This window comes from Nesterenkonia lutea (genome assembly GCF_014873955.1).
Taxonomy (GTDB): Bacteria; Actinomycetota; Actinomycetes; order Actinomycetales; family Micrococcaceae; genus Nesterenkonia; species Nesterenkonia lutea.
In genome coordinates, this window is record NZ_JADBED010000001.1 from 1261936 (window position 1) to 1318886 (window position 56951).

General features: G+C 67.3%; 53 protein-coding genes and 2 pseudogenes (2 of these 55 only partly in view). 13 read left to right on the forward strand and 42 right to left on the reverse strand.

Going from position 1 to position 56951, the window contains the following annotated elements; translation table 11 throughout:
• On the reverse strand, positions 1 to 838 hold the 5' portion of the coding sequence (locus H4W27_RS05770; RefSeq protein WP_192595084.1) for an MFS transporter. Its footprint begins 365 nt before the window's first position; the window shows 838 of its 1203 coding nt (coding positions 1-838); it begins with the start codon at positions 836 to 838; the stop codon falls past the left edge of the window.
• A gap of 7 nt (positions 839 to 845) precedes the next feature.
• Positions 846 to 1319 (reverse strand): Lrp/AsnC family transcriptional regulator, encoded by a 474-nt coding sequence (locus H4W27_RS05775; RefSeq protein ID WP_192595085.1) that lies wholly within the window; start codon positions 1317 to 1319, stop codon positions 846 to 848.
• 452 nt (positions 1320 to 1771) lie between these two features.
• Here H4W27_RS05775 and H4W27_RS05780 point away from each other — a divergent pair, with 452 nt between their 5' ends.
• Positions 1772 to 2479, forward strand: a complete 708-nt coding sequence (locus H4W27_RS05780; protein WP_192595086.1) for a LysM peptidoglycan-binding domain-containing protein — start codon at positions 1772 to 1774, stop codon at positions 2477 to 2479.
• A 331-nt stretch (positions 2480 to 2810) separates the two neighbouring features.
• Here the strand turns inward: H4W27_RS05780 and H4W27_RS05785 are convergent, their stop codons facing one another.
• The 5 genes and pseudogenes from H4W27_RS05785 to H4W27_RS05805 form a co-directional block, all read right to left on the reverse strand.
• Positions 2811 to 3251 carry an SDR family oxidoreductase gene (locus tag H4W27_RS05785; RefSeq protein WP_225939018.1) on the reverse strand — a complete coding sequence of 147 codons (441 nt, stop codon included), beginning with the start codon at positions 3249 to 3251 and terminating at the stop codon, positions 2811 to 2813.
• 88 nt (positions 3252 to 3339) lie between these two features.
• Positions 3340 to 4074 (reverse strand): MerR family transcriptional regulator, encoded by a 735-nt coding sequence (locus H4W27_RS05790; protein ID WP_192595087.1) that lies wholly within the window; start codon positions 4072 to 4074, stop codon positions 3340 to 3342.
• 394 nt (positions 4075 to 4468) lie between these two features.
• A pseudogene (locus tag H4W27_RS05795) lies at positions 4469 to 4855 on the reverse strand (ATP-binding cassette domain-containing protein); the annotation flags it as partial.
• 186 nt (positions 4856 to 5041) lie between these two features.
• Entirely contained in the window at positions 5042 to 5764 is a 723-nt protein-coding gene (locus H4W27_RS05800; RefSeq protein ID WP_192595088.1) for an ABC transporter permease, read from the reverse strand.
• 44 nt (positions 5765 to 5808) lie between these two features.
• Positions 5809 to 6693: an ABC transporter ATP-binding protein gene (locus H4W27_RS05805; protein WP_192595089.1), complete on the reverse strand. Its 885-nt coding sequence runs from the start codon at positions 6691 to 6693 to the stop codon at positions 5809 to 5811.
• 148 nt (positions 6694 to 6841) lie between these two features.
• Between H4W27_RS05805 and H4W27_RS05810 the strand changes: the two genes are divergently transcribed.
• Both H4W27_RS05810 and H4W27_RS05815 read left to right on the forward strand, forming a co-directional pair.
• Positions 6842 to 8005, forward strand: coding sequence for a sensor histidine kinase (locus H4W27_RS05810; protein WP_192595090.1), 1164 nt, complete (start codon positions 6842 to 6844; stop codon positions 8003 to 8005).
• Complete coding sequence (locus tag H4W27_RS05815) at positions 8002 to 8604, forward strand: response regulator (RefSeq protein WP_192595091.1); 603 nt, start codon at positions 8002 to 8004, stop codon at positions 8602 to 8604. The genes H4W27_RS05810 and H4W27_RS05815 overlap by 4 nt, the downstream gene beginning before the upstream one ends.
• A gap of 113 nt (positions 8605 to 8717) precedes the next feature.
• On the opposite strand, the gene H4W27_RS05820 is transcribed toward H4W27_RS05815, so the two are convergent.
• The 4 genes from H4W27_RS05820 to leuS form a co-directional block, all read right to left on the reverse strand.
• Positions 8718 to 11120 carry a DNA internalization-related competence protein ComEC/Rec2 gene (locus H4W27_RS05820; RefSeq protein ID WP_192595092.1) on the reverse strand — a complete coding sequence of 801 codons (2403 nt, stop codon included), beginning with the start codon at positions 11118 to 11120 and terminating at the stop codon, positions 8718 to 8720.
• Entirely contained in the window at positions 11120 to 11977 is an 858-nt protein-coding gene (locus H4W27_RS05825; RefSeq protein WP_192595093.1) for a helix-hairpin-helix domain-containing protein, read from the reverse strand. Before H4W27_RS05825 ends, H4W27_RS05820 begins: the two co-directional genes overlap by 1 nt.
• 167 nt (positions 11978 to 12144) lie before the next feature.
• Positions 12145 to 13140 (reverse strand): DegV family protein, encoded by a 996-nt coding sequence (locus tag H4W27_RS05830; protein WP_192595094.1) that lies wholly within the window; start codon positions 13138 to 13140, stop codon positions 12145 to 12147.
• Between the two features lie 7 nt (positions 13141 to 13147).
• Positions 13148 to 15703, reverse strand: a complete 2556-nt coding sequence (leuS, locus tag H4W27_RS05835) for a leucine--tRNA ligase (RefSeq protein ID WP_318782189.1) — start codon at positions 15701 to 15703, stop codon at positions 13148 to 13150.
• A gap of 77 nt (positions 15704 to 15780) precedes the next feature.
• Between leuS and H4W27_RS05840 the strand changes: the two genes are divergently transcribed.
• A complete protein-coding gene (locus H4W27_RS05840) occupies positions 15781 to 16803 on the forward strand; it encodes an alpha/beta fold hydrolase (RefSeq protein ID WP_192595095.1) in 1023 nt (340 codons plus the stop codon).
• On the opposite strand, the gene H4W27_RS05845 is transcribed toward H4W27_RS05840, so the two are convergent.
• Positions 16800 to 18818, reverse strand: a complete 2019-nt coding sequence (locus tag H4W27_RS05845; RefSeq protein ID WP_192595096.1) for a primosomal protein N' family DNA-binding protein — start codon at positions 18816 to 18818, stop codon at positions 16800 to 16802. The genes H4W27_RS05840 and H4W27_RS05845 overlap by 4 nt on opposite strands.
• A gap of 119 nt (positions 18819 to 18937) precedes the next feature.
• On the opposite strand from H4W27_RS05845, the gene H4W27_RS05850 reads away from it, so the two are divergent.
• Positions 18938 to 19618: a TVP38/TMEM64 family protein gene (locus H4W27_RS05850; RefSeq protein WP_225939019.1), complete on the forward strand. Its 681-nt coding sequence runs from the start codon at positions 18938 to 18940 to the stop codon at positions 19616 to 19618.
• A 1-nt stretch (position 19619) separates the two neighbouring features.
• On the opposite strand, the gene H4W27_RS05855 is transcribed toward H4W27_RS05850, so the two are convergent.
• Positions 19620 to 19781, reverse strand: coding sequence for a hypothetical protein (locus H4W27_RS05855; RefSeq protein ID WP_192595097.1), 162 nt, complete (start codon positions 19779 to 19781; stop codon positions 19620 to 19622).
• Positions 19782 to 20037: 256 nt separating this feature from the next.
• On the opposite strand from H4W27_RS05855, the gene H4W27_RS13920 reads away from it, so the two are divergent.
• Together H4W27_RS13920 and H4W27_RS13995 are read left to right on the forward strand one after the other, a co-directional pair.
• Positions 20038 to 20295, forward strand: a complete 258-nt coding sequence (locus H4W27_RS13920; RefSeq protein ID WP_225939306.1) for a helix-turn-helix domain-containing protein — start codon at positions 20038 to 20040, stop codon at positions 20293 to 20295.
• Positions 20231 to 20489 (forward strand): annotated as a pseudogene (locus H4W27_RS13995) (IS30 family transposase); the annotation flags it as partial. The gene H4W27_RS13920 and the pseudogene H4W27_RS13995, both read left to right, overlap by 65 nt.
• 18 nt (positions 20490 to 20507) lie before the next feature.
• Here the strand turns inward: H4W27_RS13995 and H4W27_RS05865 are convergent.
• On the reverse strand, positions 20508 to 21107 hold the full coding sequence (locus H4W27_RS05865) for a TetR/AcrR family transcriptional regulator (RefSeq protein WP_192595099.1): 600 nt from the start codon (positions 21105 to 21107) through the stop codon (positions 20508 to 20510).
• Between the two features lie 117 nt (positions 21108 to 21224).
• Here H4W27_RS05865 and H4W27_RS05870 point away from each other — a divergent pair, with 117 nt between their 5' ends.
• Positions 21225 to 22169, forward strand: coding sequence for an alpha/beta hydrolase family protein (locus tag H4W27_RS05870; RefSeq protein ID WP_192595100.1), 945 nt, complete (start codon positions 21225 to 21227; stop codon positions 22167 to 22169).
• A gap of 162 nt (positions 22170 to 22331) precedes the next feature.
• Here the strand turns inward: H4W27_RS05870 and H4W27_RS13565 are convergent, their stop codons facing one another.
• Positions 22332 to 22970 carry an EamA family transporter gene (locus tag H4W27_RS13565; RefSeq protein ID WP_318782190.1) on the reverse strand — a complete coding sequence of 213 codons (639 nt, stop codon included), beginning with the start codon at positions 22968 to 22970 and terminating at the stop codon, positions 22332 to 22334.
• On the opposite strand from H4W27_RS13565, the gene H4W27_RS05880 reads away from it, so the two are divergent.
• Positions 22921 to 23166: a hypothetical protein gene (locus tag H4W27_RS05880; RefSeq protein ID WP_192595102.1), complete on the forward strand. Its 246-nt coding sequence runs from the start codon at positions 22921 to 22923 to the stop codon at positions 23164 to 23166. The genes H4W27_RS13565 and H4W27_RS05880 overlap by 50 nt on opposite strands.
• A 41-nt stretch (positions 23167 to 23207) precedes the next feature.
• Here the strand turns inward: H4W27_RS05880 and metK are convergent, their stop codons facing one another.
• From metK to H4W27_RS05980, 20 genes are all read right to left on the reverse strand, one after another.
• Entirely contained in the window at positions 23208 to 24425 is a 1218-nt protein-coding gene (metK, locus tag H4W27_RS05885) for a methionine adenosyltransferase (protein WP_192595103.1), read from the reverse strand.
• A 43-nt stretch (positions 24426 to 24468) separates the two neighbouring features.
• Positions 24469 to 25776, reverse strand: coding sequence for a bifunctional phosphopantothenoylcysteine decarboxylase/phosphopantothenate synthase (locus H4W27_RS05890; protein WP_192595104.1), 1308 nt, complete (start codon positions 25774 to 25776; stop codon positions 24469 to 24471).
• Positions 25777 to 25852: 76 nt separating this feature from the next.
• Positions 25853 to 26116, reverse strand: a complete 264-nt coding sequence (gene rpoZ / locus H4W27_RS05895) for a DNA-directed RNA polymerase subunit omega (protein ID WP_192595105.1) — start codon at positions 26114 to 26116, stop codon at positions 25853 to 25855.
• Positions 26113 to 26718, reverse strand: coding sequence for a guanylate kinase (gmk, locus tag H4W27_RS05900; protein ID WP_192595106.1), 606 nt, complete (start codon positions 26716 to 26718; stop codon positions 26113 to 26115). Before gmk ends, rpoZ begins: the two co-directional genes overlap by 4 nt.
• Positions 26719 to 26744: 26 nt before the next feature.
• Positions 26745 to 27065 carry an integration host factor, actinobacterial type gene (gene mihF, locus H4W27_RS05905; RefSeq protein ID WP_192595107.1) on the reverse strand — a complete coding sequence of 107 codons (321 nt, stop codon included), beginning with the start codon at positions 27063 to 27065 and terminating at the stop codon, positions 26745 to 26747.
• 127 nt (positions 27066 to 27192) lie between these two features.
• Positions 27193 to 28068 (reverse strand): orotidine-5'-phosphate decarboxylase, encoded by an 876-nt coding sequence (pyrF, locus tag H4W27_RS05910; RefSeq protein WP_192595108.1) that lies wholly within the window; start codon positions 28066 to 28068, stop codon positions 27193 to 27195.
• Positions 28065 to 31370 carry a carbamoyl-phosphate synthase large subunit gene (carB, locus tag H4W27_RS05915; protein WP_192595109.1) on the reverse strand — a complete coding sequence of 1102 codons (3306 nt, stop codon included), beginning with the start codon at positions 31368 to 31370 and terminating at the stop codon, positions 28065 to 28067. Before carB ends, pyrF begins: the two co-directional genes overlap by 4 nt.
• Entirely contained in the window at positions 31363 to 32616 is a 1254-nt protein-coding gene (gene carA / locus H4W27_RS05920; RefSeq protein ID WP_192595110.1) for a glutamine-hydrolyzing carbamoyl-phosphate synthase small subunit, read from the reverse strand. Before carA ends, carB begins: the two co-directional genes overlap by 8 nt.
• On the reverse strand, positions 32613 to 33200 hold the full coding sequence (locus tag H4W27_RS05925) for a PH-like domain-containing protein (protein ID WP_192595111.1): 588 nt from the start codon (positions 33198 to 33200) through the stop codon (positions 32613 to 32615). Before H4W27_RS05925 ends, carA begins: the two co-directional genes overlap by 4 nt.
• Positions 33197 to 34588, reverse strand: coding sequence for a dihydroorotase (locus H4W27_RS05930; protein ID WP_192595112.1), 1392 nt, complete (start codon positions 34586 to 34588; stop codon positions 33197 to 33199). Before H4W27_RS05930 ends, H4W27_RS05925 begins: the two co-directional genes overlap by 4 nt.
• On the reverse strand, positions 34585 to 35580 hold the full coding sequence (locus H4W27_RS05935) for an aspartate carbamoyltransferase catalytic subunit (RefSeq protein ID WP_192595113.1): 996 nt from the start codon (positions 35578 to 35580) through the stop codon (positions 34585 to 34587). Before H4W27_RS05935 ends, H4W27_RS05930 begins: the two co-directional genes overlap by 4 nt.
• Positions 35580 to 36173 (reverse strand): bifunctional pyr operon transcriptional regulator/uracil phosphoribosyltransferase PyrR, encoded by a 594-nt coding sequence (gene pyrR / locus H4W27_RS05940; RefSeq protein WP_192595114.1) that lies wholly within the window; start codon positions 36171 to 36173, stop codon positions 35580 to 35582. The genes H4W27_RS05935 and pyrR overlap by 1 nt, the downstream gene beginning before the upstream one ends.
• 176 nt (positions 36174 to 36349) lie before the next feature.
• Positions 36350 to 36769: a transcription antitermination factor NusB gene (gene nusB, locus H4W27_RS05945; RefSeq protein WP_192595115.1), complete on the reverse strand. Its 420-nt coding sequence runs from the start codon at positions 36767 to 36769 to the stop codon at positions 36350 to 36352.
• A gap of 5 nt (positions 36770 to 36774) precedes the next feature.
• Positions 36775 to 37338: an elongation factor P gene (gene efp / locus H4W27_RS05950; protein ID WP_192595116.1), complete on the reverse strand. Its 564-nt coding sequence runs from the start codon at positions 37336 to 37338 to the stop codon at positions 36775 to 36777.
• Positions 37339 to 37428: 90 nt separating this feature from the next.
• Positions 37429 to 38592 carry a 3-dehydroquinate synthase gene (aroB, locus tag H4W27_RS05955; RefSeq protein WP_192595117.1) on the reverse strand — a complete coding sequence of 388 codons (1164 nt, stop codon included), beginning with the start codon at positions 38590 to 38592 and terminating at the stop codon, positions 37429 to 37431.
• A complete protein-coding gene (locus H4W27_RS05960; protein ID WP_192595118.1) occupies positions 38589 to 39149 on the reverse strand; it encodes a shikimate kinase in 561 nt (186 codons plus the stop codon). The genes aroB and H4W27_RS05960 overlap by 4 nt, the downstream gene beginning before the upstream one ends.
• Positions 39149 to 40396, reverse strand: coding sequence for a chorismate synthase (aroC, locus tag H4W27_RS05965; protein WP_192595119.1), 1248 nt, complete (start codon positions 40394 to 40396; stop codon positions 39149 to 39151). Before aroC ends, H4W27_RS05960 begins: the two co-directional genes overlap by 1 nt.
• Positions 40397 to 40404: 8 nt before the next feature.
• Entirely contained in the window at positions 40405 to 41295 is an 891-nt protein-coding gene (locus H4W27_RS05970) for a shikimate dehydrogenase family protein (RefSeq protein ID WP_192595120.1), read from the reverse strand.
• Entirely contained in the window at positions 41295 to 43106 is a 1812-nt protein-coding gene (locus H4W27_RS13815) for an endolytic transglycosylase MltG (protein WP_192595121.1), read from the reverse strand. Before H4W27_RS13815 ends, H4W27_RS05970 begins: the two co-directional genes overlap by 1 nt.
• An 89-nt stretch (positions 43107 to 43195) precedes the next feature.
• Positions 43196 to 44596: a DUF349 domain-containing protein gene (locus H4W27_RS05980; protein ID WP_192595122.1), complete on the reverse strand. Its 1401-nt coding sequence runs from the start codon at positions 44594 to 44596 to the stop codon at positions 43196 to 43198.
• Between the two features lie 81 nt (positions 44597 to 44677).
• On the opposite strand from H4W27_RS05980, the gene hisS reads away from it, so the two are divergent.
• From hisS to H4W27_RS05995, 3 genes are all read left to right on the forward strand, one after another.
• A complete protein-coding gene (gene hisS, locus H4W27_RS05985; RefSeq protein WP_192595123.1) occupies positions 44678 to 46018 on the forward strand; it encodes a histidine--tRNA ligase in 1341 nt (446 codons plus the stop codon).
• A 52-nt stretch (positions 46019 to 46070) separates the two neighbouring features.
• Complete coding sequence (gene aspS / locus H4W27_RS05990) at positions 46071 to 47897, forward strand: aspartate--tRNA ligase (protein ID WP_192595124.1); 1827 nt, start codon at positions 46071 to 46073, stop codon at positions 47895 to 47897.
• Between the two features lie 156 nt (positions 47898 to 48053).
• Positions 48054 to 49556 (forward strand): replication-associated recombination protein A, encoded by a 1503-nt coding sequence (locus H4W27_RS05995; RefSeq protein WP_318782192.1) that lies wholly within the window; start codon positions 48054 to 48056, stop codon positions 49554 to 49556.
• 132 nt (positions 49557 to 49688) lie between these two features.
• Here the strand turns inward: H4W27_RS05995 and qcrB are convergent, their stop codons facing one another.
• From qcrB to ctaE, 4 genes are read right to left on the reverse strand one after another with little or no spacing between them, the layout of a single operon-like run.
• The gene (qcrB, locus tag H4W27_RS06000; RefSeq protein ID WP_192595125.1) at positions 49689 to 51416 is read right to left on the reverse strand and encodes a cytochrome bc1 complex cytochrome b subunit; all 1728 of its coding nucleotides are present in this window, start codon (positions 51414 to 51416) and stop codon (positions 49689 to 49691) included.
• Between the two features lie 5 nt (positions 51417 to 51421).
• Positions 51422 to 52474, reverse strand: a complete 1053-nt coding sequence (qcrA, locus tag H4W27_RS06005) for a cytochrome bc1 complex Rieske iron-sulfur subunit (RefSeq protein WP_192595126.1) — start codon at positions 52472 to 52474, stop codon at positions 51422 to 51424.
• Between the two features lie 57 nt (positions 52475 to 52531).
• Positions 52532 to 53329 (reverse strand): cytochrome bc1 complex diheme cytochrome c subunit, encoded by a 798-nt coding sequence (gene qcrC / locus H4W27_RS06010; RefSeq protein ID WP_192595127.1) that lies wholly within the window; start codon positions 53327 to 53329, stop codon positions 52532 to 52534.
• Positions 53330 to 53387: 58 nt separating this feature from the next.
• On the reverse strand, positions 53388 to 54035 hold the full coding sequence (ctaE, locus tag H4W27_RS06015) for an aa3-type cytochrome oxidase subunit III (protein WP_404821845.1): 648 nt from the start codon (positions 54033 to 54035) through the stop codon (positions 53388 to 53390).
• A 199-nt stretch (positions 54036 to 54234) separates the two neighbouring features.
• On the opposite strand from ctaE, the gene trpD reads away from it, so the two are divergent.
• On the forward strand, positions 54235 to 55317 hold the full coding sequence (trpD, locus tag H4W27_RS06020; protein WP_192595128.1) for an anthranilate phosphoribosyltransferase: 1083 nt from the start codon (positions 54235 to 54237) through the stop codon (positions 55315 to 55317).
• Here the strand turns inward: trpD and def are convergent.
• The 3 genes from def to ctaD form a co-directional block, all read right to left on the reverse strand.
• The gene (def, locus tag H4W27_RS06025) at positions 55298 to 55969 is read right to left on the reverse strand and encodes a peptide deformylase (RefSeq protein ID WP_192595129.1); all 672 of its coding nucleotides are present in this window, start codon (positions 55967 to 55969) and stop codon (positions 55298 to 55300) included. The two genes, trpD and def, sit on opposite strands and share 20 nt — an antisense overlap.
• A 140-nt stretch (positions 55970 to 56109) precedes the next feature.
• Positions 56110 to 56511, reverse strand: coding sequence for a cytochrome c oxidase subunit 4 (locus H4W27_RS06030; RefSeq protein ID WP_192595130.1), 402 nt, complete (start codon positions 56509 to 56511; stop codon positions 56110 to 56112).
• Positions 56511 to 56951, reverse strand: partial view of an aa3-type cytochrome oxidase subunit I gene (ctaD, locus tag H4W27_RS06035; RefSeq protein ID WP_192595131.1) — the end only. 1284 nt of this gene lie beyond the right edge of the window; only the last 441 of its 1725 coding nucleotides appear in the window; its start codon lies beyond the right edge, outside the window; the stop codon is at positions 56511 to 56513. The genes H4W27_RS06030 and ctaD overlap by 1 nt, the downstream gene beginning before the upstream one ends.

Consider the following 56951-nt stretch of genomic DNA (forward strand, 5'->3'; position numbering starts at 1 on the left):
CGCGCTGCATGACACCGCCGACGACCAGGCTCGCGAGGATCCCGATGGCCTGGTAGGCGCCCAGCCAGAAGCCCGCGCTCGCCTCAGAGACCCCGTGCCAGGTCTGGATGGCCGGGAACCACGTCAGCATCAGGTAGAAGACGCCCGATTGCAGCGCGAAGTACGCCGTGACCTGCCATGCCACCGCGGAGCGCCACATGGACCCTCCGGGAGGCTCGGGAGCCGCGAGCACCGGGTCTCCAGCGGAGGTGACCCCCCGGGGGCGATTCAACCTGGTGCTCCAGACCCCGGCGGAGACCAGGGCGAGCAGAGCCGAAGCGGCGAGGGTCAGCTCCCATCCGAGGGCTTCGGCCATCGGAACAGCGGTGCCCGAGGCGACGGCCGCGCAGCCGACCAGCACTGCGGTGTAGAGCCCGGTCATCGCCGGCACCCGGCCGGGGAAATCTCGCTTCACCACAGCCGGGACCAGCACGTTGCCCACGCCGACCGCCGCGCTGAGGATGACAGTCCCGGCGAAGAGGGAGAACGCGCCAAGCGGCAGAGACCGCAGAACGGTCCCCAGGGTCAGCAGCAGAAGGGAGACGAAGATGGTCCGCTCGAGTCCCCAGCGTCGGCCGGCGGCCGCGACGAACAGGGCGACGCCACCGAAGCCCAGGGCCGGGATCGCCCCCAGCAGGCCCAGAGCCGCAGGGCCGATCCCGGTGTCCTCCCCGATGCGCTCGATCAGCGGCCCCACCGCGGTGATGGCAGGCCGGAGGTTCGCCGCCACGATGAGCACCGTGACCAGCAGCAGCAGCTGAGACTGACCTCCCGCGGATCGCTGCGGGGCGCTGCTCATGCCCGACTCACTCGTCGAAGGACTTGCCGGTGTTCAGATGCGGGCGCTGACTCTTGATGATCTTCATCGGGAAGGCCGAGTCGGTGCCCTGCACTCCTGGGATCGTCAGCACCTTCTTGGTCAGGAAGCGCTCATAGGCATGCAGATCGGCCACGGCCACCCGCGCGAAGTAATCCGGGGACCCGAAGAGGCGCAGCAGCTCGAGAACCTCCCCGTAGCCGGCCATCGTGTCTTCGAACTGCTCGACGGTCTCCCGGTCTCCCCATTTGAGCTCGATGTCCAGGCCGACTTCAAAGGACTGACCCAGCGCCTCGGGATTGATGTCTGCGGTGTATCCGAGGATGATCCCGTCAGCCTCGAGTCGCTGAACCCGGCGCAGGCAGGGGCCAGCGGTGAGTCCCACCTTCTGCGCCAGCGCCGAGTTGGAGATTCTTCCGTCTCCCCGCAGCGCGGCAATGATTGCCCGATCCACCCTGTCCATACAGTGATTCTTGCACCAGAACAGGATCATCGGGGCTCTCTGCCCCAAACTTCCCACATCGTGGAAGTCCCGAACGGACACGAGGATCTGCCGCCGGGTGCATGATTCAGCACTCACATGTTTTTCACAGGAACATTGATAACGGCTAGATAACGGCCTCCCTTCCCTGTGTTGACGGGGTTTATGGTCCCTACAGCGTCCTGCACCCCTGGTTGACGCAATCAAATCGAGACCTTTTACTGGTACATGGACATCTTCCGTGATGCCGCCGTGATGACTGGGTCTCCGTTCCCAGACCCCACACGCGGCGCAGCGGGAGCACCGGAGTCGGCGTCCCACCACCGTCCATGCCGACTCGGGTGAAACTTGACCGCCACACGTGATGAAGGCGGACGGTGACACGAGGACGGCCCGGGAGGGTCACGAGTGCAGGGACTTCGGGATTGAACCTCATGCAGACCAAGCAGACTTTCAAGAAGACTCTCGGCGGCGGACTCGCGGTGGCCACTCTGGCAGGCGCAGCCGTCGTCGCTCAGGCTCCTGCAGCCAGCGCCTCCGGCCAGTGGGACCAGCTCGCGCAGTGCGAGTCCGGCGGCAACTGGTCGATCAACACCGGCAACGGCTACTACGGCGGCCTGCAGTTCTCCCAGCAGTCCTGGCAGGCAGTGGGCGGCTCCGGTCTCCCCAGCGATGCCAGCAAGTCTGAGCAGATCAGCCGCGCTCACCAGCTCTGGGAGATGCAGGGCTGGGGCGCATGGCCCTCCTGCTCCTCACAGCTCGGCCTCTCGGGCAACCCGGGCGGCGGCGGATCCCCCGCTCCTGAGCCCGAGCCGCAGCCGGAGCCCGCTCCGGTCCAGGAAGCGCCCCAGCAGCAGGCCCCTGAGCCAGCACCGGCACCTGAGCCAGCTCCGGCACCGGCCCCCGCCGAGCAGGCCCCGCAGACTCAGGTCCAGTCGGCCCCGCAGAACGCCGAGCAGCCCAGCACTGACGTGCAGGTCTCGGGCGAGACCTACACCGTCCAGTCCGGCGACTCCCTCACCAGCATCGCCGCCGCAGTGGGCGTTGACTGGAACGAGCTGTGGAGCGCCAACGCTGATCTGGTCGAAGATCCCAACCTGATCTTCGTCGGCGACCAGCTCAAGCTGCCCGTGGCCGGCTGATCCAGCACCAGCTTCACATAGCACGAGCCCTCAGGGGGCGTCAGCGGATGCTGACGCCCCCTGAGGCGTCTTGTGGACGTATGGCGAGCCAAGGCCAGGCTGCTGACCAACGGCACAGGACCTCAACGTCGGGCCAGCCCGCGCCTCGACGGAGCCCATCACCCCTGCCCGGATCACGCTCGGCTCAGGGTGCACCAGCAGCACGAAGAGCACCAGTCCGATCAGCGCCACCGGCACCGCCGACCGCCGAGACAGGCGAAGCAGCCGCACCAGGCCCATCAGGGGCGCAGAACATCCGACAGCGTGCAGGGACGTGGTTTCGTCTGGGGTTTCATTGACCGCGCTCTTCGCTGATGGAGTTCGCTCCGTCGATGGTGATGAGCTGACCGGTGATATGGGACGCACCTTCCCCGGCGAGGAAGCCAATCACGTAGGCCACCTCATCCGCGTTGCCGGAACGGCCGACGGGTGTGGCGGCTCCCATCCGGCGTTCGTGAGCAGACGCAGAGGCCGTGTCAATCCAACCCGGAGCGACAGCGTTCACCGAGATGCCGGCATCTGCTGTATCGATGGCCGTCGCTCGCGTTAGTCCGACCATGCCAGCTTTCGCTGCGTGGTAGGCGACGTCCCCGCCGTAGGCGACGACGGGCCCTGACACCGATGACACATTGACTATGCGACCGTAGCCGGCGGCTCGCATCAGGGGCGTGACGGAGTTGCTCAGAAGGGAGGTGACGAAGGACGTGAAATAGAAGAAGGAGGTTCTTTTCATGCCCACAGTGAAGGCTATGACGTCGCGTCAGGGTCAGGGTCAAATGCCTCTGCTGCAGCCCTGCCCCGGTCCCTGTCTCAGCCCTGCCTCAGCTCTCCTCGAGCGGTTCCATCTGCTCCTGAACCTCGCGCAGGACGCGACGCTGAACGGGGTGGAGTCTTTGTTCGTTCAACTCATCCATCAGCGCCGTGACCTGGTCATCGAGTGGGGGAAGGCCGGCGAGACTCTCCTGCACAGGGCGTAGAACGGTGACCATCTCGGTGATCAGAGAGTCGACCTCGGCATCGGCGGTTTGTGCGCCGAGTGCGGCGAAGCGCGCCGTCAGCGGTGCGATCATTGGAATGTTCAGCGCCGCGAACCCCACGGTGAACACCTCGTGGTCTCCATCGCCCAGGAGGTGTCCCAGCAGGATGAGCTGTTCGTGTTCGTATCGCGACATCTCGTCGGAGCCAAGCGCCTCGGGAGCCGAGCGCCAGGCCGCGAGCTCGGGTGCGAGATCCAGTGGGGAGCCGCTGGATCGCAGTTCGGCGATGCGGGCCCGGCGGGCGTTGAGCCGGTCGATCTCGGCGGTGGCCTGCAGGTCAAGCTCCTGGAGCAGGTCCTCTGTGGCGGAGGTGGTGTCCAGGATGGTGGGGAGATCTGAGAGCGGGACTCCCAGGGCGGTCAGTCGCTTGATGCGCAGGAGCTGGACCAGATGGCTGATGTCATAGCGGCGGTAGCCGGCGCTGCTGCGTGGGGGCTCGGGCAGCACTCCGACCTGGTGATAGTGGCGCACCGTGCGCACGGTGACTCCAGCGAGCGCGGCGATCTCACTGCTGAACATGATGCGGCTCCTTCAACGTGCCCGGCCAGAATCCACCCTAGTGGTCTTCAACGACCTACCGCAGATCTTAACTTCGTAGGGGATCGCCCCTCTGGCCACAGCGCCGGGGGCGTTCTTGGGGAGGACGGTGTCACCATCTTTCAGGGTGGTCGTCCTCATGGTGTGCAGCGTACGGCTGCGCTTGCGCGGTCGTTGCGTATGTCGTCAAAAGACTGCCTCTTCGATGAGCTCGTAGATGCTCGCGCGGTTGAGGTCGGCAGCGTGGAAAACTAGCCCGTCACCCCTCTCTGGGGGCTCTACTGCGGCATTCCGCACGCACGTTGCGGCGAGATCTCGCTCCGGCGCAGACATGATGACGAGACCGATCACGGTTGTGTCGGAACCGACCGCGTTGGGAGAAACCGCCGACGCGCTTCTTTGCCACTGGTCCGAGGCCGGTCAGTTCAATGACCTCGTCCACGCGGCTGTTCGGGATGCCATGGGTGGCTGCCATCGCCCGGAGGTGGTTGTAGGCAGAGCGCCTGGTGTGCACTGCCTTCGCGTCCAGGAGTGCGCCCACCTCACGCAGAGGGGCTTTGTGCTGCGCGTAGTGGCGGCCATTGACCGACACGCGACCCCCGCTTGGGCTGTCCAGGCCCATCATCATGCGCATGGTGGTCGATTTACCTGCACCGTTCGGGCCGAGAAAACCTGTCACCTTGCCGGGTTGAACTGTGAACGAGACGTCATCTACTGCCGTCTTGGTGCCGTACTTCTTTGAGAGTGATTGAGCTTCAATCATGGTGTTTTCCTTCGTTGCTTGAGTTTTGGTCGTCCAAGAGAATTCAGCCACGGAGGTAGGAGTGCACTGGTGTTCGCCCACCGGACCATCCTGGCGGGGACACCTGCCTCATGCATCCCCCTCGGGGCTGACTCGAGCGGATCAAGCCGTCACAGTGACGTCCTCGTCCGTGGACCCAAGTGAGTCCTAGTGGCGTGGTTCCCAGCGGAAGAAGCGCTTGGCCAACAGGACTCCGATCAGCACCCAGGCCAGGGTCGGAGGCAGCAGCAACAGGTTCTCCACCAGGTCGGTGCCGCCGTTCCAGGCATTGATGGTCAGCTCCGTCGCGGCACCGCCGGGCAGTGCTCGCTTGAGCATGCCCAGCTCTTCAGTGCCGGTGAACCCGATCCAGAACGCCACCGCTGATGTGCCCAGCGTGACCGGAAGCGTGGTCACTTGGGCGTGTTCCGGTGAGGTGGTGATCCCGGTGGTGGCCAGCGCCAGTCCAAGCATCATCAGCACCAGGGAGAGCCCGGAGACGATCAGCAGCGGGATCTCTGCGGGGAGTTCGGTGAGCACTGCCAGCACGGTGAGCACTGCGGTGACCTGGATGATCCCGATCAATGCCGGAGGCCCGAGGATCCCGGCCAGGGCGGCGGTGTCGCTGACCGCTGTGGAGCGCAGCCGCTTCAAGAACAGCGTCTGCCGGCGGGCAGCCAGGGTGGTCACGGCCGTGGTGTAGAGGCCCATGCTGATCAGGATCATCATGAAGACCCCGGCGAGGAATCCCATGCCCGTCGGGAGTTGACTGAAGGTCTCGCGCTGGGCGATGAACAGCAGGCTCAGGCCTACTGGGATGATGGTGGCGCTGAAGAAGACCATCCGGTTGCGAATGATCTGTTGAAGCTCGCTGCGAGCAATGGTGAGCATGGTGTGGTCCTTATGCTGTGAAGAGATCAGGTGTGGTGTGCGGGTCAGTTGCGGGTGATGGAGCGAAAGACGTCATCGAGTCGAGTGGGTCCGGCGTCGAGGTCGTGCAGCTCGGTGCTGGTCGACTCGGCCCAGGAGAGCAGCGTGTAGAGGTCTTCCTGGAGGCCGTGGGTCTCGATCAGCCGTCTGCCGCTGCCCGACAGCGCGCTCTCCAGGGGCAGGGCCGGGGCGTCATCGTTGAGGGTGAAGCTGATGTGCCCGGGCAGGGTCTGGGTCAGCTCGGTGACGGTTCCCTGCATTCTGAAGGCGCCCTCATGCATCAGACCGATGCGGTCAGCGCGCTGCTGAGCCTCCTCCAGGTAGTGGGTGGTCAGCACGATGGTCGCTCCGTCCTCGCGCAGCCGGTCCACCACGTCCCAGAGGTCATCGCGGGACGCGACGTCGAGTCCGGTGGTGGGTTCGTCGAGGAAGATCAGCTCCGGTGACCCATAGATGGCGGTGGCGAAGTCCAGTCGGCGCTTCTCACCCCCGGAGAGCGCGGAGACTCGAGTCTCGGCCTTGTTGGTGAGCCCGACGACGTCGAGCACCCGGTCAGGGTGATCCTTCCTTCCGGTCAGACCGCCGATGAGAGTCAGGGTCTCCATGGCGCTCAAGTCGGCGGAGAATCCGCTGTCCTGGAGCATGATGCCCATGCGCGGGCGGACAGCCTTGCGATCGCGTGGGTCCTCCCCCAAGATGGTCACCTTGCCGGAGGTGGAGGCGCGGTGGCCCTCGATCACCTCCAGCGTGGAGGTCTTTCCCGCGCCATTGGTGCCGAGCAGGGCGTAGAGCTCTCCTCTTTGGACATCGAAGGTGAGATCTTTGACTGCGTGGAAGTCGTCGTAGTTGACGTTGAGACGTTCGACGTTGATGACTGTGTCTGAGTTCATGCCTCTATTTCACGCCTGAACGGGCTTGCGCGGCAGTCATAGATTGTCACCAGCGGGCATGACGTTTTGTCACTTCTGCGGCGTTGAAGGATCCGGGAGGATGAAGGGACATGAAACCACGTGAGACCGTCCTGCGGGGCAAGAGCTGATGTCCTCGACCTCCACCTCTACCTCGACCTTGAACTCGAACTCGACCTCTATCGCGGCACAGCGGCGCATGCACCGGGCCACGGTGCTCACCACGGTGGTGGCCATCGCACCGGTGGCGCTGGCCATTGTGGCCATGACCTCCGAGAGCTGGCGGGAGGGCCTCGGTTTCAGTGTGGGCATATTACTGACCTTCTTGGTGCTGCTTGAATTTGAGCCTGCACGGCATCCGAGGTCCACCGGGCTCGCCGTGGTCTTCTCCTTCCTCGTCTGGATCATCTGTGCCGCACTCGCACTGAACCCGGTGGCGTTCTTCGGCGCGGCGATGCTCAGCGGAGTGCTGATCCCCCAGCTGCGACGACGGCCTCTGCTCTGGATCATGTGCCTGGGTCTGGTGATTGCGCTCATCGGCGGGCTGTACTTCCTGACCGAGCCCCTGACCTGGACCAACCTGGTGCGATACGTGCTGATCCCAGGTGGGCTCAGCGTCTTCGCGGCCGCGGTGATCCTGATGATGCACAGCTACTGGAAGATTCTGCGGGACCTCGAGGTTGCCCAGGAGGCCGAGGCCGAACTGGGCATCATGCGCGAGCGGATGCGCTTCGCCAGCGACCTCCACGACATCCAGGGGCACACCCTGCACGTGGTCAACCTCAAGATCGCACTCGCGGAAGAACTGGTCACGCGGGACCCCGAGCGGGCCATGACCGAACTGCGCGAGGTATACACCCAGGTGGAGGAGACGATCCGAGAGACGAAGAACCTCGCCTACGCCCGGCGCAGGCTCAACCTCCGCGCGGAGCTGGAGAATGCGCGGAACCTCTTGGAGGCCGCCGGAGTGGCAGTGCGCATCGCCCGACACGGCGAGGTCGCGGACGGCCTCAACGAGCTGCTCGGACAGGTCCTGCGCGAGACGACGACGAACATCCTGCGCCACGCCGACTCAAGCCATGTCACGATCACGATCTCCGAGACCGGGATCGAGATCATCAACGATGGCGCGGGGCCCGGTCCGCTGCCCTCCCTGAACGGTCTGGAGACCCTGCGTGCACGGGTGGCAAACGAGGGTGGGGCGCTCACCGTGGCGCGGTCCCAGGGAGAATTCCGTACCGCGGTCCAGTTTCCGCGAGTGAGGGCAGCACCAGAAGAGTCGAGCCGGTCATGATCAGTGTCGTACTCGTCGATGACGAAGCCCTGCTGCGCTCCGCCCTGGCGTCACTTCTGCCGCTGAAGGCCGACATCAGGGTCGTGGCCGAAGCCGCGGACGGGGCGTCCGCGGTCGACGTCGTCATGGCACAGCACCCCGACGTGCTGGTCATCGACCTCGAGATGCCCGGCACTGACGGGCTCACGGCCGTGGAGATGATCCTTCGACGGCGGCCCGAGCAGGTGGTGCTCATGCTCACCCGGCATGCCCGGCCAGGAGTGCTGCGCCGCGCGCTCAAACTCGGCGTCCGCGGATTCCTCAGCAAATCCGCCCATCCGAGCCTGATCGCTGAGGTGATCGAGACCCTGCACGCCGGCAGACGCTGGATCGATCCGGACATCTCCGCGCTGGCTGTGGTCGATGATTCCCCGCTGACCGACCGGGAGCTCGATGTACTGCGCGAGACGCTGGAAGGTTACTCCGTCGGTGAGATCGCCGGTCGCCTCTACCTGGCCGAAGGAACCGTGCGCAACTACCTCTCCAATGCCATGCACAAGACCCAGACCCGCAATCGCCGCGAGGCAGCCCGATACGCACGATCCAGAGAATGGCTCTGATGGTGGATGCTGACATCGGGCGCTGGCTGGGTCGATTGGTGGAACATCCATCGCCTTCACGGGCCCGGAGACTGCATCAGGTGACTCCATCGCGACGACTGAGGCGGGCTTCGTCACGGCACAGCCGAGGCATCCAGCCCTTCTGCGTCTGCGGTGATGACCACGGTGCCGTGGACGTCCGTGCGGTACACGGCGGCGCCAAGGTCCGCCAACGCGTCCAGGATGCTCGTGGAGGGGTGGCCATACCTGTTGTCCTCCCCCACCCCGATCAGCGCCACCCCGGGACGAGTCGCCTGGAGCAGCTCGGTACCGCCGTTTGCGGCACCGTGGTGGGCCACCTTCAGCAGATGCACCTCCTCGGGCAGACCTTCACTTCGCATCATCGCCGCCGCGGCCTCTTCCTCGAGATCCCCGGTGGTGAGCAACGTCAACGGGTCCTCGAGTGACCCCACCGCCGCAGCAGGCAGTTCGGGGTCACCGATCTCGAAGACGGCCACCAGGGAGTTGTCATTGGCCTCGGGGTGCTGAGTGTCGGCTGACCAGACTCTGAGTCGGATATCAAGACGCTGCGCAAAATGCAGGGTGTCGCCCGGCCTGGCGCGGTGCACCGTCACGCTCTCCGGAAGAGCCGCGACAGCTTCGACCTCGACGTCGAGGACCCATTCTTCGCTGGATGAATACAGCACCATTGCCGGCTCGTCCGTTGCGATCACGCCCTCCGCGCCGCCGTAGTGGTCGCGATGTTCATGCGTGAACAGCAGCGCCTCGACCGTGTTGATCTGCAGGCGCTCCAGGCAGTCTCTCGCAAGATCCGGCTCCTCCCCGGCGTCCACCACGATCCCAGCGGACTCCTGCGTGCGCACGACGAGCATGTCACCCTGGCCGACATCACAGAGCGCCACTCGCCAGCTCGCCGGCAGCCCCGTGGGGGCGAGAACGGCGGCGGGCAGCACCACTGCCAGCACCGCACCGGCAGCCGCCGCCAGCACCCCGGCCTGCCAGCGCCGAAGCCGGCCCACCAGGCCGACGACGAGCACAACGGCGGCCCCGATGTAGAAGAACGTGAGCGCGACCCCGACCCACCCTTCTGGCCACGGCGCCAAGGCCTGGGGAAGCGAGGAGGCGGCTCGGCCGATCAGGCCCAGACACGCTGCGGCGAGCCCACAGCACCAGAGGATGGCCGTCGTGGCCGAGGGCAGCAGGGTGGAGATCACCGCCGCGAAGGTGCCCGGAACGGTCACGAAGGGCACGAATGGTGCGGCCAGGACATTGGCCGGCACCGCGTAGGTGTTCACCCCCGCAGCCAGCGGCAGCAGCACCGGCGTGACAAACAGCTGCGCCGAGAACGCCAGGGCCAGCGGCGCGGCGAGCAGCGCCGGCAGCACCCGTTGAAGCCGCTGACGAAGCGGCGTCCCGATCACCACGATCCCGGCGGTGGCCGCCGCAGAAAGCTGAAAGGCCGGTTCCGTGGCGTAGTACGGGTCAAAGATCAACAGACCCACCACGCACAGGCACAACAGTGAGAACGCTGACCTGCCCCGTCCGGCGAAGAGCGAGAGCGCCGCGACGGAGCCCATCACCCCTGCCCGGATCACGCTCGGCTCAGGGTGTACCAGCAGCACGAAGAGCACCAGTCCGATCAGCGCCACCGGCACCGCCGACCACCGGGGCAGGCGAAGCAGCCGCACCAGACCCATCAGACTCCCCATCACCAGTGCGCAGTTGGCTCCGCTGACTGCAGTCAGGTGGCTGAGCCCGGCCTCGCGCATCGCCTCGCTGAGTTCCGCGTCCTGCAGGGAACGATCGCCGAGAATCAGTCCAGGCAGCAGCCCCGGGGCGTCACCGAGGGCATGGCTCGAGGCCTCGGCAGTGGCCGTGCGCAGCCCGTTGAAGACCTCCGCGACGTCGGTCCAGCGGTCGGCGGGCAGCTCCTCCAGCTGCTCGCCGTAGGGGAAGACGACCGCGGTCGCGCGCTGACCGTTCTCGGCGGGGGTGAGCTGGGCAAGCCCCTGGTATCGACGTCCTGCGGTGAAGGGGAGATCGGGCCCGGTGAGCTCTTCGATGATGACCACCGATGCGTCCAGCGCCGACGGGACCTCCCGATCAGTCCAGATCGCCTGTTCCACGACTGCCTCGCCCAGCACCTGTTCGGCTCCCCCGAACCCCCGCTCTGACAAGAGCTGTGGCTGGCCGGTGACCCGCAGGGTCACTGTCACAGGCGCCTCTGACTCCACGGCCTGGTGCCAGCCCCGGGCGCTGAGTTCACGCGCGTCTGCTCCGACCGTGAGCGCCACCAGGCCCGCGACCACACAGCAGAGCAGCACATGCAGCGGCGTCGGGTCCGTGAACAGCCTGTTCAACAGCCAAGCGGTCAGCGTCAGCAGAACTCCTGCCACGACCAGGGTCCACCCCAGCTGAAGGGCCTGCGCCCAGGGGAGGTGGACAGCCGCCAGGGCCGACGCCCAGGCTGCCAGCGCCGCGGGGAGCAGGCGAAGATCCAGCGGTCTGGAAGTCATCACCAGGTCACCAGGTCCTCCACGTCGGTGAGGATGACCGGTCCGATCCCGCTGACGGCGGCCAGCTCCTCCAGGGATCCGAACGGGCCGCTGGTCTCCCGATGGGTGATGATCCGCTCGGAGAGGGCGGGGCCGATGCCCGGGAGCTGCTGCAGAGTCTGCGCGTCCGCGGTGTTGAGGTTGATGAGCTCCGCTGGTCCCTGATCCTCGGGATGCTCGGAGCCGGACGTCTGTCCGCCTCCGGACAGGTGATCCCCCGGCTGGCCGGGCGGTCCTGTCCCCTCGCTGATCTCCTCCGGCGTGGGCACCCAGATCAGCGTTCCGTCCTGGACCAATGCGGCCAGGTTCAACCCCGCAGGGTCAGCCGCCCTGGTCATGCCTCCGGCGGCCTCGATGGCTTCATGCACGCGGGAACCGGCAGGCAGCTCCACCACCCCGGGCTTCGCCACGGCACCGCCGACATGGACCACCGCCGAGCTGGCGACCTCCTCGCCCGGGCCGGCAGACCCGGCCTCCGTGCTTCTGCGCCCCGGCCCAGGCGTCTCCTCACCTCCGGCAGAGGCGGGCCGGTCCCCTGCCGAGTCGTCCCCCGACTGCCCCCGCGCCTGGGCCGGGAGGTCAGCCGAGGAGTCTGCGTCCGGCTCCCCGTTCACCAGCTCAGGCGGGTCCGGCACCGGTGCGGCGGCGGGCACGGTGCTGCTGAGCCAGGAGACCGCGAGCCAGGCCAGGAGCGCGACCACGATCACACTGACCCCGGCGAGCTTGAGCCGGATTCGGGCAGGTGCGCTGTGCGCGGCCTCTCGCTGCGCGCGAAGCCGCTCCCGCCGCGTCTGCTCCTCCTCGGGCCAGGCTTCCATACAGCCAGGCTAGGAGCACTCAGGACAGTCCGGGGCAGGCCGGCATGGAGCTGTGCGCGGCCGGGCCCGGCGTCGTCGTCATAGGCGCGCTGGGGAAAACTCTCCGGACGCCGAGGCCGAGGTTCGGCGGCGGTTCAGTGCAGCATGCGTTCGCGCCACCAACAGGCTCAGGACGCGCGGGCGGGGCTGAGCGACACAGCCACGGCCCCGAGGCCGAGGTGGGCGCCCAGGGCGGGGGGAAGGTCGACCACGGGAACCGGCGCGGCGGAGAGCGGCTCCAGCGCCACGGCCAGCTCCAGCGCCTGGAGGTCGTTGCCGAAGCCGTGCACTGCCAGGCGGGGGGATTCCATGGCGTGGGCCTGCTCCGCGACGCGAGCCTGGAGCCGTTCCAGTGCTCTGGCCATGGTGCGGGGGCGTTCCACCGGGTGGATCTCGCCGTCCACGAGCTGAAGCAGCGGCTTGACCCAGAGCAGACCGCCGATCAGGCTCGCCATCGCATTGATCCGCCCGCCGCGGCGAAGCTGGTCCAGCTGGGGCAGGACGAAGAGCGATTCGGAGGCTCGAGCGGTGTCAGCGGCGACCTCGGCCACGGCCTGCAGCGTCCCGCCGAGCTGGGCGGCCATCGCGGCGTCGATGACGCTGTGACCCAGTGCCAGGCCGGCCTGAGCGGAGTCCACCACGGTCACCGGGAAGTCCAGCTGTCCAGCCGCCAGCCGGGCAGCCTCAACTGTTCCGGACAGCTTGGCGGAGAGATGGATCGACACCACTCCCGCGTAGCCCTGGTCCTGGAGCTGCTGATAGGACTCGAGCAGCCGTCCCGGAGAGGGACGCGAGGTCCGCACGGCGGTGCCCTGCGCCAGCGCCAGCGGCAGGTCCCGGTCCAGCTCGGCGCTGGTCTCCGGGTAGATCTGCTCGCCGATCATCACCGGGATCGGGATCGAGACGATGTTGGCTCCGACCTGTCCCAGCAGGACCTCCTGCGTGCGCCTGTCCACAGGCAGCGAGCAGGAGGAGTCCGTGACGATCGCGATCCGCCCCTTCTTCCGGCGCAGATTGGGCTTGCGCCCGGGGACTGCGGCACGCCGTCGCAGCAGCTCGGCCTCGACGGCGCTGCGCCATCGGACCAGGCTCTGCTGGCAGCGTTCCCCGGGCCGATCGACCATCAGGACATCAGCCCGTCACGACGTTGACCAGCTTCGGCGCGCGCACGATGACCTTGCGCACTCCCCCACCCTCGGTGATGTACCTCTGGATCTTCGGCAGGGCCAGCGCCCTGGTGTGCAGCTCAGCCTCCGTGATGTCCGCCGGGACCTCGATCTTCTCGCGCAGCTTGCCCTTGACCTGGATCACCGCGGTGACGGTGTCCTGGACCAGCAGGGCCTCCTCCACGGCGGGCCAGGAGGAGTTCGCCACAGAGGGCTCGTGGCCGAGCATCGACCACATGTCCTCCGCGGTGTAGGGGGCCACCAGGGAGAGGATCTGCGCGGTGGTCTCGGCCGCCTCACGGACGGCTGGATCGGCGGCGCCGGCCCCGGAGTCGATCTCCTTGCGCGCAACGTTGACCAGCTCCATCACGCGAGCGATCACCACGTTGAACTTCTTGTCCTCCACCAGGTGTGCCGCGTCCTGGATGGTGCGGTGGGTGACCGCGCGCAGTCCGGTCGCCCCGGCCGCCGGGGCGGCGCCCCGTGCCGAGGTCACGTCCTGCGCCAGCCGCCAGGCGCGCGCCAGGAATTTGGCCGAACCTGCCGGCGAGACGTCGGCCCAGTCCACATCGTCCTCGGGAGGGCCGGCGAAGACCATCGTGAGGCGCACGGCGTCCACCCCGTAGGAGTCGAGCTGCTCGCCGAGGTTCACCCCGTTGCCCAGGGACTTGGACATGGCCTTGCCTCCATTGAGCACCTGACCCTGGTTGAGCAGGGCCTTGAACGGCTCGGTGAAGTTCACCAGTCCCAGGTCGAAGAGCACCTTGGTGAAGAACCGCGAGTAGAGCAGGTGCAGGATGGCGTGCTCCACGCCGCCCACATACTGGTCGACCGGCAGCCACTTGTTGATCTCTTCGCTGGGGAAGATCTGCTCGGCGTTGTTCGGGTCGATATAGCGCAGGTAATACCAGGAAGAGTCCACGAAGGTGTCCATGGTGTCCGTGTCCCGGGTGGCCGCGCCGCCGCAGCGGGGGCAGTCCACATTGACCCAGTCGGAGGCACCGGCCAGCGGGGACTTGCCCTTGGGAGCCAGCTGTTCACCGCGCATCCCCGTGGGCAGCTTCACCGGCAGCTGGTCCTCGGGCACCGGAACCTCGCCGCAGACCCCGCAGTGGATGATCGGGATCGGCGCACCCCAGAAGCGCTGACGGGAGAGCAGCCAGTCGCGCAGCCGATAGTTGATCTTGGCTTCACCGACGCTCCGCTCGGCCAGCACATCGATGGCGCGGGCGATCGCGGCGTCCTTGCCCAGCCCTTCCCAGGCCGGGGAGTTGATCGCCGTTCCCTCCCCCGCCGTGGCGGTGCCGGTCGCGACCGGGTCCTCCTCGCCGGTGTCCACCACCACGCGCACCTCCAGGCCCATGGTCTGGGCGAACTCCAGGTCACGCTGGTCATGCGCGGGCACGCCCATGACGGCGCCGGTGCCGTAGTCGGCAAGCACATAGTCCGAGGCCCACAGCGGCAGCTCGGCACCGGTGATCGGGTGCACCGCGTGGCGGCCCAGGAACACACCGGTGCGCTCCCGCTCCGCAGACTGGCGCTCGATGTCCGAAACGCTGCCCAGAGCCTGCCGGTAGGACTCGAGCTCGGCACGCCGATCCTCCGTGACCAGCTCCATCGCCAGGTCGGCGTCGGCGGCGACCACCATGAAGGTGACCCCGTAGAGCGTGTCGGGACGCGTGGTGAATACCTCCACCGGAGGGTGGTCCGCACCGCCCTCGGCTGGCGTGATCTCATAGCGCACCGAGGCGCCGGTGGAGCGCCCGATCCAGTTGCGCTGCATGGAGAGCACACGATCCGGCCAGTGGCCCTTCAGCTGCTCCATGTCCTCGAGCAGCCGGTCGGCGTAGTCGGTGATCTTGAAGTACCACTGGTTCAGCGACTTCTTGATCACCGCGGTGCCACAGCGTTCGCAGGCGCCGTCGACGACCTGCTCATTGGCGAGCACGGTCTGGTCCTTGGGGCACCAGTTGACCGGGGAGTCCTTCTTATACGCCAGACCCTTGCTGTAGAACTGCAGGAACAGCCACTGGGTCCAGCGGTAGTAGGACTCGTCGGAGGTGTGCAGCCGACGGCTCCAGTCGGTGCTGATCCCGTAGCGCTTGAAGGAGGCGGCCTGGGTCTCGATGTTCGCGTAGGTCCAGTCTGCCGGGTGCGCATCGTTCTTGATCGCGGCGTTCTCGGCCGGCAGCCCGAAGGAGTCCCAGCCGATGGGGTGCAGCACGTTGTAGCCGCGCAGCCTCGCATAGCGGGCGGGGATGTCACCGATGGCGAAGGCCTCCGCATGGCCCATGTGCAGGTCCCCGGAGGGGTAGGGGAACATGTCCAGCACGTACTTCTTCTCGCGTGAATCGTCCGGATCCACCACGAAGGTGCCCTGCTCCTCCCACAGGGGCAGCCAGCGGGCCTCCATCTCCTGGAAGGAGTACTGCTTCTTCTCCCCGTCCTGGGTCACTGCGGATTCTGCGGCGGGCTGAGTCGCAGTGGTATCGGCTGCAGCAGTTTCGCTCGCGTTGCTCACCTGTGGGGCACCTCGTGGTCGATGGGTCGAGTCTTGAACCCCGCCAGTCTAATGGAGTTCCCAGGTAGGCTGACGCAGTGATCCGCGCGTGGACCGAGCATCCGGCTCGAACAGGAACCAGACAGCAGGTCCCGCTGGACTTCGTCTCCCCCGGCGACGACGGCGCGACCCGGCTGAGCACGTCGGTGGCGCTCTGGCACTACGCTCCAGAATCCACCCCGGCTCCGGCAGATCCCGCCCGATCGCCGAGCCGGTCTCCGCGGCTGCTGTTCATCCATGGCTTCCGCGGCGACCACCATGGCATGGCGCTGATCGTCGACGCGCTGCCGGACTATGAGATCTTCGTGCCCGATCTGCCCGGGTTCGGTGCCACCGCGCCGCTGCGGCGGAACTCCGGCGGGCGGGCGGAGCACACCCTGCAGGTCTATGCCGCCAGCGTGGAGGCGCTCGCACAGCAACTGGGGCTCGGCGATGACGATGTGCTGGTGGGTCACTCCTTCGGATCGATCATCGTCGCCGCCCACGCCGCCGCAGGCCCAGTCACGGGCCCAGTCACGGGCCCAGTCACAGGCGCAGGCACAGCGTCGCGGCGCTGGCGTGGACTGGCACTCTTCGCTCCCATCAGCAACGACATCTTCACCGGTCGACTCCTTCCCGGAGCGGCCGGTGTGGACGCCTACTATCGCCTGACTCGCCGGCTGCCAGAACGCTGGGCCGAGGCCGTGCTGCGCGCGCCGATCGCTCAGGCGGTCACGAATCGTTCCATGATCGTGGCGCGTGAGCCGGAGGTCATCGACTACATCCGCGACCAGCACCGCCAGCATTTCAGCGGCTACGCCGACCCGCAGACGCTCCTTCAGGCCTATTGGGCCTCGAGTCGACATACCGTCACGGAGTTTGCTCCGGCGCTTCAGCTGCCGGTGCTGCTGGTTCCCGGCGCACAGGACCAGCTGAGCACTCCCGCCGGGCAGCGCGCGCTGCGAGATCTGCTGCCACAGGGTCACGCTGAGGTGCTGCGTGACACCGGGCACCTGCTGCACTACGAGAAGCCGGCCCCGGCGGCTCGCGCCCTGCGTCGGTTCCTCCTCAGCCTGGACTAGAACTGCAGGCTGAGCACGTCATCCATGGCGATCCGCAGTCCCCGACCACCGCGCGCTGCTCCTGGTGGGGCGGCGCTGTGCGTGCGGCGGATGCGGCGGATCTCGGTGACCACCGCCCTGGCCTCGGCATAGCCGAAGAACAGCAGATAGCGGTGGCGTCCGTCCTCCAGGGCCGAGGGTCCGATCCAGCTCCTGCCTTCAGGCAGCTGCACCTGGGCGAGGAACGCCTCGACCTCGGCAGGGTCTCCGGTGAGGCTGAGCATCCGTTGAGCCGGGGGAAGTCCCAGCTCCAGGCGGTTGTATAGCTCCCGTCGGGCGTAGGAGACCGGGTCCCAGCGCACCATCGCGGAGGTGAGCTCCTCGGCCTCGGCGGTGATCACCACAGTGCCCTGGTCCTCTCGGTGCGAGCGCACCAGGGTGGCGGCTCGAAACCAGCGGGAGAGCACCTGACGCGGAACGTCGAGTCCCTCCCGACTGAGCTGGGTGTCCCCGTCCAGCAGCAGCGCAGCCGCGTAGCCGGTCCGTGCCACCGGCTCCACCCCGGGAGTGGACACCACCAGGGCGGGGTCCTCTCCCACCTGAGCGATCGCGTGGTCCGAGGTGGAGGAGATCACCGGAGTGTTGGGGAAGGCACGACCGAGCTCCTGCGCGGTGCGGTCCGCGCCGCGAGTTCCGGCCCGGAAGGTGGTGGAGCCGCATTCCGCGCATCGGTGGTTCCGGTAGTGCAGCCCGCACCAGCGGCATTTCAGGGTCCGCGACTGGCCGTGATGGGCAGGCAGGCTCAGCGGACCGTGGCACTGCGGGCACTGCTGGCGGGTGCGGCAGCGTTCACACTGCACCGCCGGGATGAATCCGCTGCGGGCGACCTGCACCAGGACCGGTCCATGCTGCAGGCCGTCCCGGGCGGCCTGATAAGCCGCCGCTGGCAGTCGGGCCTGCCGGAAGGCCGGTTCCCGCTCCTGCTGATAGGAGTCCGCGGTGGCGATCATCCGCGGTGCTGCCGCCCGCCGCTGATCGCGTGCAGGGGCTGTCTCGGTGAGCCATCCACGTTCGACCAGACGCTGCACCTCGAGGCTGCGCGAGGTGGAGAGCATGACCAGCTCCGCCCCGGTCTGCACCGTGCGCAGCAGGGCCACCTCCCGGACGTGGTGATAGGGGGCCCGCGGCTCGGCGTGGGTCGATTCGAAGTCCTCGAAGATCACCAGCAGGCGCAGCCTGGCCACGGGAGCGAAGATCGCGGAACGGGTGCCCACAGCCACGCGTGCCTGGCCGAAGCGCAGCTGGAGAAAAGCGCGGTAGCGCGCGGAAGGTCCCATCTCGGCAGTGAGCTGGACAGCCACGCCGCTGCCGAGCTGCGCGGTGAGCACCTCCATGAGAGAGTCCACGTCGCGCTGATCGGGCACCACGATGACGGCATCACCCTGCCCGCGCAGGCACTCCTGGACCCGTTCCAGCACCTGCCCGGTCCAGGACAGCTCCCCAAAGGACTTCAGCGCCAGCGCGGCGACGCGCGGGCGAGCGTCCCCGGCCTCGAGCACGGGGCTGGGCGCGCGCAGCCCTGCGTAGTCCTTCTCCACCCGCGCCGCGCGGGGCGGAATCGCGGCGCGGAGCACGTCAGCAGTGACTCCGGCCCCGCGCTCCGCGACCTGTTGAGCCAGCTCCAGGATGTCCTCGGCGAGCACGGGCAGCGCGGTGACCAGCTTGGTGATCAGGGAGAGCCGGGAGGTGGTGGCCGGCTCCTGTTTGCGGCGCAGCACATAGCCGGTCATCTCCCGCCCGGAGAATCTCAGCTTCACCCGGCAGCCGGGGACGACCTTCTCCGCCAGGTCGATGGGAACCACATAGTCAAAGGGCCGGTCCAGATGCGGAACGGCGGATTCGAGCAGAACCTCTGCCACGGGGAGATCAGCGGCGGCGCCGGCGGGCAGCGCGGGCGCCGGGGCTGGGGCGAGGGAATCCAGCAGGGCAGGCTGGTTCGACCTCGTCTCCGCTCCGGGAGCAGGCTCCTGCGCCACGCCGAATCACCTCCTTGCAGAGCTCCTGCAGTGATTTCCACTGCCCTGAGATCGTATCTCGCACCAGGGACACGCTCAGTGCCCGAGAACCCGAGCCTCAGGTGCGTAGAGTTGAACGAATGAGTGAGAAGTCCCTCCGCCCCCCGTGGGGATCGTTTCTGCGAAACACCCTGCTCATCGTCGTGCTGCTGGGGATGCTCTACGCCGCGTTCAACCTGCGGCTGCCCTCGGTGGAGGAGCTGCAGAGCCGGATCGAAGCCTATGGGTGGGCCGGCTGGCTCGCGTTCGTGCTGCTCTACGCAGTGGTGGCGATGACGCCGATCCCGGTGACGATCATGGCGGTGAGCGGCGGGGTCATCTTCGGGGTGCTCGAGGGGAGTCTGCTCTCGGTCATCGGAGTGCTGGTCGGCTGCTGGGCTGCCTATCACCTCGCCCGCGCCCTGGGGACCGAGGCGGTTCGCCGTCTGCTCGGCTCACACGCGGAGACCGTGGAGACGCACCTGGAGGACACCGGGTTCCAGGCAGTCTGCGCCCTGCGCCTGATGCCCGGGGTGCCCTACTGGCCGGTGAACTACGGCAGCGGCGCCTTCGGCGTCAGTCAGCGGGACTTCGTCGTGGCCAGTGTGATCTCCACGGTGCCGGGGCAGGTCTCCCTCGTCGCACTCGGCGCCTTCATCGCAGAACCCTCGGTGACGTATGGCCTTGTGGTCGGTGTCGCGTGGACAGTGGTGATCGCGATGACCGTCTGGGCGTACCGCAGCTGGCGCGGCACCTCCCGCCGCCCGTTCCCCGGGGCCTGACTCAGCGCACGGCGACACCATCTGCCTGCAGGTCGATCGGCTTGTCCCGACGGCGCAGGCGCCTCCCGCCCAGGAGGGAGAGACCGTTGCTCAGCACGACCAGAACGATCCCCGCCCAGCCGCGCGAGTCGATCTCCCCCCGCAGAAAGACCCCGCCCAGCACAGCTTGAGTTCTATGGGTCGTTGCAACGCCAGAAAATTTGGGAGTTGAAATGTTCGAGATTCGGGATGCCCGCACGCCGCAAGGGCGCAGGGCACCGTGGGCGGAGCGGAAACACTATTCTGAACTCATAGATCAGGGGTTCAGCAGTTCGGCAGCGTGCCGAATTGTCGGCGTGAATGAAAAGACTGGCCGTGAGTGGAGAAACGGGCAGTCTTCCCGTTCCCGCACGGCACATTTGCCCCTCAATCACCCGAGGATGGCACCAGTGCGGTCGGCGAGTCACTCAAAGCGTTATCTGTCGGAGGATGAGCGCATTGCTATTGCCGACGCATTGAAATCAGGGGTGGCAGTGCGCGCGATCGCGCGAAGTCTGGGCCGGTCTCCCTCTACTATCAGCCGAGAAATTCGCCGGAACCGGCACGTTCGGACCGGCTACCGTCGTCAAGCTCGTCCACCTACCGACTGGCCACGACTCGATCTCAGTCCGAGAGGCGCTGATCGCGGCGATGGGTGAAGTTCCTGCTCATCTCCGCCTAGCACTGACCCGGGATCAGGGATCGGAACTCGCTCGGCATCACGAGGTCGCTGCTGCGACAGGCCTATCCATCTACTTCTGCAACCCGGGCAGCCCGTGGCAACGCGGTAGCAGTGAAAACACGAAATGGGCTGTTACGCCAGTACTTTCCCAAAGGAAGCAGTCTTGCGCTCCCTATCGAGAAGCTGGCCTTAGGGAGTTCCTCGGGTTAGTAGGCCCGAGATGAGTAGTTGCACCAGGGTGGTGGCGTCATATCTGGTGTCGCTTGCTGCTCCGATGCAGAGGTTGCCGATGCCTTTGAGGACGTTGTACGCGTCGATCGGCGGAGCAGTGTCAACGGACTGCAGCGCTGCCTCGAGGAGTGAGTCGCAGACAGGGACGAGACGTCCGACAAAGTAAGTGTGTAGAGCGTCGGACCCGGCACTGTCTCCTTGTAGGGCGCTAGCGAGTCCGTGCTTGGTGACGAGGAACTCCACGAACAAGGCTACCCATGCACGTAGGGCTGCCTCGGGCGTCGCGCTCTCGGCGAGTAATCGTGGGCCTGCCTCTGCACAGGCCTCGACTTGGTGTCGATACACCGCGACCACAAGGTCCGGTCGTGTCGGGAAGTGGCGGTAGATGGTCCCCACTCCGACGCCTGCCTTCGCAGCGATCTCCCGGACCGGAGCTTCGACTCCGGACGTTACGAACACTGCTGCTGCTGCGTCGAGAAGTCCCTGCTGATCTCGGCGCGGACGACCTACCTGCTGGGTCCCGGCAACGCGTGACTGCTCACTTTGAGTATCAGCCATGTGCCCCTCACTAGATGGTTTGATCGTACTTGCATTTCGGATCAGCGTTCCGTATTGTTACGGAACACTGCTCCGATAACCAGTATTGCAGAGCGCAGCCTCAGGAAGGAACATCTCATGGCTTCATCACTCCTCCACTCATTGGGCAGCATCATCGGTGCCGGCACTCCGGTCGTCTCCGTCGCTCCCATTCAGCTGATCGCCCCAGATCGACCGGTCCCGCTGGCGGTGCGAGTATCTGCCCCGGCAACCGGCACGAACCTCCCCGTCGTCGTGTTCTCCCATGGCAACGGCTGGAACCTCGACGGATACGCGCCGCTCACCACGTTCTGGGCATCGCGCGGGTTCGTCGTGATTCAGCCCACGCATCTGGACTCCCGCCGGAATGGTTTCGGGTTCGATCACCCGGTGTTCCCGACGATTTGGACCGAACGGATCGCAGATCTCACCCGCATCCTCGACCAGCTCGACACCATCGAGGCTGCCGTACCAGGTCTGGCCGGCCGCGTGGATCGAAGCCGCGTCGCCGCTGCCGGCCACTCCTGGGGCGGACAGACCGCGCAGTCGCTCCTCGGAGCACGGATCCTCGACGAAGCGGGCCACGTCGGCGAGGACATGTCCGACAGTCGCGTCACCGCGGGCATCCTCTTCGCCGCGACGGGCGTCGGTGGCGATGACCTGCACCCGTTCGCGAAGGCCAACTTCCCGTTCATGCGCCCCTCCTTCCATGAACTCACCACTCCGACGCTCGTCGTCGCGGGCGACCACGACCAGTCCAAGATGTCCAGCCGCGGACCCGACTGGTTCACCGACGCCTACACGTACAGCCCCGGTGCAACCGACCTCCTCACCTTCTACGGTGCCGAGCACTCGCTTGGCGGGATCGTCGGATACGAAGTCGCCGAGACCACCGACGAGAACCCCGAGCGGGTCGCCGTCATTCAGCGAATGAGCACCGCCTACCTCCAAACCGGCCTGCACGTCAATGAGAACAGCTGGGTCGCTGCCCGCGCCGCATTCAAAGACGCTACCGAACCCATGGGTCACCTCGACAGCAAGTAAGACATCACAGCAAGATCTCTCGCCCCTCACCTATTGAGACGGCGAAAGGTCTTGCTGCGGTACCCCACGACAAAGCGAAGACCAGAAGCTCCCGCCGTACACGGCAGGAGTTTCTGACCTAATCTCGCTTCAGGGAACCCCTCTTGCGACGACTCGTGGAATTCACACAGCGGCGAACAGGGGATTCAGCGACATCCCGAGTCCGAACATCAGCGGCGTGACATGTCTGAGCACGATCAGATCCAGGGCATATCGCACAGCCGTGGCCAGAAGGCCCGCCACAGCGGCGTAGACATAGGCTTCGGGCGGGAGCGCCACCTCCCAGAGGATCACCACCGAGATCGGGACCATGACCGCCGAGGAGATCAGCGTCGCCACTGCCGTGCCCTGAACGCCCGGCACCTTCCTCCCCACGAGACGGTCGGTGAGGATATATCCAGCCCAGCAGCATGCCGCCGCGGCCGCGAGCCCGAGCCCCAGCAGATCGCTCGTCGGTCCTGGACGCGTGAGCAGAACCACTCCCCCAGCGCCAGCACAGCACAGATGAGATCGCGGCCTCGCCGCGACACCAGCAGCGCCACGGCGCGCCACTGTGTGCCGGTGAAGCTCCAGAACCGCGGCCGGGAGACGGCGCAGAGCACGATGCTCGCGACCACCTGGCGGGCCGCGACGTGCCCTGCAGCGCACCTGGGCGCAGCAGCAGCCCGAGCTCCAGCTGGATCTGATCCGCAGGGCCGGTCCCACGGCTGGCTTGGCGGAGGGCCTGGTCGATGCGGCGATCGTTCGACGGGCAGCTCCCACAGGGCGCTTCGACTCAGCTCTGGTGGGGATCGAGCGCCGAGTGACCGCCTTTCCGGCCGAGGACAGGTGGGCGGGGCGTCGCAAGATCCGCTCAGACGCCCCGGCCGTGGAGGTCAGACTGGTCTGGCACCGCGGCGAACATACTCCTGCCATCGCCAAGCTGCGCCGAATGCTGACCGAACTCTATGCAGCCTGAGAAGCTGCTGCGGCCCGATGTCCCGCAGGTGAGCTCCGGACTCAGGCGGTGAAGAAGGACTTCAGCGCGTCGACCCGGTCGAGCCGCTCCCAGGGGAAGTTGTCTCCCTCCCGGCCGAAGTGGCCGTTCTTGGAGGTCTCCCGGTAGATCGGGCGCAGCAGGTCGAGATCTTCGATGATCCCCAGCGGGCGCAGGTCGAAGACGGCGTCGATGGCGGCCGAGATCTTTACCGGGTCGACCTTCTCGGTGCCGAAGGTCTCCACATAGATTCCCACCGGATGCGCGCGGCCGATCGCATAGGCGATCTGGATCTCGGCGCGATCGGCGAGACCCGCGGCGACCACGTTCTTGGCCACCCAGCGCATGGCATACGCTGCGGAGCGGTCCACCTTCGAGGGATCCTTGCCGGAGAAGGCGCCTCCGCCGTGGCGGGAGAAGCCCCCGTAGGTGTCCACGATGATTTTGCGTCCGGTCAGGCCAGCATCTCCCACGGGACCGCCGACCACGAAGGGCCCGGAGGGATTGATGATCTCCGAGAGGGCTCCCAGGTCCAGATCCGTGCGCTGAAGCACCGGGGCGATCACCTGTTCACTGATGTCGCCGCGCAGCTGCTCCTGCGAGACATCGGCTGTGTGCTGGGTGGAGACGACCACGGTGTCCAGGCTGACCGGTCGGTCGCCGTCGTAGCCGATGGTGACCTGGGTCTTGCCGTCCGGACGCAGATAGGCGAGCTGACCGTCCTGTCGTACCCTGGTCAGCTGGGCGGAGAGCTGGTGCGCCAGCGAGATCGCGCTGGGCATGTAGCTCGGGGTCTCGTTGGTCGCGTAGCCGAACATGATGCCCTGATCGCCGGCGCCCTGGGCGTCCCGGCGGTCATCTGCTCCCCCGCGGGCCTCCATGGAGTTGAAGACCCCGGCGAAGATCTCGGGAGACTGCTGGCCGATGGAGATGGACACACCGCAGCGGGCCCCGTCGAATCCGTTGGCCGCAGAGTCGTAGCCGATGTCCAGCAGCGTGCTGCGCACGATCTGCGGGATCTCCACATAGCCGGAGGTGGTGACCTCGCCGGCCACATGCACCAGTCCGGTGGTGGTCAGCGTCTCCACAGCCACTCGGGAGTTTGCATCCTCGGCGAGAAGCGCATCGAGGATCGCATCGGAGATCTGGTCACAGATCTTGTCCGGATGGCCGATCGTCACCGATTCGGAGCTGAACAGACGCAGAGAGGATGCCGCTGCTGGGGCGTTGGAGTTCGTCACTGGGCAATCCTACGCGAGCCGCATCGGCGCTCGAGCAGGTGCTTCACACGACGTAAGCAGCGGCCGCGGCGAGGATCGCCTCGGCGGCCTGGCGCTTGGTGCCACGCATGCTCACAGGCTCCCCGCGGTTCGCGTCCTGCGCCTGATCGCTCAGCTCCGGTGAGCTCAAGATGTGGATCTCGGTCTCATCGCGTCCGAAGACCAGGTTCTCCCCCACCTGGTTGAGCACAAGCAGGTCGCAGCCCTTGCGGAGCAGCTTGGCCCGGGCGAGTTCCAGCGGCTCGGCATCGGCGCTGCCGGTCTCTGCGGCGAAGCCCACGATGACCGTCGGCCCGGTTCCCTGCTGCGCGCGGCGCTGGACCGTCTCGGCGAGGATGTCGGGATTGCGTTCCAGCGTGATGACTGGGTTCGTGCCGTCCTCGGTCTTCTTGATCTTCTGTGCGGCGTAGTCCGCGGGGCGGAAGTCCGCCACGGCTGCGGCCATCAGCAGGAGATCGGCACCGTCGGTCGCGCGCTCCACGGCCGCTCGCAGCTGGGCTGCCGTCTCGATGTGTTCGGCGGTGATGTTCGGAAGGTCTGGGGCTGTCACATCCATGATGCCGGCGATCAGGTGCACCTGGGCGCCTGCGGCGGCGGCGGCTTCGGCCAGGGCGAGACCCTGCTTGCCCGATGAACGATTGCCGAGATAGCGCACCGGATCCAGCGGTTCGCGGGTGCCCCCGGCGGTGACCACGACTCTGCGGCCCAGCAGGGGCGGCTGCGCCTCGGAGTCGGGCGCGTCGAAGGTGCCGGCGAGCGGCGCACTGGCCCCGCCTGGGCCCTGTGCGACGGCGAGCAGCTCGTTGACCCGGACATGGATCTCTTCAGGCTCCGGGAGCCGTCCCGGGCCGGTGTCCTTGCCGGTGAGGCGACCCACGGCGGGCTCCATGACTTCGAGGCCGCGGGAGCGCAGCGTGGCCACGTTCTCGGCGGTGGCCGCACTGGTCCACATCTCGGTGTGCATGGCAGGGACCAGCAGGATGGGCGCTTCGGTGGCCAGCAGCGTGGTGGTCAGCAGGTCATCGGCCATGCCTGCACGCACGCGGGCGAGCAGATCGGCGGTGGCCGGCGCGACGACGATCAGGTCCGCCTCCTGGCCGAGGCGCACGTGGCGGACTTCATCGATCCCGGAGAACACCGAGGTGGTCACGGGCCTGCCGCTGATCGCTTCCCAGGTCGCGCGACCCACGAACTGCTCGGAGGCCGGGGTGGGGATGACGTCGACCTGGTGGCCGTCCTCGCGCATGAGCCGCAGCAGGTGCACGGCCTTATAGGCGGCGATGCCGGCACTGACTCCCAGAACGATGCGCATCAAATCAGGTTACCTCTGCGCCGGCTGGGCCGGCGCTGTGACAGGCGGGACTGCGCCCAGGCGGTTGAGACGGTGCTCAGGAGGCCGGGTTCACCGCGGGGTGGTTGACCAGGAGGTCCTCATTGATCTCGCGCAGCGAGATCGACATCGACTTCTCATTGAGCTTGGTGTCCACCAGCGGGCCGACGTACTCGAAGAGGCCCTCGTGCAGCTGGGCGTAGTAGGCGTTGATCTGGCGGGCACGCTTGGAGGCGAACAGCACCAGGGCGTACTTGGAATCGCTCTTCTCCAGGAGGGAGTCGATCGACGGGTAGATGATGCCTTCGAGCTGCTCAGTCACTTCGGGAGTCGTCCTTCAGATTGGGGTGATGCATGGGTGAAGCCCATGCGGGCTACAAGTTCGGCTGCGGCACGGTCGAGCTCGTCGTTGATGATCGAGACATCGAACTCCTGCTCTGCAGCAAGCTCTATCTTAGCTGTTTCCAGCCTGCGCCGCTGTTCCTCCTCAGATTCGGTCCCGCGACCCACGAGCCGGGAGACCAGGTCTTCCCAGGACGGAGGCGCCAGGAAGACGAACTGCGCCTCCGGCATCGTCTGCCTCACCTGGCGGGCGCCCTGCAGATCGATCTCCAGCAGGACGAGCTTGCCGGCGGCCAGGGCGGCGTCCACCGTGGTGCGCAGCGTGCCGTAGCGGTGCTTGCCGTGAACCGTGGCCCACTCGAGGAAGTCGCCGTGCGCGACGAGCTCGTCAAAGCGCGCAGCATCGATGAAGTGATAATCAACACCGTCGATCTCGTTGGGGCGCGGCGGGCGAGTCGTGGCTGAGACCGAGAAATGGACCTCCGGATAGTGCGTGCGGATGAATCGGCTCAGCGTCGACTTGCCGACAGAGGTCGGGCCGGCGAGAACGGTGACGGCGGGACTGCCGGGGACTGCTGACAATGCACTGGCTCCTTGGGCTCGGACGATCAGCCCAATTCTGCCAGATACTCCTTCAATGCCCGCCTCTGCTTGACGCCGAGTCCGCCGAGGCGCCGGTTCACGGAGATTCCCAGGTCCTCCAGCACCTTGGTGGCGGTCACCCGGCCCACCCCGGGGAGAGACTCCAGCAGCTCCAGGGTCTTCAGCCGGGCCACCGCCTCGGAGCTGCCGGCACGTTCGAGGACCTCGTCGAAGCCGATGCCCGAGTTGCCGAAGTCCTTCTTCAGCTGGGCCCGCTCGACTCGCGCGGCCAGTGCCTTGCGGCGGGCGGTGTCCCGCTCTTCCTTGGTCAGTTCGCGCAGTGCCACGGTGATTCCCCCAATGGACGTGGAACAGTCGGTTCGCATGGATCACTGCCGACTGCGCCAGGCTTATATGGTGCAGAATCTAGCCCCTGATCGGGTGAACATCAATAGAGAACGCCCGGGCAGTTTTTCAGCGGAGATCCTCGAGGGTCCCTTCAATGGCCCTTGTCAGCGATTCCGCGTCCGGGCCGGCCGCCAGGATTCCGCGCGAGGAGTTGACCAGGACCTGGCTGGAATAGCTGGGGCCGAATCCCCGTCGGAGGTCGTCGGCGCCGGCACCCTGGGCGCCGTAGCCCGGTGCCAGCAGCGGCATCCTTCCGGCGCTGAGATCAATGCCATGCGCGGCGGCGAGCCCCGCCGTCGTCGCGCCGACCACGAGTCCGATGCTGCCCAGCCCTGCCTCCGCGGTGGTGCTGCGGGCGGCGACCGCCGCCGCGATCCGCCCGGCCACGGTCACGCCCTCGGCGTCGGTGGCCAGCTGCACCTGCTGACCCTCGGGGTTGGAGGTCAGCGCCAGCACGAAGAGTCCCGCGTGATGCTGCTCCGCCGCCTGCAGCGCAGGCTGCAGCGAGCCGAAGCCGAGGTAGGGGCTCACGGTCAGCGCGTCCGCGGCGAAATCGCCCCCCGGGCTGAGCCAGGCTTCGGCGTAGCCGGCCATGGTCGATCCGATGTCTCCCCGCTTGGCGTCTGCGATCACCAGCAGACCAGCCGCCCGTGCCTGCTGCTGGAGCTCGCTGAGCACCTGCATCCCAGCCACGCCGAAGCGTTCGAAGAACGCCACCTGCGGCTTGATCACCCCGACCCGTCCGGCACAGGCGTCCAGCACTCGGGCGCAGAACTCACGCAGCCCGGCGGCGTCCTGGGTCAGTCCCCAGTCGCGGAGGATCTGCGGGTGCGGATCCACGCCCACGCAGAGCCGCCCATGGGCCTGCATGGCTCCGGCGAGCCGTGTCCCGAAGGACGGTGGGTCCGCCGGGGGCGCAGCCGCAGGTGTGGGAAGCGTCATGCGCTGGCCTGCTTGAGACGCTCCGCATGCTCCTGCAGGGAGGCCACGGACCAGCTGAACTGGCCGAGGGCCTCGATGGCCTGCACGGCCGCACCGAACTCGGCGACAGTGGTGATGACCGGTGTGCCGACCGAGGTGGCCGCTGCGCGGATCTCGTAGCCGTCGCTGCGAGCGTCGCCCCCCGAGGGCGTGTTGATGATCAGTGCGATCTCCCCGCTCTCCACCTGATCCAGGATCGTGCCGCCCTGATGCTCCGCGTCAGCGATCTTCGCCACGACCGTGGTCTCCACTCCGTTGCGGCGCAGCACATCAGCGGTGCCGCCGGTGGAGACGATGGAGAAGCCCAGATCGGCCAGCCGCTTCACGGGCATGATGATGGCCCGCTTGTCCCGGTTGGCCACCGAGACGAAGGCCTTGCCGGAGGTGGGCAGCGGGTTGTTCGCGGCCTGCTGCGCCTTGGCGAAGGCGGTGTCGAAATGCTTGTCGATGCCCATCACCTCTCCGGTGGAGCGCATCTCCGGACCCAGCAGGGAATCGACCACGCGGCCCTCGGGGGTGCGGAAGCGTGCGAAGGGAAGCACAGCCTCCTTCACCGCCACCGGTGCACCGGGGGGGAGCTCGGAGCCGTCGCCCGTGGCAGGCAGCAGACCCGAGAGCTTGTGCCCCGAGCCGCCGCGCAGCTCTGCGATGGAGACCCCGGTGCCGATATGCGCGGCGGCCTTGGCCATCTGCACGCCGGTGGCCTTGGAGACGAAGGGCACCGTGCGCGAGGCGCGCGGGTTGGCCTCGATCACGTAGAGGATGTCCGAGGCCAGTGCGAACTGGATGTTGATCAGTCCGCGCACGCCGACGCCTTCAGCGATCACCCGGGTGGCGACACGGACACGCTCGAGCACATCGGGGCCCAGCGTGATCGGAGGCAGCACGCAGGCGGAGTCGCCGGAGTGGATCCCGGCCTCCTCGATGTGTTCCATGATTCCGCCCACGTACAGCTGATCGCCGTCATAGAGGGCGTCCACGTCCACCTCGATCGCGTCCTCGAGGAAGCGGTCCACCAGTACCGGGTGCTCCGGGGTGACCTCGGTGGCGTTGGCGATGTAGCGCTCCAGGCCTGGCTCGTCGTAGACGATCTCCATGCCTCGGCCGCCGAGCACGTAGCTCGGTCGGACCAGGACCGGATAGCCGATCTCGTCGGCCACCTTCTTCGCGTCCTCGAAGCTGACTGCGGTGCCGTTCTTCGGAGCGATGAGGCCGCCACGCTGAAGCACCTGATCGAATGCGCCGCGGTCCTCGGCGAGATCGATGGCCGCTGGGCTCGTGCCCAGGATCGGCACACCCGCGTCAGCCAGCTGCTGGGCGAGCTTCAGCGGGGTCTGGCCGCCGAGCTGGACGAACACCCCCGCCACTCCCCCGGTGCGCTCCTCGGCCGCGATGACCTCGAGCACGTCTTCGAGGGTGAGCGGCTCGAAGTAGAGCCGGGTCGAGACGTCGTAGTCGGTGGAGACGGTCTCCGGATTGCAGTTGACCATCACAGTCTCATAGCCGGCCTCGCGCAGCGCCATGGTGGCGTGCACACAGGAGTAGTCGAACTCGATGCCCTGCCCGATCCGGTTGGGCCCGGAGCCGAGGATGATCACCGAGGGCTGATCGTGGGTGAGGATCTCATCCTCGAGGTCATAGGAGGAGTAGTGGTACGGGGTGAAGGCCTCGAACTCCGCCGCGCAGGTGTCCACGGTCTTGTAGACCGGCCGGATGCCCAGCGCGTGTCGGACTCCGCGCACCACGGCGGGATCCATGTGGCGCAGGGCGCCGATCTGCGCATCGGAGAAGCCATGCCGCTTGGCCTGACGCAGGGCATCGACATCGAGCTCGGCCGCCCCCGCCACCTGCATCGCCGTCTCGTTGATCAGCTGCAGCTGATCCAGGTACCAGGGGTCGATGGCGGTGATCTCGTGGACCTGCTCGATCGAGGCGCCGGAGAGCAGCGCGCGCTGGACCTGGTGCAGGCGCTCGGTGGTCGCGGTCGCCATCTGCACCAGAAGCTGGTCGAGCTCTTCCGGGCCGGCCACGGTGAAGTCGAATTCGCTGCCGCGCTGCTCCAGAGAGCGCAGCGCCTTCTGCATGGCTTCGGTGAAGCTGCGACCGAAGGCCATCGCCTCTCCCACGGATTTCATCGTGGTGGTCAGCGTCGGGTCTGCGGCGGGGAACTTCTCGAAGGCGAAGCGGGGAACCTTGACCACCACGTAGTCCAGCACGGGCTCGAAGCTGGCCGGGGTCTTCCGGGTGATGTCGTTCGGGATCTCGTCCAGGGTGTAGCCCAGCGCCAGCTTGGTGGCGATCTTGGCGATCGCGAAGCCGGTGGCCTTGGAGGCCAGGGCCGAGGAGCGGGACACCCGCGGGTTCATCTCGATGACGACGACGCGGCCGGTCCCGGGCTCGATGGCGAACTGGATGTTGCAGCCGCCGGTGGCGACCCCGACCTCGCGGATCACGTTGATGGAGATGTCACGCAGCCGCTGGTACTCGCGGTCGGTCAGCGTCATGGCTGGCGCCACGGTGATCGAGTCACCGGTGTGGACCCCCACCGGGTCGACGTTCTCGATGGAACAGACGACGACCACGTTGTCCTTGGAATCGCGCATCATCTCCAGCTCGTACTCCTTCCAGCCGAGGATGGACTCCTCCAGGAGCACCTCGGTGGTGGGTGAGTACTGCAGTCCGGCGCCGGCGATGCGGTGCAGGTCCTTCTCGTTGTAGGCCATGCCGGAGCCCAGTCCCCCCATGGTGAAGGAGGGGCGCACCACCATCGGGTAGCCCAGTTCATCGGCGGCCGCCAGGGCCTCGGCCATGGAGTGCACGATGAGCGACTTCGCAGACTCTGCGCCCGAGCGCTCCACCACGCCCTTGAACTTCTGCCGGTCTTCGCCGAGTTCGATGGCTGCGATGTTCGCGCCGATCAGCTCCACGCCGAACTTCTCCAGCACGCCGTCCTTGTCCAGGGCGATGGCGGTGTTCAGCGCGGTCTGACCGCCCAAGGTGGGAAGCAGCGCGTCGGGGCGCTCCTTCTCGATGATCATGGCGACCACCTCGGGACTGATCGGCTCCACGTAGGTGGCGTCGGCGAACTCCGGATCGGTCATGATGGTGGCCGGGTTGGAGTTGACCAGGATGACCCGGAGTCCCTCCTCCTTGAGCACCCTCAGGGCCTGGGTTCCGGAGTAGTCGAACTCTGCGGCCTGGCCGATCACGATCGGCCCCGAGCCGATGACCATGACGGACTTGAGGTCTTGACGCTTAGGCATTGAGTGGGTTCCCTCCACGGGTCTCAGTGTCGTTGGTGGGGGCGGTGTCACCGGTGGTCACCGTGTCAGCCCCGGTGCGGGTGCGTGAGTCGGTCATGAGCTCGACGAAGCGGTCGAAGAGATAGGCCGAGTCATGGGGGCCGGCGGCGGCCTCCGGGTGGTACTGGACGCTGAAGGCCGGCAGGTCCAGACAGCGCAGACCCTCCACGACTCCGTCGTTGAGGCTGGAGTGACTCACCTCCACCCGTCCGAAGCGTTCCTGAGGGGCGGTGACGACCTCGCCCACGGGAGCGTCCACGGCGAAGCCGTGGTTCTGCGAGGTGATCTCCACCTTGCCGGTGGCGTGGTCCATCACGGGCTGGTTGATCCCGCGATGGCCGAAGGGCAGCTTATAGGTCCCGAAGCCCAGCGCCCGGCCCAGGATCTGGTTGCCGAAGCAGATGCCGAAGAACGGGGTCCTGGCCGCCAGCACCTCACGCAGCAGGCCGATCTGGTTCGCCGCTGTGGCCGGGTCGCCCGGTCCGTTGGAGAGGAAGACGCCGTCGGGCGCCAGCGCCTCGATCTCGGCGAAGCTGCTGGCTGCGGGCAGCACATGCACGCGGAGTCCGCGCTCGGCCATCCGGACCGGGGTCATGGTCTTGATGCCCAGGTCGATGGCGGCCACCTCAGCAACGATCTCACCGGACCAGCCGTGCTCGTGAGGCTCGATCACATAGGCGGTGTCGGTGGAGACCTCCTCGGCCAGCCGCGCACCTGCCATCGAAGGCTGCGCCTTGACCTCGGCGATGAGCTCGGCGAGGGGCCGCTGGGCCTGCTCGGCGGAGAAGATCCCGGCCTTCATGGCGCCCGCGCTGCGCAGATGGCGGGTGATCGCGCGGGTGTCCACGTCTTTGATCCCGACGATGTCCTGATCGGCGAGCTCCTGATCCAGCGTGCGCCTCGAGCGCCAGTTGGAGGGGCGTCGTGCGGCGTCTCGCACCACGTAGCCGGAGACCCAGATCCTGCGCGACTCGGCATCCTCGTCATTGATGCCGGTGTTGCCGATGTGCGGAGCCGTCTGGACCACGATCTGCCGGGCGTATGAGGGGTCCGTGAGGGTCTCCTGATAGCCGGTCATCCCGGTGGCGAAGACCGCTTCGCCGAGTCGGCTGCCCTGGGCCCCATAGGCGGAGCCGCGGTGGACTGTTCCGTCTTCGAGCACCAGCAGGGCGGGCGGCGCGGGAGCGATGGCGGGGTGTTGTGTCATGGGCGTGCAGACTCCTCGTCGGAGGGACGGACAACGGACTGGAGCTCGGCGAGGAGCTCCTGATGGGCTGAGGCGTGGCGGGCTCGGAAGGCGGTCTCCACAGCTGACTCTCCGAGCCTCCAGCCGATGATCACGGCACCGTCGCGCTCCACGAACTTGCCGACGACTCCGCGATCGGTGCGGACGTGGGTGAGGGACCCGGCGCTGATGAGGTAGTTCGGTGCTCCAGCGCGGAAGACGGCGACTCCCTCCGGGTGGACCTCGATGCGTCCGTTGGTGCGCACGCCGAGACCGTGGACGGCCACCCGGTCGAGGTGGTCACCGGCCTTGACGGTGCCGATGACCATTCCTTCGGCGGCCGCGCGCGGTTCGGCCTCCAGCATGGCGGCGGGGACCTCTGGCGGGACGGGAAGGTCCTTCTGCCGTCGCTTGCGACCGCGCCAGCCCAGCCAGATCAGCAGCACCAGCACGGCGATGATCGCCAGGGTGATCCCGAGGTAGCCCAGGTAGGTGCCGGTCATGTCCGTGGCGCGGGTGGCAAGCGTCAGGTCTGCGCCTGGGCTGAGCTGCGGATCGGGACTCATGACTGCATCTCCGGACGGTTCAGCGGGGTGTTGAGCTCACCGTCGAGCAGCACCGGGTGACCATGCAGGAAGGTGGCTCGGACCGAACCCGGCAGCTCCATGCCGCGGAAGGGCGAGTTCCGACCCTTGCTGGCGTGCGCGGCAGGGTCCACCCGCTGGCTCGTCCTGGGATCCACCAGAATGATGTTCGCGGGCTCCCCAGTCTGCAGCGGCCTGCCCTGCTGCTCGTGGCGGTAGATCCGAGCGGGCACCTCAGAGGTGACCTCCGCGAAGCGCCGCCAGTCCATCAGTCCGGTGGCGATCATGGTCTCCATGACCACCGACAGCGCGGTCTCGAGCCCGGTCATGCCCATGGCCGCGGAGGACCATTCGCATTCCTTGGCCTGGGTGGGGTGGGGGGCGTGATCCGTGCCGACGACGTCGATGGTGCCGTCGGCCAGGCCGCGGCGCAGGGCTTCGACGTCCTCGGAGGTGCGCAGCGGCGGGTTGACCTTGTACACCGGGTCATATCCGCGCACGAGCTCATCGGTGAGCAGCAGGTGGTGCGGGGTGACCTCGGCGGTGACGTCGATGCCGCGCTCCTTGGCCCAGCGGATGATCTCCACCGAACCGGCGGTGGAGACGTGGCAGACGTGCAGCCGCGACCCCACGTGCTGGACGAGCAGCACGTCGCGGGCGATGATGGACTCCTCGGCCACGGCCGGCCAGCCGGGCAGCCCGAGGATCGCCGAGACGTCGCCCTCGTTCATCTGTGCCCCCTCGGTGAGAAGCGGCTCCTGGGCGTGCTGGGCGATGAACCCGTCCACCGTCTTCACGTACTCCAGGGCGCGGCGCATCAGGACCGGGTTGTGCACGCACATCCCGTCGTCGGAGAACATGCGCACCTGGGCCGAGGACTCCGCCATGGCGCCGAGCTCGGCGAGCTTCTCCCCGGCGAGACCGACCGTGACGGCGCCGACCGGGTAGACCTCGGTCCAGCCTGAGGCGCGGCCGAGCCGGTGCACCTGTTCCACCACTCCGGCGGTGTCGGCCACCGGGGAGGAGTTGGCCATGGCATGCACGGCGGTGAAGCCTCCCCTGGCTGCGGCGCGGCTTCCGGTCTCCACGGTCTCGGCGTCCTCGCGGCCCGGCTCACGCAGGTGGGTGTGCAGATCCACCATGCCGGGAAGCGCGATCAGTCCCGTCGCGTCCAGCTCCATGACCTCGACGGCGGGACCACCGGATTCCGGCTGTCCCGCTGCGCCGAGCCGGTGCGCCTCGGCGCGGGCCTGGGCGCCGACGGCGGCGATCCGTCCCTCGGCGAGCAGCAGGTCGGTGGGGTCTTCCCCATAGGGCCGGGCTCCGAGGATCAGTGTGGGAGCCGTGGACGAGCGGTTCGTGCTTCTCATGCGATGTTCCTCTCTGAGCTGCTGAGCAGCAGGTGCAGCACGGCCATGCGGACGGAGACGCCGTGGGAGACCTGGTCGAGGACCTGGTTCATGGGCGAATCGGCCGCTGCCGCGGAGATCTCCACTCCGCGGTTCATCGGACCGGGGTGCAGGATCATCGGCACCTGCCCGGCGGCGCCGCGGTGCGCCTCGAGTCCGCGGAGCCGCTCATCGGTGAGTCCCCAGCGTCGGGTGTATTCCGCCGCGGTCGGGAAGTAGGCGCCGCCCATGCGTTCGGCCTGGACGCGCAGCATCATCACCGCATCCGGTCCCCCGTGGCGCCCCGAGGCCAGCGCCTCGTCAAGGCTGTAGAACACGCTGACCGGCCACTTCTGCACGCCCACGGGCAACAGGGTGGCCGGGGCCACGAGTCCGATCTCGGCGCCGAGGGTGCGCAGCAGCCAGATGTTCGAGCGCGCCACCCGGGAATGCAGGATGTCCCCGACGATCAGCACCCGCATGCCCGCCAGGTCGGTGCCGCGGGGGTCTTCTCCGCGGGCGGCGGCCCAGCCGCGGCGCAGCGTGAGCGCATCCAGCAGAGCCTGGGTGGGATGTTCGTGGGTGCCGTCTCCGGCGTTGATCACGGCACAGTCGGTCCAGTCGGAGGCGGCGAGCTGGGCGGCGGCCCCGGAGGCCCAGTGCCGCATCACGATCGCGTCGGCACCGATGGCTTCGAGGGTCTGCACGGTGTCCTTGAGCGACTCGCCCTTGGACACCGAGGAGCCCTTGGCGGAGAAGTTCATCACGTCCGCGGAGAGCCGCTTGGCGGCGGCCTCGAAGGAGATGCGGGTGCGGGTGGAGTCCTCGAAGAACAGGTTCACCACAGTGCGGCCGCGCAGGGTGGGCAGCTTCTTGACCTCACGGGTGGATACCGCCGCCATCTCCTCGGCGGTGTCCAGGATGCTCAGCGCCTCGGCGCGGCTCAGATCGGCGGTGGAGAGCAGATGTCGCATCAGCGCTCACCGCTGCCGGGACGAGGGACAGCGCGCTGGATGACCACGGTCTCCTCGGCGCGGGAGACGCCGTCCACCTCGTCCAGGAGCACGGAGACGCGCTCCTCGCGAGAGGTCGGCAGGTTCTTGCCCACGTGGTCCGAGCGGATCGGCAGCTCCCGGTGCCCGCGGTCGACCAGCACGGCGAGGCGGACGACGGCGGGGCGGCCCAGCGCCTGGAGCGCGTCCAGGGCTGCGCGCACGGTCCGTCCGGAGTAGAGCACATCGTCGACGAGGACCACTGTGGCGCCGTCGATCCCGGAACCGGGGATCCTGGTGGGCTCGGGCGTCCGCGCGCCGTGGGCACGCAGATCATCGCGGTAGAGCGTGATGTCCAGCGAGCCGGTGGACCTCTCCGGGTCGAAGGCTGGATCGATGCGGGCCAGGCGCTCACCCAGGCGGCGGGCCAGGACGGTCCCGCGGCGGGGGATGCCGAGCAGCAGGAGACCTTCGACTCCGCGATGGGACTCGACGATCTCGTGTGCAATGCGGGTCAGTGCCCGGTCCATATCGGAGGCGGACATGACATGAGAGGTCTCGGGTGAGCGTGTCACCGTGGGACTCCTTCCTCGCCTCACTGGACGATGCTTAAAGGAAGTCGGATGTTTCTAGCTGTGCTTCGGTCTCCCGGCGCCGCGATGACCGAAGCCTTCGCGCGCCGGGGCCCACTCTACGTCATCCGGGCAGGCTGCTGCCGTCCGCGGAACCGGCGGCGCATGGTCCCGCGAAGTCAGTCCTCTGTCTCCACGAGCGTGGGCTTGAGCTGCTGAATTCGCCCGAGGAGGCCGTTGACGAAGCTGGGAGAATCGTCGGTGGACAGGTCCTTCACCAGCGTGACGGCCTCGGAGACGGCCACGTTGTCCGGGATCTCGTCATTGCAGAGCAGCTCCCAGGCGCCGATGCGCAGCGCCATGAGATCGACCCGGGGCATCCGCTCCAGCGTCCAGCCGCGGGCATAGGTGGCCAGGATCTCATCGATGTGCGCCTGCTCGGACTTCACACCGTCTATCAGATCGATGACATATTCGTTGACGATCAGGTCCGCGCGCTCACGGCGGACCCGCAGGACCTCGAGCGGGTCGAGGTCGCGCTGCTCGGCCTCGAAGAGGATCTCGAGCGCGCGGCGGCGTGCTTTGCTTCGTTTAGCCACGGGCCTCAGTCCGTGACTCGGCCGAGGTACTCGGACGTGCGCGTGTCGACCTTCACGCGGGTGCCCTGGTCCACGAACAGGGGGACCTGGATCTCGTGTCCGGTCTCCAGCGTGGCGGACTTGGTCCCGGCGTTGGAGCGGTCGCCCTGCAGGCCCGGTTCGGTGTAGGTGATCTCGAGCACGACCGAAGGCGGCATGTCGAGGTAGAGCGGGGTGCCGTCATGCAGGGCGATGGTCACCTCATGGGACTCCAGCAGGAAGTGCGCCGCGTCCCCCACCACTGTGGCCGGCACGGTGATCTGGTCGAAGTCGCGCAGATCCATGAAGACGAAGTCTTCCCCGTCCTGATACAGGTACTGGTAGTTGGAGCGGTCGACTGTGGCGAACTCGATCTTGGCACCGGCGTTGAAGGTCTTGTCCACTGCCTTGCCGGTGCGGATGTTCTTCAGCTTGGTGCGGACGAATGCGCCGCCCTTGCCCGGCTTGACGTGCTGGAACTCGAGCGTGTTCCACAGCTGTCCCTCGAGCTTGAGGACGGAGCCGTTCTTGATGTCATTCGAGCTGGCCACAGTTTGCCTTTCCTGGGTCTTCGTGCGGGTCTTCGGCCTGGGCTTGCTGCCTCGCAGCGCCAATCGATTGTACAGGCTTCAGCGCGAGCCTCAGAGCGAGAGCATGGTGCCGGTCTCCGGTCGCCCGATCTCCTGGTAGGTCGCGAAGAGGATGGAGGCATCCGGAATCTCCACTGTGGCGGGCTGTCCCTGGCCGCCGAGCAGCACGAAGCGCAGCTGGTCTCCCCGGTTCTTCTTGTCGCGCTTGATGCCTTCGAGCAGCTGGCTCCAGCGGTCATCGCGATAGGTGGTGGGCAGACCCAGCAGGTTCAGCACCGAATGGTGCCGGTCGGCCGTGGCGTCGTCGAGCCGTCCCAGGCTGCGGGCGAGCTCGGCCGCGAAGATCATGCCCACCGAGATCGCGGCCCCGTGGCGCCACTGGTAGCGCTCGGCCAGCTCGATGGCGTGGCCCAGCGTGTGGCCGTAGTTCAGCGACTCCCGGAGCCCGGACTCCAGCATGTCCTCTCCGACCACCTTGGCCTTGACCGCGACGGCGCGCTCGATCAGCTCGCGGATCTGCCAGGAGTGCGGATTCTGCGTCTGCTCGGGACTGGCCTCGATGATCTCCAGGATGCGTTCATCGGCGATGAAGCCGCACTTGACGACCTCGGCGAGTCCCGCCACGAGCTCATTGCGCGGGAGGGTCAGCAGAGTGTCGAGATCGGCCAGCACCCCGGCAGGCTGGTGGAAGGATCCCACGAGGTTCTTGCCCTCTGAGGTGTTGATCCCGGTCTTGCCGCCCACGGCGGCATCGACCATCCCCAGCAGCGTGGTGGGCATGTGGACCACTCGGATGCCGCGCAGCCAGGTGGCGGCCACGAAGCCGGCGACGTCGGTCACCGCGCCTCCGCCGACCGCGACCACGGCATCGGACCTGGTGAAGTCGTTCTGCCCCAGGACCTGCCAGCAGAAGGCGGCGACCTGGATGTGCTTGCCCTCTTCGGCGTCGGGGATCTCCGCGACCAGAGCCTGGTATCCGGCCTTCTCCAGGTCCTCGCGGACCACGTCACCGGTGGCGCGCAGCGCGCGCGGGTGGATGACGAGCACGCGTTCAGCCTGCGTGCCGACGAGGTCTGGGAGCCGGGAGAGCAGACCGTTGCCGATGACCACCTCATAACCGAGCTCCTGGCCGCCGGTGCCGCTGCCCTCCCCGACGGTGATGACGGTGGGTTCAGGGTTCTGGGCGGAAGCCTTGGTCTCAGCCTGGTGGCTCATGCGCTGTGGTCTCTCCTGAAGGTGGTGTTGAGTGCCCGCACGATGGTATCGACTCGCACAGCGATGTGCTCATCGTCCGGACTCATGACGATATCAGCGCAGTCTCGATAGATCTGCTCCCGTTCGGCATAGATCCGCACCCAGCTCTGCACCGGGTCCGAGCCGAGGATCGGGCGGGTGGATCCGTCCCCGAGGCGCTGCGTGGCCTGGGCCACAGTCAGGTCCAGGAGCACGACGAGCTGCTCGGCCAGCAGCTCCCGGGTGCGGCGGCTGAGCACGGAGCCGCCGCCGAGGCTGATCACCGAAGGGCGGGGCGAGTCGATCAGCTCCGCGACGATCTTCTCCTCCTCCGCACGGAAGGCGTCCTCGCCGTGCAGCGAGAAGTACGCCGGGATGGGACCGTGGCGTGCCACGAAGAACTGGTCGGTGTCCACATGGGGCCGGTGAAGTCGGCGCGCCAGCGCCGCGCCCACAGTGGACTTTCCCGAGCCCATGGGGCCGATCAGCACGATGTTGCGGCCGTCGCCTCGGTTCTCGGCGGCTGCTGGCTGAGGCATCAGTCCTGCATCGCCGCCGGGGCCTGCAGCGGGTCACCGTCCGCGCCGGCGCCCGCGGGGTCGGCGCCGAGCTCGGGCAGATGCGCCAGGTAGCTCTCGAGATTGCGGCGCACCTCGATCACGGAGTCTCCGCCGAACTTCTCCAGCACCGCCTCAGCGATGACCAGGGCCACCATGGCCTCGGCGACCACGCCCGCGGCGGGCACGGCACAGACGTCGGAGCGCTGGTGGTGGGCGGTGGTGGCCTCCCCGGTGGCGGTGTCCACGGTGCGCAGGGCCCGCGGCACGGTGGCGATGGGCTTCATCCCGGCGCGCACTCGCAACGGACCGCCGATGCTCATGCCGCCTTCGATGCCGCCTGCGCGGTTGGAGGTCCGCGCGATCTGTCCCGACTCGTCCAGGGCGATCTCGTCGTGGGCGGCCGAGCCGCGACGTCGTGTGGTCTCGAATCCGTCGCCGACCTCGACGCCCTTGATCGCCTGGATGCCCATCAGGGCTCCCGCCAGTCGCGAATCGAGCCGACGGTCCCAATGGACGTAGCTGCCGAGTCCCGGCGGCAGTCCTTCAACGATGACTTCGACGACGCCCCCGAGCGTCTCACCGGCACGATGAGCGTCGTCGACCTCGGCGACCATCCGCTCAGAGGTCTCGGCATGGAAGCAGCGCAGCGGATCGGCGTCCAGCGCGTCCTGATCTGCGGCCCGTGGCAGCGGCGCGTCCGCCGGGGCCTGGACCGGACCGATGGCGATGGTGTGCGAGACGGTGCTGATGCCCAGCTCGCTGAGGAACGACTGGGCGGCGGCACCCAGTGCGACCCGGGTGGCGGTCTCTCGTGCTGAAGCGCGCTCCAGCACCGGGCGCGCCTCGGCGAAGCCGTACTTCTGCATGCCGGTGTAGTCGGCGTGACCTGGGCGGGGACGCGTGAGAGGGGCGTTGCGGGCGAGGCCTTCAAGGTCCGCGGCCGGAACCGGGTCGGCGGACATGACCTTCTCCCACTTCGGCCATTCGGTGTTGCCGACCTCGATGGTCAGCGGCCCACCGATGGTGACGCCGTGGCGGACGCCGGCGAGCAGCGCGACCTGATCCTGTTCGAACTTCATCCGGGCCCCGCGACCGTAGCCGAGGCGACGGCGGGCCAACTTCTCCTGCACAGCTGCCGTGCTCAGAGACACTCCGGCGGGAAGCCCTTCGAGGATCCCGACGAGGGATTTGCCGTGAGATTCTCCAGAGGTGAGCCAGCGCAACATGGAGTCCATCATAAACCGATGGAGCGCCTCATCTTCGCCACGAGCTGGGCATGGGACTCTGCGGAGAGCCCGGCAGCAGGGCGCTCGGTGGCTGATGTGAAGAGTTCCACCTGCTTCACGGCCTGGTGCAGAAGCATCACCAGACCGCTCACCACTCGGCCGCCGGCGGCCTCCCAGGAGGCGGCCAGCGCGGAGGGCCACGGGTCGTAGGCCACATCCAGAAGCGGCACCGGGCGGGTCAGCGGGGACAGCGCTGCGGCGATCTCATCGGCCGCACGGGGCGGCAGTGTGCTGACCACTGCGTCGAGCAGACCGCCCTGCGCTCGAAGGTCGGTGTGCAGCGCCGCCATCGGCAGAATGCGCAGTCTCAGATCCAGGGCGCGGGCCACAGCCTGCAGCTCGGCGCCGCGCTGCGCCGAGCGGGCGTAGCAGCGGATCTCCGTGCCGCCCAGCTCTGCGGCGGCCGCCAGTGCAGCAGCGGCGGTGGCTCCGGCTCCGATGATGCCGAAGGTGAGCTCCTCGCGGGAGGAGCCGCGGTGCAGCCCGGCCTCCCCCAGCGCGTGGACGATCCCGTCCACATCGGTGTTCTCGCCGTGGAGCACCGGCTCGGATCCCTCGGCTCGGCGGTGGACCACGGTGTTGAGCACGCCCAGCGCCTGGACCCGGGCGGAGGGCCGAGCGACGACTGCGACCAAGGCGCTCTTCAGCGGCATGGTGACCGACCAGCCCAGCCATCCGGTGTCGGAGCCCGCTCCGCCGAGGAATTCCCCGAGGCCCTCCAGCGGCACGTCGATGCGGCGGTAGTCGATGTCCAGCCCGAGATGCTCGTAGGCCGCCGCGTGGAGCAGGGGGGATTGGGAGTGTGAGATCGGATGGCCCAGCACCGCGGCCCGACGCATCACTGTCCCTGGTTCTCCTGGTTGCCCTGATCGTCCTGGGCCGGTTCGCCCTCGCAGATCTCCGGGTTGTCCTCGCAGTACTGGTTGAACTCCTCGACGTATTCCTGGTGCTGCTCGTAGGTCTCGGCGAACTTCGTCTCACCGGTCTCGAGGTTGGTCGTGATCCAGTAGTAGTTGTCGCTCGGCTCAGGATTGCCGGCAGCCTCGATGGTCTCCTCGCTGGGAGCGGCGATCGGGCCTGGTGGGAGACCCTCGTTCTGGTACGTGTTGTACTCGTTCGACGCGTCCTCGCGCTCCTCAGAGGTGAACTGGACACTCTGCGTGCCGAGTCCGTAGATCACCGAGGCGTCGATCTGCAGGAGTCCGCCCGTCTCCTCATTGCTCGGGTCGAGCCGGTTCTCGATGATTCCGGCGATCATCTCGTAGTCCCCGGGAAGACCTTCGGCGGTCAGCAGCGAAGCGATGATGATGGTCTCCCACTGCTCCTCCTCCTCGGTGACACCGGCCTCTTCGAGACGCTCGAAGGTCTCGTCCACCATGTTCTGCAGGACGTCCTCCGGCTCGGCGCCAACCTCCGGGCTGTACAGTCCAGCGGCCAGATAGCCCTCGAGGGTCTCCGCCTCCTCCGGCAGTCCGAACGCCTGCGGGTCTCCCGCCGCCTGACGGATGTCGCTCTCCGGGATGCCGGTTCCCGTGGCGATCGCCGAGAGGGCGGCGTCGATGCGCATGCCGGCGCGCAGGTCGATGAAATCGACCGCCTCCTCCTCGTTGAAGAGGATCGCCACGGCATCGGCGGCGGGCATCTGCTCGCGCATCGGGAAGTCGCCCTCGAAGACCTCTCGAGTTCCCTCCAGCTCCTCGTAGGCGTCATCGAAGGCGTCGGCGCTGGCGATGATGCCCTGCTCCAGGAGACGGCCGCGCACAGCGATGGGACCATCACCGGGCTCCACGGTGAACTCGACCGTCTCTCCGGCCTGAGTCTCAAAGTCCTCCGGCCCGTCCCCGCCGAGCAGCGACTGCAGGACCACGACGAATCCGATCAGCAGCACGGCGAAGAGGCCGAAGGCCACGCTGAGGGTCAGGTTGCGACGGCGCCGTTTGCTGCGTCGTCGCTGCAGGACCGCCTGCGTGGTGCCACCGTCCACGGCGGAGACCGTCTGGTAGCCGCGTCCGTGGCTGGAGGAGGAGATGAGCAGCGGCGTGCCGTCGTCGTCGTGATCGATGCGGGTGCCCTCATAGTCATGATCTGAGTGAGCGAGGTAGTCATGGTCCGCATCCGCGAGGTAGCCATGGTCCCCCTCAGCGAAGTGCTCGTGGGGATGCTGGTCCCGGGCGTGCGGTTCGTGGACATCGTCCTCGAGCGGATAGTTCGTCGATTCCTCGACCGCCTGCGCGGACTCCGAATCCACGGCATCCGGGGACACGACCTGATCGAAGGGCGTCACCACCCGGTCGAAGGGAGTCGCCGCCGAGGGTGCGTGCCGCTCGGCGGGCGCAGCCGGCTCCTCGGGCTCAGCGGCTCGGCTGTGCAGGTCACCCTGGGGCCGGTCCTCGCGCTCGAGCTTGCCCTGGGTGACCTCCTCCTGATTGAAGATCACCGACTCCTGAACCGGAGCAATGGCTGGCAGCGGCGCCCGGGGGACGGAGCGAGGTGAGGACTGGGCTCGGGCGTTGCGCAGGGTCTGATCCAGTGCACGCTGCTGGGCAGCGCTCTGGCGCTCGCGCTGCAGGGCAAGCTCTCGCTCCCGCGCCTCGCGAATCTCGCGACGGCTGCGCGGAGAGCCCGCCTCATGCGGCTGTTCATCGCTCACGCGGGGTCCTCACTGGATGTCGACGGCACAACTTCCGGCAGCCCCGGGATGGCAGGGATGCTGAATCTCTGACGAGTGTAATCTATTCGTTACTTCAACATGTCGCGCCAGCTTCTGCGGGCGTCCAGCGCCTCCTGCGCCTTCTCGATGGAGCGGGTGTCGCCGCTGGCCTGGGCGGCGTCCAGATCACGCTCCAGTCCGGCGATGGTCTCGTCCAGCTGGCTGAGCATCGAGTTCTGCCGCGCGATGGTCTCCGGGTCGGTCTTGCGCCAGTGGGCCGCCTCGGCATCCCGGAAGGCGTCCTGGACCCGCTTGAGCCGGCCCTCGGTGGACTTCATGTCCTGGCGGGGCACCCGACCGGCAGCATCCCAGCGCGCCAGCAGCGCCTGGTAGTCATCACGGGAGGCTTCGGGGTTCTCGAAGGGCAGCAGGGCCTCGAGCTGCTCCAGCAGCTGCAGCTTCACGGTGAGGTTCTCGGCATACTCGGCATCGGTCTCGGCGTTGACTTTGTCACGAGCTCCGAAGAACACGTCCTGGGCCGCGCGAAAGCGGGTCCACTGGGCGTCGTCGGTCTTGCGAGCTCCTCGGCCCAGCGCCTTCCACTCGTCCATGAGCCGGTGATAGGCCTTGGTGGTGGAGCCGTAGTCGTCTGACTCCTGCAGCTGCTCGGCCTCGGCGATCAGGCGCTCCTTGGCGGCCTTGATCTCACCGTGCTCCTTGTCCCGCGTGGCGAAGAACGCTCGCCGGTTCTTCTCGAAGAGGTTCCTCGCACTGCGGAACCGCTTCCAGTACGGGTCCTCCTGAGCCTTGGTCAGCCGGGGCGGCTTCTTCTGCTCGCCCTTCCAGGCCTCGAAGAGCTCGTTCATCCTGGCCTGGGCACTCTTCCAGTGCTGGGTGCTGGGATCGGAACCCGCAAGCACCTCGGCCTCAGCGACGATCCGCTCGCGGATGGCCAGATGCTCGACGAGGACCTCCTCGGCCTGCGCCTGCTCCACGGCGCCCCGAGCGTCGATCTCGGTCGAGAGCTGCTCCAGCAGCGCCTTCAGTGCGGCGACATCACCGACCCAAACTCCCTCGGCGAGCTCCTTGCCGATGTGCTGGGCGGACTCCTTCAGGGCCTTGGCGGAATCCGCTCCTGCGGCGACGCGGGCCCGCAGCAGCAGCGCACGGTTGAACAGCTCATCAAACTTGCGGGTGAAGTACTGCAGCGCCTCATCGGCGCTGGCACCGGAGAACTGCCCCACATAGGTCTCGGCGGCATCACTCTGCTGGGCGTCAGCCTGCGCGCTCTCCTGGGCGTCAGCCGGCGCGCTCTCCTGGGCGTCGGCCTCCGCACTCGGCTGGGTGTCAGCCTGCGCGCTGGGCTGGGCGTCACCCTCCCCGGCATTCTGGCTCAGCGCGAAGACATGTCCTTCCTCGTCCACCCGGGCGAAACGGTGGGCATCGGCGAGCGAGGTCTCGTGGTGATCGGGCTTGACTGCAGGACTCATGCCCACCAGCGTACCGGAGCCGTTATGATGAACGGGCCCGATTCCAGGCTCCCCCGACGACCAAGGACTGCGCGCACACTCATGGCAAGAACCACCTCTCTCTCCGGCTTCACCGAATGGCTCCCCGAGGAGCGCCTGGTGGAGCTGCATGTGCTGGACACGCTCCGGGAGGTCTTCGAGCGCCATGGTTTCGCCTCGATCGAGTCCCGGGCCGTGGAGACCATCGACACGCTGCTGCAGAAGGGCGAGATCGACAAGGAGATCTACGCGGTCTCCCGACTCCAGGAGAACGAGGGCTCAGACGCGCGGCTGGCGCTGCATTTCGACCTCACCGTGCCCTTCGCCCGCTACGTGGTGGAGAACGCCGGACATCTGGACTTCCCGTTCCGGCGCTACCAGATCCAGAAGGTCTGGCGGGGCGAGCGTCCTCAGGACGGACGCTTCCGCGAGTTCACCCAGGCCGACATCGATCTGGTGGGCGACGGCGCGCTGCCCTTCCGCAGCGATGTGGAGATCGCGCTGGTGATGGCCCAGGCGCTGGAGGCGCTGCCCATCGGGGATTTCATGCTGCGCGTGAACAACCGCAAACTCTCCGAGGGCTTCTACCGCTCCATCGGACTTGAGGACACCACCGCGGTGCTGCGCGCCATCGACAAGCTGGAGAAGATCGGCGCGGAGAAGGTCAGCGAGGAGCTGACCTCCAGCGGAGCCGCCACAGAGGGGCAGGCGCGTCAGGCGCTCGCGCTGGCGCAGATCAGAGCCACTGACACCTCCTTCGTCGGGCAGGTCCGCGGGCTGCTCGGCGACACCGAAGCCGATGAGCTTCTCGAAGCAGGGCTCGCGGAGCTTGAAGAGGTCGTCGCCGAGCTGAACACGCGCGTCCCCGGCCGGGTCACCGCAGACCTCTCGATAGCCCGCGGGCTCGACTACTACACGGGCACGGTCTACGAGACGGTGCTGCTGGGCCACGAATCGCTCGGCTCGGTGTGCTCAGGAGGCCGCTATGAGTCGCTGGCCTCCAAGGGCAAGCGGACCTTCCCGGGCGTCGGGCTCTCCATCGGCGTGACTCGGCTGATCTCCCGCATCCTCGCCGAGGGCGGTCTCTCGGCCACACGCAAGGTGCCCTCTGCGGTCTATGTCGCGCTGCGCTCCGAGGATGACTGGGGCGCCGCCCAGGACGTGGCCGACACGCTGCGCCGACGCGGGTACAACGTGGAGGTCGCGCTGAAGGCCGAGAAGTTCGGCAAGCAGATCCGCCACGCGGATCGCCGCGGCATCCCCTATGTCTGGTTCACCGAGGACGACGGCGCCCATGAGGTCAAGGACATCCGATCCGGAGAGCAGAGCTCCGCGGATCCGGCCACCTGGACTCCCGGCGCCGAGGACGTGCTTCCGCGGATAGTAGAATCGGCCACCGACTGACTCCGCTGGACCGCAGGTCCAGCCCAACAGCAGAACCCTCAGGAAGGACACCGTGCTCCGCACACACACCTCCGGCTCCCTCGACGCCGCGCACATAGGTCAGACCGTCACCCTCACCGGATGGGTGGCGCGACGCCGAGACCACGGTGGGGTGGCCTTCCTGGATCTGCGCGACGCCTCCGGCGTGGCTCAGGTCGTGGTGCGCGATGAGGCCGACTTCGACCCGCTGCGCAATGAATTCGTGCTGCAGGTGACCGGCTCCGTCGAGCGCCGCCCCGCCGGCAACGAGAACCCGAACCTGCCCTCGGGCGAGGTCGAGGTCATCGCCGACACCGTCACGGTGCTCAACACCGCGGCACCGCTGCCCTTCCAGATCGACGAGCATGTGGAGATCGGCGAGGAGGCTCGCCTGCGCCACCGCTACCTGGACATGCGTCGAGCAGGCCCCCAGCGTGCGCTGCGGCTGCGCTCCGAGGCGAACCGGGTGGCCCGCGACCTGCTGCATCAGGAGGCGTACACGGAGATCGAGACGCCCACGCTGACCCGCTCCACCCCCGAGGGCGCTCGGGACTTCCTCGTCCCGGCACGACTTGCACCGGGCGCCTGGTACGCGCTGCCCCAGTCCCCGCAGCTGTTCAAGCAGCTGCTGCAGGTCGGCGGGTTCGAGAAGTACTACCAGATCGCCCGCTGCTACCGCGACGAGGACTTCCGCGCAGACCGCCAGCCCGAGTTCACCCAGCTCGACATCGAGGCCAGCTTCGTGGAGCAGGAGGACATCCTCGCGCTGGCTGAGGAGCTGGTCCGTCGCCTCTGGAAGCTCATCGAGGTGGAGCTGCCCGCGCAGATCCCGCACATCACCTACCACGAGGCCATGTCCCGCTACGGCTCGGACAAGCCTGACCTGCGCTTCGGCCTGGAGCTGACCGAGCTCACCGAGTACTTCCAGGACACGCCGTTCCGGGTGTTCAAGGCCCCCTACGTCGGAGCGGTGGTCATGCCCGGTGGGGCATCCCAGCCGCGCCGCACGCTTGATGCCTGGCAGGAATGGGCCAAGCAGCGAGGGGCCAAGGGACTCGCCTATGTGCTCATCGGTGAGGACGGAGAGCTCGGCGGACCCGTGGCCAAGAACCTCTCCGATGCGGAGAAGGCGGGACTGGCTGCGGCCACCGGCGCCTCCCCCGGGGACTGCGTCTTCTTCGCCGCCGGCGAGGTCTCGCCCTCCCGCGGACTCCTCGGCGCCGCTCGCAACGAGATCGCCTCCCGCGTGGGCCTGATCGATGAGAACGCCTGGTCCTTCGTCTGGGTGGTCGACGCTCCGATGTTCGAGCCGACCGCACAGGCCCAGGCGGCCGGCGATGTCGCCGTGGGCTCAGGAGCCTGGACCGCCGTGCACCACGCGTTCACGGCGCCCAAGCCTGAGTTCGCCGAGAGCTTCGATCAGGACCCCGCCTCTGCCCTGGCCAACGCCTACGACCTGGTGTGCAACGGCAACGAGATCGCCGGCGGCTCGCTGCGCGTCTACCGGCGCGACGTGCAGGAGCGCATCTTCAAGGTCATGGGCATCCCCGAGGACGAGGCCCAGGAGAAGTTCGGCTTCCTTCTCGACGCCTTCAAGTTCGGCGCGCCGCCGCACGGAGGCATCGCCTTCGGCTGGGACCGGGTGGTCTCGCTGCTCGCCGGTGAAGACTCCATCCGCGAGGTCATCGCCTTCCCCAAGTCCGGCGGCGGTTTCGATCCGCTGACGGCCGCACCGGCGCCGATCACGGCCCAGCAGCGCAAGGAGGCCGGTGTGGACGCCAAGCCCGAGTCCACATCGGACTCAGCGTCACAGTCCACATCGGACTCAGCGTCACAGTCCACATCGGACTCAGCGTCATAGTCCAGATCGGACTCAGCGTCACAGTCCACGCCGGTCTCCACAGCTGAGGCCGGTGCCCAGCCTCCGAGCGGCACCAGGACGAAGGCCTGAGCCCCACCGGGTAATCTGAGACTGATTCCTTCGAATCTGTCTACGAACCCACATCCAGGAGGCACAGTGGCCGATCCCATCACGGGGGACCTCTTCGCCTCCGACGACTTCGGCGACGACGAAGCGCCCGCCGCCCCAGCACCGTCCGAGACGGGCGCGCGCCGTCGTCACACACCGCTGGCGGTGCGGATGCGTCCGCGGACCCTGGAAGAGGTCCTGGGACAGCAGCACCTGCTCGAGCATGGTTCTCCACTGCGGGTCCTGGCGGAAGGTTCGCGCGGCCCGGCGGGTGCCTCTTCGGTGATCCTCTACGGGCCTCCCGGCACCGGCAAGACCACCTTGGCGCATGTGCTCGCCCGCGGGGCCTCGCGGAAGTTCGTGGAGCTCTCCGCGATCCGTGCCGGGGTCAAGGATGTGCGTCAGGTGATGGATCGGGCGCTGGAGGACCGCGATCTGCGCGGCCAGACCACGGTGCTGTTCCTCGACGAGATCCACCGATTCAACAAGGCCCAGCAGGACGCCCTGCTTCCCGGAGTGGAGAACGGCTGGGTCATCCTGGTCGCCGCCACCACCGAGAACCCCTCCTTCTCGATCATCGCCCCGCTGCTCTCGCGCTCCCTGATGCTCACGCTGAGATCGCTGACCGAAGATGACCTCTCCGGTCTGATCACTCGAGCGCTCGAGGACGCACGCGGCCTGGATTCCGCCTTCGAGCTCGAAGATGCCGCACGCGATCACATACTGCGGATGGCCGGCGGCGACGCTCGCCGGGTGCTCACCACCCTGGAGGCCGCGGCCGCCGTGGCCGCAGGCAAGGCTGCCGACCAGGCCGCCGGCACGGCCGACGATGCCGCCGGCACGTCCGACGAGGCCGGGCAGACCGGAGAGACCGAGCAGACCAGTGCCGCGGTCCCGCCCTCTCAGGGTGCTGCGGTGACGATCACGGCCAAGGACGCCGAACAGGCCATGGACTTCGCCGTGCAGCGCTATGACCGTGATGGTGACCAGCACTACGACATCGTCTCCGCGTTCATCAAATCTCTGCGCGGATCAGACCCCGACGCCGCCCTGCACTACCTGGCCCGGATGGTCGTCGCCGGAGAGGATCCCCGCTTCATCGCTCGTCGGCTCGTGATCGCCGCCGGCGAGGAGGTGGGCATGGCCGATCCCACCGCCCTGCAGACGGCGATGGCCGCCGCTGACGCGGTCGCGCTGATCGGCATGCCCGAGGCGAGGATCCTGCTCGCCCAGGCCACGGTGCACATCGCCACGGCCCCGAAGTCCAACGCGTCCTATAAGGCCCTCGACGCCGCCATCGCCGATGTGCGCGCCGGTCGATCAGGGCTGGTGCCGCCGGCTCTGCGCGATGCCCACTACTCGGGCGCTCACCGCATGGGACACGGCAAGGGCTATGTCTACGCTCATGACGAGCCGCACCATGTGGCAGCACAGCAGTACCCGCCGGATGAGCTGGTCGGAGTGGACTACTACAGGCCCACGGGCAACGGAGCCGAGCGCAGCGTGGCCGAGCGGCTGGAGAAGCTGCGTTCGATCATCCGCCGCACCTGATCAGCGGCCCCACCCACAGGCAGCACAGGCAGCCCACGCGGCACGGACAGCACAGGCAGCCTAGAGGGCCGGGCACACACGAAGCGGCCGCCTCCCTGTGGGAGGACGGCCGCTTCGAGGGTCATGCCGGGATCAGTGCCTTCCGGACTCGATCGCTCCCGCACTGCCCGCCGGCAGCGCCGCCGAGCTCTCGTGATGATCGTGGGAGAGCGCCTCGAGGTACTCCTCGCGACTCACCGGCGCCACGCGGTCCTCGAAGAAGACCCGGTTCAGCCCGGCGCGCGACTTCTCCAGCAGCGAGACTTTGCCCTTGGCGTTCGGACGGGCCGGGGTGACCTCTGGGGACTCATAGGCGACCAGGGTGAACAGCTGGTAGTCGCTCACCCGGTTGTGCCGCTCCCGGAACTCTCCGTGAGGCAGCATCTCGATGACACCGGCCTCGTTGCCGTGCAGCACGATCTCACGATCCTTGCGCTGCAGAGCCAGACAGATCCGCTTGGTGATGACGAACGCGAGGATCGGTCCCAGGAAGAACAGGACGCGGAGCCAGATGATCACATCGTTCAGCGAGAGCGAGAAGTGGGTGGCCATCAGGTCAGAGGAGGCCGCACCCCACATCACGAAGTACCAGACCATCATCGCCATGCCGAAGGCGGTGCGTCCGGGAGCATTGCGCGGGCGGTCCAGAACGTGGTGCTCCTTCTTGTCGCCGGTGATCCAGGCTTCGAGGAACGGCCAGACGAACAGACCCAGCAGCAGCACCGTGATCGGGATCATCGGAATCAGCACCGGAAGCGCCACGCTGTTTCCGCCCCACGGGGTGGGAAGCACGAACTCCAGCGGAATGTCACCGATATAGCCGGGCATCAGCCGCAGCACGCCGTCGAACCAGCCGATGTACCAGTCGGGCTGTGTGCCCGCCTGGACCGGCGAGGGGTCGTAGGGCCCGTAGTTCCAGAGCGCATTGATCTGGAACAGCCCTGCCAGCAGCGCCAGGACGCCGAAGACCACGAAGAGGAAGCCGCCGGCCTTGGCGGCGTAGACGGGTCCGATCGGATAGCCCACGACATTGCGCTCTGTGCGGCCCGGGCCGGGGTACTGGGTGTGCTTGTGCACGACCACCATGAACAGGTGCACCGCGATCAGGATCAGCAGGATGGCGGGAACGATGAAGATGTGCAGCGAGTACAGCCGCGGGATGACCTCGTCCCCGGGGAACTCTCCGCCGAAGAGGAAGAAGGAGATGTACGTGCCCACCATCGGAATGGCCTTGAGCATGCCGTCGATGATGCGCAGACCGTTTCCGGAGAGCACCTCGTCCGGCAGCGAGTAACCGGTGAAGCCTGCACCGAGACCGGCGACCAGCAGCGCGCAGCCGACGACCCAGTTGAGCTCACGTGGTTTGCGGAACGCACCGGTGAAGAAGACACGCAGCATGTGCACGGCCATGGCCATCACGAACATCAGCGCGCCCCAGTGGTGCAGCTGGCGCATGAACAGACCGCCGCGGACGTCGAAGGAGAGCTCCAGCGCGGTGGCGTACGCCATGGACATCTCCACGCCCTGCATGGGCGCGTAGGAGCCGTCGTACTGCGTGCTGGCCATGGAGGGGTCGAACCAGAAGGTCAGGAAGGCCCCGGAGACCACCGTGATGAGGAAGCTGTAGAGCGCCACCTCGCCGAACATGAACGTCCAGTGGTCGGGGAAGATCTTGCGCCCGAACTCGCGGACCATGCCGGTGCCGCCCACGCGCTGATCCACGTAGTTGGAGATTCGACCAGTGCGCGTGCGCGGCTGGTACTGGTCCACCTCGGAGTACTGCGCCTCGGTGTATTTGGGTTCAGAGGACTGAATGCTCATGAGTATTAGCCACGCTCCCAGTAGGTGGGGCCGACGGGTTCGGTGAAGTCGCTGCGCGCGACGAGGAAGCCCTCATCGTCCACGGTGATGGGCAGCTGGGGCAGCGGGCGCCCTGCGGGACCGAAGATGACCTTGAACTCCTGGGCGGCGTCGAAGGTCGACTGGTGGCAGGGGCAGAGCAGGTGATGGGTGTGACGCTCGTAGAGGGCCACGGGACAGCCGACATGGGTGCACACCTTGGAGCAGGCGATGATGCCCTCATGGGCCCAGTCCTCGCGCTCCGCAGACACCTGCTGGATCTCGTCAGGGTTCATCCGGATGAGCAGCACCACGGCCTTGGCCTTCTCGGCCAGGCGTTCGCCGTGCCCCGAGACCTCGCGGAGGTTCTCCGGGACCACGTGCACCACTGAGCCTTCGGTGAGATCGGCGGCGCGGATCGGGGTGCCGGTGGGATCGCGCACCAGGCGCACGCCCTCGTCCCAGAGGGTGTGGCGCATGCGTTCCACGCCGAAGTCCTCCGAGCGGTCGAGGTCGCGGAACACCACGACGGCCGGCAGCGGTGCCAGCAGAGCCGCGCCGATCAGCGTGTTGCGCAGCAGCGGGCGGCGCTTGATCTGTGTCTCGTCCACGATCTCATCGATGGTCGCCGCAGCCTCGGCCCGCTCGGCCTCCTTGCGCAGCGGCTTGCGATCTTCGACGATCTCGTGATCAGGCATCAGCGCGCGGGCCCACTGGACCACGCCGAGTCCGATGCCGAGCATGGCGAAGGCGACGCCGAGTCCCAGCAGCGTGTTCTGCAGTCGGAGCAGCTCGAGGTCACCCTCGGTGACGCCCACGGCGAAGTAGCCGACGAAGAACAGCACCGTGCCGATGATGGAGATCAGAAAGAGCACCGACACCTGACGCTCGGCTCGCTTGGCGGCCTTCTCGTCCACATCTGCCAACCGCGGACGGTGCGGGGGCAGGCCCGGGTTGTCGATGGCATGGCCGCTCGACTTCCCGTCACCGGCTCTGATGACGGCGCCCGACTGAGGATCGCCGCTACCGTGCTCGCCCATATGGTTCTCGTCCTTTGCTTGAGTATTTACGTTGTGCGTGCGTCTCGGACCCGGGGGTCAGGAGGACCGTGAGGTCAGCCAGACCATCGAGCCGATGAGCAGTACCAGACCGAGGGTCCAGATGAGCAGACCTTCAGACACCGGTCCCAGCGAGCCCAACGCGAAACCGCCGGGCACGCCCTGGGACTCGTTGTTCTTCAGGAAGGCGATGATGTCGCGCTTGTCCTCTGCGGGGATGTTGGAGTCGTTGAACTCCGGCATGTTCTGCGGGCCGGTGACCATGGCCTCGTAGATGTGCTTGGACTCCACACCGTCGAGTGAGGGGGCGTACTTGCCCTCGGTGAGCGCACCGCCGGCGGCGGCCGCGTTGTGGCACATGGCGCAGTTGATGCGGAAGAGCTCGCCGCCCTGGGAGATGTTGCCCTCGTCGGTGTCCAGGTACTCCTCATCGGGGACTGCGGGGCCGGAGCCCAGCGAGGCGACATAGGCCGAGAGCTGCATGGTCTGTTCGTCGTTGAACTGTGCGGGCTTCTCCTGAGCCTGGGGGCCCTGCATCTGCAGCGGCATGCGACCGGTGCCGACCTGGAAGTCGACCGCCGCTGCACCGGCGCCGACCAGCGAAGGTCCGGCGTCGCTGCCCACGGCGTTGATGCCGTGGCAGGTGGCGCAGTTGGCCACGAAGAGGCGTTCGCCCTCCTCCACGTCCGAGGCGGAGTACGCATCAGGGACGTTCGATGCCTGTGCCTCGTTGATCGTGGTCGCCGCGGCGTAGAGCCCTCCGGTGAGCAACAGGCCCAGGAGGAGCAGCGCCACCGCCGCGAGGGGGTGACGACGCTTCTGTGAGAGTGCCTTCACGTGCCGGTTCCTAACTTCTCGGTGCGATATCAGCTTGTATGCGTGACTGGCGTGGTGATCAGGCGAACAGCGGCAGCAGGTAGACGATGCCGAAGAGCGCGATCCACACGACGTCCACGAAGTGCCAGTAGTACGAGACAACGACGGCGGCGTGCGCCTCCCGGTGTGTGAACTTCACGCTGAAGTACGCGCGTGCGATCACGTAGAGGAAGGCGACGAGCCCGCCGATCACGTGCAGACCGTGGAAGCCGGTGGTGATGTAGAACGCAGATCCGAAGGAGTTCGAGGAGACGGTGACCCCGTGGGACACCAGCTCTGCGAACTCGAAGGCCTGACCCGCGATGAAGACGGCACCCATGATGAACGAGAGGATGTACCACTCGACCATGCCCCAGTGCTTGATCTGGAAGGCTCCGCCGGTGCGGCGCGGCTGATGCCGCTCTGCCGCGAAGACGCCGAACTGGGCCGTCACCGAACTCGCGACCAGGACCACGGTGATGGTCGTGGCCAGCGGGATCGCGAGCGTGGCGCCGCCTTCGGCGAACATCTCGGGCTGCGTGGAGCGCAGCGTGAAGTACATGGCGAACAGGCCGGCGAAGAACATCAGCTCGCTGGTGAGCCAGACCATGGTGCCCACGGACACCATGTTCGGACGGTTCGGCAGCGTTCGCGCCGGAGCGATTGGGGCTTGGGTTGCAGACGTCACGCATTCATTATGTCCTGAAACTCCTGCGGTTTGCGACCGCGGGGGCCAGTGTGGCGAGGTTCGAGATCCTTGTCAGGCGGCGGATTCCGCGCCATTCCCAGGATCCGCCAAGGTGGAGCGGTCAAAAAAATCACCAATATTTCTACAGCGTGTCGAAATTGGACGCAGCTGGCTCATCACGGGCCGATAGTCTGGGGCTGTGAAACCTCCGAACTCGCCCTCCACGGACTCCCCCGATCCAGCGCAGCCGTCCACCTGGCCCGAGCTGCTGGAGACGCTGCTCGCGGGCACGGACCTCACGGCCGACACCTCGGCCTGGGCCATGGATCAGCTGATGAGCGGCGCGCTCGGCGATGGCCAGATCGCTGCCTTCCTCGTGGCCCTCCGGGCCAAGGGCGAGGTGGCGGAGGAACTCGTCGGGCTCAGCGCCACCATGATGGCCAGAGCGGTGCCGCTGCAGATCCAGGGGCCGACCCTGGACATCGTGGGCACCGGCGGGGACATGCTGGGCACCGTGAACATCTCCACCATGGCATCTCTGACCGCAGTGGGAGCCGGCGCGAGAGTGGTCAAGCACGGCAATCGCGGCGCATCGACCACTGCCGGAGCAGCTGATGTCATCGAGGCCCTCGGCGTGGACCTGAGTCTGCCCCCGGAGCACGTGGCGCGCGCCGCCGAGGAGGTGGGCATCACCTTCCTCTACGCGCAGAGCTTCCATCCCTCGATGCGCCATGTGGGTCCCGTCCGGCGCCAGCTCGGAATCCGCACGGTGTTCAACTTCCTCGGGCCGCTGTCCAATCCTGCCCGCGTCACGGCCCAGGCGCTGGGCTGCGCCAGTCCGGGCCTCGCACCCCGGATGGCAGAGGTCCTCGCCGTGCGGGGCACCCGCGGTCTGGTGTTTCGGGGTCAGGACGGGCGGGACAAGATCACCACCTCCGCAGCCAGCGACATCTGGGAAGTTCGCGAGGGCCGCGTCTCGCACATGGAGCTCAGCCCCGAGGACGTGGGGCTCAAGCGTGCCGCGGTGGAGGACCTGCGCGGAGGCAGTGGAGCGCAGAACGCCCAGATCGTGCGGGACCTGCTCGCCGGCCAGCGGGGGCCCGTGCGGGATGCCGTCGTGCTCAACGCTGCGGCTGGGCTCACGAGCCTGGCTCAGGAGGCCGAGGGTCATCTGGTGGAACGGCTGCGGCTGAACATGCTGCGTGCGGAGGAGTCCCTCGATTCCGGGGCCGCCGCCGAGGTGCTGCGGCGCTGGGTGCAGTTCAGTCAGCGCGCGGGCTGAGCCCCGCCTCTGAGTCCCGCGACTCCTCGGGCGACTCCCCGGCCGCCTCTCCGGCCTGAACCGGCTCCTCGGGCTCGTCATGGCCGAAGGGGTCGGGATCGACACCGGGGAGCCAGCTCAGACCCGGTTCGTTCCAGCCTTCACGCTTCATCGCCTTCTTCCAGCGCCGGGCCCAGCGGGGATCGAGTCGGTTCACGTAGAGGTAGCCGTCGAGATGGTCGTACTCGTGCTGGAGGATCCGCGCGAACCACCCGGTGGCCTCGAAGGTCAGCGGCTCGCCCTCCAGGTCCAGACCGGTGATCTCCACGTGCTCGCTGCGCTTGAGCGGATAGCTGTAGCCGGGGGCGGAGAGACAGCCCTCGGCTTCCTCCTCGCGGTCCGGAGACTCCTTGGAGATCTTTCCGATCAGCCTCAGGCGGGGGTTGATGATGACTCCCCTGCTCGGCTGATCACCGGAGTCGGGATAGGCGTAGGTGAAGATGCGCAGCCCGACGCCTATCTGCGGCGCGGCCAGACCCACTCCGCGTGCCGCTTCCTGGGTCTCGAACATGTCGGCCACGAGGTCTCTGATGGAATCGTCGATGGTCTCCACGTCGTCCGCGCGCCGGTGCAGCACCGGCTCGCCGTGGATCGTGATGGGGCGGATCGTCATACCTGCGATTCTACTGGGCGGACCCGCTGTCACAGTCGCCTGGGAAGACACGAGGAAGCCCGCTGCGAGTCGGTGCTCACAGCGGGCTTCCTTCAGCGGGGACGGCTCCCCGGTTCATGTTCTGCGGGGCGGGACCAGGATCAGTGCGCGTAGCGCTTGCGGTTGAACTCCAGGACCCATCCCGTGATGAAGAAGAGCCCCGGGATCAGTGCAAGGAAGAACACCCACCAGTCGATGGCCAGCCCGAAGAAGGCGAAGGCCGCAGAGAAGCCGAGTCCGAGCGGCCACCAGCTCCACGGAGCGAACTCTCCGTAGTTGCCGGCCATCTGCTCGATCTCCCCGTCAGGGTTGTCGCTGTCCAGCACCTCGCTGTTCTTCGCCACCATGCGCAGGTAGAACCAGAGCATGAACGCCATTCCTGCAGTGAGCAGAAGCAGCGGGAACCCTGCCATGTCCTCGAAGCCGCTCCAGAACCCGTAGATGAAGGCTACGAGCAGGACGAAGACGCCGAGCCCGCCGAACAAGCCGATATTTGCTCTCATCAGACACCCGCCTTGTCCTGCTGGTCCGCCGGCCCGAAGATCTTCCCGGCAGGTGACTGCAGGGTATGACGATCAGCGAGCTCAGGATGGTGCAGATCGAGCGCGGGGCGCTCCGACCTGATCCGTGGAAGTGAATAGAAGTTGTGCCGCGGCGGCGGGCAGGAGGTCGCCCATTCGAGCGAGCCTCCGAAGCCCCATGGATCGTCCACGAGGACCTTCTTGCCCTTGCGCGCCGTGATCCAGACGTTCCAGAAGAACGGGATCAGGGAGGCGCCCAGCAGCATCGAGAACACCGTGGAGAACTGGTTCATCGCGGTGAAGCCGTCCTCGACCATGTAGTCGGCGTAGCGACGCGGCATGCCCATGACGCCGAGCCAGTGCTGGATCATGAACGTTCCGTGGAATCCGACGAACAGCATCCAGAAGTTGATCTTGCCCAG

What these genes read in the sequence shown, in the direction of transcription:
- H4W27_RS05775 (WP_192595085.1), bottom strand. Translation starts at nt 1,319, where the DNA reads ATGGACAGGGTGGATCGGGCAATCATTGCCGCGCTGCGGGGAGACGGA.
- H4W27_RS05780 (WP_192595086.1), top strand. Translation starts at nt 1,772, where the DNA reads ATGCAGACCAAGCAGACTTTCAAGAAGACTCTCGGCGGCGGACTCGCG.
- H4W27_RS05785 (WP_225939018.1), bottom strand. Translation starts at nt 3,251, where the DNA reads ATGAAAAGAACCTCCTTCTTCTATTTCACGTCCTTCGTCACCTCCCTT.
- H4W27_RS05790 (WP_192595087.1), bottom strand. Translation starts at nt 4,074, where the DNA reads ATGTTCAGCAGTGAGATCGCCGCGCTCGCTGGAGTCACCGTGCGCACG.
- H4W27_RS05800 (WP_192595088.1), bottom strand. Translation starts at nt 5,764, where the DNA reads ATGCTCACCATTGCTCGCAGCGAGCTTCAACAGATCATTCGCAACCGG.
- H4W27_RS05805 (WP_192595089.1), bottom strand. Translation starts at nt 6,693, where the DNA reads ATGAACTCAGACACAGTCATCAACGTCGAACGTCTCAACGTCAACTAC.
- H4W27_RS05810 (WP_192595090.1), top strand. Translation starts at nt 6,842, where the DNA reads ATGTCCTCGACCTCCACCTCTACCTCGACCTTGAACTCGAACTCGACC.
- H4W27_RS05815 (WP_192595091.1), top strand. Translation starts at nt 8,002, where the DNA reads ATGATCAGTGTCGTACTCGTCGATGACGAAGCCCTGCTGCGCTCCGCC.
- H4W27_RS05820 (WP_192595092.1), bottom strand. Translation starts at nt 11,120, where the DNA reads ATGACTTCCAGACCGCTGGATCTTCGCCTGCTCCCCGCGGCGCTGGCA.
- H4W27_RS05825 (WP_192595093.1), bottom strand. Translation starts at nt 11,977, where the DNA reads ATGGAAGCCTGGCCCGAGGAGGAGCAGACGCGGCGGGAGCGGCTTCGC.
- H4W27_RS05830 (WP_192595094.1), bottom strand. Translation starts at nt 13,140, where the DNA reads ATGGTCGATCGGCCCGGGGAACGCTGCCAGCAGAGCCTGGTCCGATGG.
- H4W27_RS05850 (WP_225939019.1), top strand. Translation starts at nt 18,938, where the DNA reads ATGAGTGAGAAGTCCCTCCGCCCCCCGTGGGGATCGTTTCTGCGAAAC.
- H4W27_RS13920 (WP_225939306.1), top strand. Translation starts at nt 20,038, where the DNA reads ATGGCACCAGTGCGGTCGGCGAGTCACTCAAAGCGTTATCTGTCGGAG.
- H4W27_RS05865 (WP_192595099.1), bottom strand. Translation starts at nt 21,107, where the DNA reads ATGGCTGATACTCAAAGTGAGCAGTCACGCGTTGCCGGGACCCAGCAG.
- H4W27_RS05870 (WP_192595100.1), top strand. Translation starts at nt 21,225, where the DNA reads ATGGCTTCATCACTCCTCCACTCATTGGGCAGCATCATCGGTGCCGGC.
- H4W27_RS05890 (WP_192595104.1), bottom strand. Translation starts at nt 25,776, where the DNA reads ATGCGCATCGTTCTGGGAGTCAGTGCCGGCATCGCCGCCTATAAGGCC.
- pyrF (WP_192595108.1), bottom strand. Translation starts at nt 28,068, where the DNA reads ATGACGCTTCCCACACCTGCGGCTGCGCCCCCGGCGGACCCACCGTCC.
- carB (WP_192595109.1), bottom strand. Translation starts at nt 31,370, where the DNA reads ATGCCTAAGCGTCAAGACCTCAAGTCCGTCATGGTCATCGGCTCGGGG.
- carA (WP_192595110.1), bottom strand. Translation starts at nt 32,616, where the DNA reads ATGACACAACACCCCGCCATCGCTCCCGCGCCGCCCGCCCTGCTGGTG.
- H4W27_RS05925 (WP_192595111.1), bottom strand. Translation starts at nt 33,200, where the DNA reads ATGAGTCCCGATCCGCAGCTCAGCCCAGGCGCAGACCTGACGCTTGCC.
- H4W27_RS05930 (WP_192595112.1), bottom strand. Translation starts at nt 34,588, where the DNA reads ATGAGAAGCACGAACCGCTCGTCCACGGCTCCCACACTGATCCTCGGA.
- H4W27_RS05935 (WP_192595113.1), bottom strand. Translation starts at nt 35,580, where the DNA reads ATGCGACATCTGCTCTCCACCGCCGATCTGAGCCGCGCCGAGGCGCTG.
- aroB (WP_192595117.1), bottom strand. Translation starts at nt 38,592, where the DNA reads ATGAGCCACCAGGCTGAGACCAAGGCTTCCGCCCAGAACCCTGAACCC.
- H4W27_RS05960 (WP_192595118.1), bottom strand. Translation starts at nt 39,149, where the DNA reads ATGCCTCAGCCAGCAGCCGCCGAGAACCGAGGCGACGGCCGCAACATC.
- aroC (WP_192595119.1), bottom strand. Translation starts at nt 40,396, where the DNA reads ATGTTGCGCTGGCTCACCTCTGGAGAATCTCACGGCAAATCCCTCGTC.
- H4W27_RS05970 (WP_192595120.1), bottom strand. Translation starts at nt 41,295, where the DNA reads ATGCGTCGGGCCGCGGTGCTGGGCCATCCGATCTCACACTCCCAATCC.
- H4W27_RS05980 (WP_192595122.1), bottom strand. Translation starts at nt 44,596, where the DNA reads ATGAGTCCTGCAGTCAAGCCCGATCACCACGAGACCTCGCTCGCCGAT.
- hisS (WP_192595123.1), top strand. Translation starts at nt 44,678, where the DNA reads ATGGCAAGAACCACCTCTCTCTCCGGCTTCACCGAATGGCTCCCCGAG.
- qcrB (WP_192595125.1), bottom strand. Translation starts at nt 51,416, where the DNA reads ATGAGCATTCAGTCCTCTGAACCCAAATACACCGAGGCGCAGTACTCC.
- qcrA (WP_192595126.1), bottom strand. Translation starts at nt 52,474, where the DNA reads ATGGGCGAGCACGGTAGCGGCGATCCTCAGTCGGGCGCCGTCATCAGA.
- def (WP_192595129.1), bottom strand. Translation starts at nt 55,969, where the DNA reads ATGACGATCCGCCCCATCACGATCCACGGCGAGCCGGTGCTGCACCGG.
- H4W27_RS06030 (WP_192595130.1), bottom strand. Translation starts at nt 56,511, where the DNA reads ATGAGAGCAAATATCGGCTTGTTCGGCGGGCTCGGCGTCTTCGTCCTG.